Origin of the sequence: Bradyrhizobium sp., assembly GCF_030654605.1 — a bacterium.
GTDB lineage: Bacteria > Pseudomonadota > Alphaproteobacteria > Rhizobiales > Xanthobacteraceae > Bradyrhizobium.
The window spans coordinates 1-51,804 of record NZ_JAURXB010000007.1 but is presented as its reverse complement, the minus strand read 5'-3'; the positions used below and the strand labels follow the sequence as shown (position 1 = coordinate 51,804).

At 63.7% G+C, this 51,804-nt stretch carries 43 protein-coding genes; 18 read left to right on the top strand and 25 right to left on the bottom strand.

Annotated elements, in window-relative coordinates:
* From Q7U29_RS00495 to Q7U29_RS00480, 4 genes are all read left to right on the top strand, one after another.
* On the top strand, positions 1–735 hold a 735-nt coding region (locus Q7U29_RS00495; RefSeq protein ID WP_304737305.1), incomplete at its 5' end, for a nitronate monooxygenase family protein.
* Between the two features lie 247 nt (positions 736–982).
* Positions 983–1,957 (top strand): zinc-binding dehydrogenase, encoded by a 975-nt coding sequence (locus tag Q7U29_RS00490; RefSeq protein ID WP_304737304.1) that lies wholly within the window; start codon positions 983–985, stop codon positions 1,955–1,957.
* 238 nt (positions 1,958–2,195) lie between these two features.
* Positions 2,196–3,578: a cation diffusion facilitator family transporter gene (locus Q7U29_RS00485; RefSeq protein ID WP_304737303.1), complete on the top strand. Its 1,383-nt coding sequence runs from the start codon at positions 2,196–2,198 to the stop codon at positions 3,576–3,578.
* Between the two features lie 218 nt (positions 3,579–3,796).
* The gene (locus Q7U29_RS00480) at positions 3,797–6,112 is read left to right on the top strand and encodes a PAS domain-containing sensor histidine kinase (RefSeq protein ID WP_304737301.1); all 2,316 of its coding nucleotides are present in this window, start codon (positions 3,797–3,799) and stop codon (positions 6,110–6,112) included.
* A 160-nt stretch (positions 6,113–6,272) separates the two neighbouring features.
* On the opposite strand, the gene Q7U29_RS00475 is transcribed toward Q7U29_RS00480, so the two are convergent.
* The 6 genes from Q7U29_RS00475 to Q7U29_RS00450 all read right to left on the bottom strand — a co-directional run bounded on the left by Q7U29_RS00475 (position 6,273) and on the right by Q7U29_RS00450 (position 15,468).
* Complete coding sequence (locus tag Q7U29_RS00475; RefSeq protein WP_304737300.1) at positions 6,273–9,239, bottom strand: bifunctional [glutamine synthetase] adenylyltransferase/[glutamine synthetase]-adenylyl-L-tyrosine phosphorylase; 2,967 nt, start codon at positions 9,237–9,239, stop codon at positions 6,273–6,275.
* Positions 9,236–10,702, bottom strand: coding sequence for a HAMP domain-containing sensor histidine kinase (locus Q7U29_RS00470; protein ID WP_304737299.1), 1,467 nt, complete (start codon positions 10,700–10,702; stop codon positions 9,236–9,238). The genes Q7U29_RS00475 and Q7U29_RS00470 overlap by 4 nt, the downstream gene beginning before the upstream one ends.
* On the bottom strand, positions 10,686–11,366 hold the full coding sequence (locus Q7U29_RS00465) for a response regulator transcription factor (RefSeq protein WP_304737309.1): 681 nt from the start codon (positions 11,364–11,366) through the stop codon (positions 10,686–10,688). Before Q7U29_RS00465 ends, Q7U29_RS00470 begins: the two co-directional genes overlap by 17 nt.
* A gap of 277 nt (positions 11,367–11,643) precedes the next feature.
* A complete protein-coding gene (locus Q7U29_RS00460) occupies positions 11,644–13,242 on the bottom strand; it encodes a Do family serine endopeptidase (RefSeq protein WP_304737298.1) in 1,599 nt (532 codons plus the stop codon).
* 222 nt (positions 13,243–13,464) lie between these two features.
* The gene (locus Q7U29_RS00455; protein WP_304737296.1) at positions 13,465–14,808 is read right to left on the bottom strand and encodes a methyl-accepting chemotaxis protein; all 1,344 of its coding nucleotides are present in this window, start codon (positions 14,806–14,808) and stop codon (positions 13,465–13,467) included.
* Between the two features lie 153 nt (positions 14,809–14,961).
* Entirely contained in the window at positions 14,962–15,468 is a 507-nt protein-coding gene (locus Q7U29_RS00450) for a cytochrome c-type biogenesis protein (RefSeq protein WP_304737295.1), read from the bottom strand.
* Positions 15,469–15,551: 83 nt separating this feature from the next.
* On the opposite strand from Q7U29_RS00450, the gene Q7U29_RS00445 reads away from it, so the two are divergent.
* Complete coding sequence (locus tag Q7U29_RS00445) at positions 15,552–15,794, top strand: type II toxin-antitoxin system RelE/ParE family toxin (protein WP_304737293.1); 243 nt, start codon at positions 15,552–15,554, stop codon at positions 15,792–15,794.
* 10 nt (positions 15,795–15,804) lie between these two features.
* Positions 15,805–16,281 (top strand): helix-turn-helix transcriptional regulator, encoded by a 477-nt coding sequence (locus Q7U29_RS00440; protein ID WP_304737292.1) that lies wholly within the window; start codon positions 15,805–15,807, stop codon positions 16,279–16,281.
* Positions 16,282–16,297: 16 nt separating this feature from the next.
* On the opposite strand, the gene Q7U29_RS00435 is transcribed toward Q7U29_RS00440, so the two are convergent.
* The 8 genes from Q7U29_RS00435 to Q7U29_RS00400 all read right to left on the bottom strand — a co-directional run bounded on the left by Q7U29_RS00435 (position 16,298) and on the right by Q7U29_RS00400 (position 24,748).
* Positions 16,298–18,280 (bottom strand): heme lyase CcmF/NrfE family subunit, encoded by a 1,983-nt coding sequence (locus tag Q7U29_RS00435; protein ID WP_304737290.1) that lies wholly within the window; start codon positions 18,278–18,280, stop codon positions 16,298–16,300.
* Positions 18,277–18,837 carry a cytochrome c maturation protein CcmE gene (gene ccmE, locus Q7U29_RS00430; protein ID WP_304737288.1) on the bottom strand — a complete coding sequence of 187 codons (561 nt, stop codon included), beginning with the start codon at positions 18,835–18,837 and terminating at the stop codon, positions 18,277–18,279. Before ccmE ends, Q7U29_RS00435 begins: the two co-directional genes overlap by 4 nt.
* Before the next feature lie 120 nt (positions 18,838–18,957).
* The gene (gene ccmI / locus Q7U29_RS00425; RefSeq protein WP_304737287.1) at positions 18,958–20,082 is read right to left on the bottom strand and encodes a c-type cytochrome biogenesis protein CcmI; all 1,125 of its coding nucleotides are present in this window, start codon (positions 20,080–20,082) and stop codon (positions 18,958–18,960) included.
* 150 nt (positions 20,083–20,232) lie between these two features.
* Positions 20,233–20,502 (bottom strand): hypothetical protein, encoded by a 270-nt coding sequence (locus Q7U29_RS00420; protein WP_304737286.1) that lies wholly within the window; start codon positions 20,500–20,502, stop codon positions 20,233–20,235.
* Between the two features lie 101 nt (positions 20,503–20,603).
* Entirely contained in the window at positions 20,604–22,004 is a 1,401-nt protein-coding gene (locus Q7U29_RS00415; RefSeq protein ID WP_304737284.1) for a hypothetical protein, read from the bottom strand.
* A gap of 164 nt (positions 22,005–22,168) precedes the next feature.
* Positions 22,169–23,542 (bottom strand): sensor histidine kinase, encoded by a 1,374-nt coding sequence (locus tag Q7U29_RS00410; RefSeq protein ID WP_304737283.1) that lies wholly within the window; start codon positions 23,540–23,542, stop codon positions 22,169–22,171.
* A gap of 142 nt (positions 23,543–23,684) precedes the next feature.
* Entirely contained in the window at positions 23,685–24,356 is a 672-nt protein-coding gene (locus Q7U29_RS00405; protein WP_304737281.1) for a response regulator transcription factor, read from the bottom strand.
* A 239-nt stretch (positions 24,357–24,595) separates the two neighbouring features.
* Positions 24,596–24,748, bottom strand: a complete 153-nt coding sequence (locus tag Q7U29_RS00400; RefSeq protein WP_304737280.1) for a hypothetical protein — start codon at positions 24,746–24,748, stop codon at positions 24,596–24,598.
* A gap of 267 nt (positions 24,749–25,015) precedes the next feature.
* Between Q7U29_RS00400 and Q7U29_RS00395 the strand changes: the two genes are divergently transcribed.
* Together Q7U29_RS00395 and Q7U29_RS00390 are read left to right on the top strand one after the other, a co-directional pair.
* On the top strand, positions 25,016–26,002 hold the full coding sequence (locus Q7U29_RS00395) for a Ku protein (RefSeq protein ID WP_304737278.1): 987 nt from the start codon (positions 25,016–25,018) through the stop codon (positions 26,000–26,002).
* 73 nt (positions 26,003–26,075) lie between these two features.
* Positions 26,076–26,312 (top strand): hypothetical protein, encoded by a 237-nt coding sequence (locus Q7U29_RS00390; protein ID WP_304737277.1) that lies wholly within the window; start codon positions 26,076–26,078, stop codon positions 26,310–26,312.
* Between the two features lie 37 nt (positions 26,313–26,349).
* Here Q7U29_RS00390 and Q7U29_RS00385 read toward each other — a convergent pair whose 3' ends face one another.
* Positions 26,350–26,514 (bottom strand): Flp family type IVb pilin, encoded by a 165-nt coding sequence (locus tag Q7U29_RS00385; protein ID WP_304737275.1) that lies wholly within the window; start codon positions 26,512–26,514, stop codon positions 26,350–26,352.
* 217 nt (positions 26,515–26,731) lie between these two features.
* On the opposite strand from Q7U29_RS00385, the gene Q7U29_RS00380 reads away from it, so the two are divergent.
* The gene (locus Q7U29_RS00380; protein ID WP_304737274.1) at positions 26,732–26,902 is read left to right on the top strand and encodes a hypothetical protein; all 171 of its coding nucleotides are present in this window, start codon (positions 26,732–26,734) and stop codon (positions 26,900–26,902) included.
* Between the two features lie 53 nt (positions 26,903–26,955).
* Here the strand turns inward: Q7U29_RS00380 and Q7U29_RS00375 are convergent, their stop codons facing one another.
* Positions 26,956–28,554, bottom strand: a complete 1,599-nt coding sequence (locus Q7U29_RS00375; RefSeq protein WP_304737273.1) for a porin — start codon at positions 28,552–28,554, stop codon at positions 26,956–26,958.
* Positions 28,555–28,864: 310 nt separating this feature from the next.
* Complete coding sequence (locus Q7U29_RS00370) at positions 28,865–30,460, bottom strand: porin (protein WP_304737271.1); 1,596 nt, start codon at positions 30,458–30,460, stop codon at positions 28,865–28,867.
* Positions 30,461–30,746: 286 nt separating this feature from the next.
* On the opposite strand from Q7U29_RS00370, the gene Q7U29_RS00365 reads away from it, so the two are divergent.
* From Q7U29_RS00365 to Q7U29_RS00350, 4 genes are all read left to right on the top strand, one after another.
* Complete coding sequence (locus Q7U29_RS00365) at positions 30,747–32,291, top strand: thymidine phosphorylase family protein (RefSeq protein ID WP_304737270.1); 1,545 nt, start codon at positions 30,747–30,749, stop codon at positions 32,289–32,291.
* Positions 32,288–33,208, top strand: coding sequence for a ribose-phosphate diphosphokinase (locus Q7U29_RS00360; protein ID WP_304737268.1), 921 nt, complete (start codon positions 32,288–32,290; stop codon positions 33,206–33,208). Before Q7U29_RS00365 ends, Q7U29_RS00360 begins: the two co-directional genes overlap by 4 nt.
* A complete protein-coding gene (locus tag Q7U29_RS00355) occupies positions 33,205–34,803 on the top strand; it encodes an MBL fold metallo-hydrolase RNA specificity domain-containing protein (RefSeq protein ID WP_304737267.1) in 1,599 nt (532 codons plus the stop codon). Before Q7U29_RS00360 ends, Q7U29_RS00355 begins: the two co-directional genes overlap by 4 nt.
* Positions 34,804–34,900: 97 nt before the next feature.
* Positions 34,901–36,598, top strand: a complete 1,698-nt coding sequence (locus Q7U29_RS00350; RefSeq protein WP_304737307.1) for a thiamine pyrophosphate-requiring protein — start codon at positions 34,901–34,903, stop codon at positions 36,596–36,598.
* Between the two features lie 153 nt (positions 36,599–36,751).
* Here the strand turns inward: Q7U29_RS00350 and Q7U29_RS00345 are convergent, their stop codons facing one another.
* From Q7U29_RS00345 to Q7U29_RS00325, 5 genes are all read right to left on the bottom strand, one after another.
* The gene (locus tag Q7U29_RS00345; protein ID WP_304737266.1) at positions 36,752–36,973 is read right to left on the bottom strand and encodes a hypothetical protein; all 222 of its coding nucleotides are present in this window, start codon (positions 36,971–36,973) and stop codon (positions 36,752–36,754) included.
* Positions 36,974–37,100: 127 nt separating this feature from the next.
* Positions 37,101–38,693: an MFS transporter gene (locus Q7U29_RS00340; protein WP_304737264.1), complete on the bottom strand. Its 1,593-nt coding sequence runs from the start codon at positions 38,691–38,693 to the stop codon at positions 37,101–37,103.
* Between the two features lie 153 nt (positions 38,694–38,846).
* Positions 38,847–39,362 (bottom strand): YcgN family cysteine cluster protein, encoded by a 516-nt coding sequence (locus Q7U29_RS00335; protein WP_304737262.1) that lies wholly within the window; start codon positions 39,360–39,362, stop codon positions 38,847–38,849.
* Positions 39,363–39,367: 5 nt separating this feature from the next.
* Positions 39,368–42,484 carry a tetratricopeptide repeat protein gene (locus tag Q7U29_RS00330; RefSeq protein ID WP_304737261.1) on the bottom strand — a complete coding sequence of 1,039 codons (3,117 nt, stop codon included), beginning with the start codon at positions 42,482–42,484 and terminating at the stop codon, positions 39,368–39,370.
* A complete protein-coding gene (locus tag Q7U29_RS00325; protein ID WP_304737260.1) occupies positions 42,481–43,548 on the bottom strand; it encodes a hypothetical protein in 1,068 nt (355 codons plus the stop codon). Before Q7U29_RS00325 ends, Q7U29_RS00330 begins: the two co-directional genes overlap by 4 nt.
* A 466-nt stretch (positions 43,549–44,014) precedes the next feature.
* Between Q7U29_RS00325 and Q7U29_RS00320 the strand changes: the two genes are divergently transcribed.
* The 3 genes from Q7U29_RS00320 to Q7U29_RS00310 are packed head-to-tail and all read left to right on the top strand — an operon-like array spanning position 44,015 to position 47,495.
* A complete protein-coding gene (locus Q7U29_RS00320) occupies positions 44,015–46,303 on the top strand; it encodes a transglycosylase domain-containing protein (RefSeq protein ID WP_304737259.1) in 2,289 nt (762 codons plus the stop codon).
* A gap of 2 nt (positions 46,304–46,305) precedes the next feature.
* Positions 46,306–46,884, top strand: coding sequence for a DUF1214 domain-containing protein (locus Q7U29_RS00315; RefSeq protein ID WP_304737257.1), 579 nt, complete (start codon positions 46,306–46,308; stop codon positions 46,882–46,884).
* Positions 46,881–47,495, top strand: coding sequence for a DUF1254 domain-containing protein (locus Q7U29_RS00310; protein ID WP_304737255.1), 615 nt, complete (start codon positions 46,881–46,883; stop codon positions 47,493–47,495). The genes Q7U29_RS00315 and Q7U29_RS00310 overlap by 4 nt, the downstream gene beginning before the upstream one ends.
* 15 nt (positions 47,496–47,510) lie before the next feature.
* Here the strand turns inward: Q7U29_RS00310 and Q7U29_RS00305 are convergent, their stop codons facing one another.
* Positions 47,511–47,726, bottom strand: a complete 216-nt coding sequence (locus tag Q7U29_RS00305; protein WP_304737254.1) for a hypothetical protein — start codon at positions 47,724–47,726, stop codon at positions 47,511–47,513.
* 205 nt (positions 47,727–47,931) lie between these two features.
* Between Q7U29_RS00305 and Q7U29_RS00300 the strand changes: the two genes are divergently transcribed.
* Together Q7U29_RS00300 and Q7U29_RS00295 are read left to right on the top strand one after the other, a co-directional pair.
* Positions 47,932–49,407: an amidase gene (locus Q7U29_RS00300; RefSeq protein ID WP_304737253.1), complete on the top strand. Its 1,476-nt coding sequence runs from the start codon at positions 47,932–47,934 to the stop codon at positions 49,405–49,407.
* 122 nt (positions 49,408–49,529) lie between these two features.
* On the top strand, positions 49,530–50,438 hold the full coding sequence (locus Q7U29_RS00295; RefSeq protein WP_304737251.1) for a hotdog domain-containing protein: 909 nt from the start codon (positions 49,530–49,532) through the stop codon (positions 50,436–50,438).
* 113 nt (positions 50,439–50,551) lie between these two features.
* Here Q7U29_RS00295 and Q7U29_RS00290 read toward each other — a convergent pair whose 3' ends face one another.
* Positions 50,552–51,418 (bottom strand): class I SAM-dependent methyltransferase, encoded by an 867-nt coding sequence (locus Q7U29_RS00290; RefSeq protein WP_304737250.1) that lies wholly within the window; start codon positions 51,416–51,418, stop codon positions 50,552–50,554.
* Between the two features lie 79 nt (positions 51,419–51,497).
* Positions 51,498–51,804 (bottom strand): tripartite tricarboxylate transporter substrate-binding protein (locus tag Q7U29_RS00285; protein ID WP_304737248.1); only part of this gene is annotated, 307 nt, incomplete at its 5' end.

Here is a 51,804-nt window from a genome sequence, read left to right as displayed (position 1 = left end):
CAGGCCATCATCGAAAGCGGCATCAGGATCGTCGAGACCGCCGGCAACAAGCCGCAGGAACACGTCACCGAATTCAAGAAGCACGGCGTCATCGTGCTGCACAAATGCACCAGCGTCCGCCACGCGCTGTCGGCGGAGCGGATGGGCGTCGACGCCATCTCGATCGACGGGTTTGAATGCGCCGGCCATCCCGGCGAGGACGACACCCCCGGCCTGATCCTGATCCCGGCGGCCGCCGACAAGGTGAAGATTCCGATGATCGCCTCGGGCGGCTTCGCCGACGGCCGCGGCCTGGTCGCAGCCCTCGCGCTCGGCGCCGAGGGCATCAACATGGGCACACGATTCATGTGCACCAAGGAGAGCCCGATCCATCAACTGGTGAAGGAAAGGATCGTCGCCAATGACGAGCGGGAGACCGAACTGATCTTCCGCACCATGCGCAACACCTCGCGCGTCGCCAAAAACGCCATCAGCACCAAGGTGGTCGAGATGGAGAAGGCCGGCGCCAAGTTCGAGGATGTCCGCGAACTCGTCGCCGGCGCGCGGGGCAAAATGGTCTATGCGACCGGCGATGCCGACGAAGGTATCTGGTCGGCCGGACAGGTGCAGGGATTGATCCACGACATCCCGACCTGCGCCGAACTGGTGGGGCGCATCATGCACGACGCCGAAGCCATCATCCAGGGCCGGCTCGCAGGCATGATGTCCGGCAGCCATCGCCAGGCCGCCGAATAGGGTGCCGCTTGCTTCTCGCTTATCCTTCCTGCTTGCCAATTGGTACGGGTCTCGATGAATGACACAAACACCGCTGTCATCGCCCGGCTCGACCGGGCGACCCAGTATTCCAGAGACAGTCGTGTTCAACTGAGAAGCCGCGGCGTACTGGATCGCCCGGTCGAGCCGGGCGACGACAGTCTTGTTCTCGGCGCGACCGCGACCCTCCCTCACAAACGGGAGAGGGAGCAGAAAAGAGAGTAATCCCATGAAGGCCTATGTGTACGGCGCCAATGGCGCTGAAATCACCGACGTGGCGAAACCGGCGCCGAAAGCTCACCAGGTGCTGGTTCGCGTGCGCGCCTGCGGCCTCAACCGCGCCGACCTCGGCATGACCAAGGGCCATGTGCATGGCAGTGCCGGCGGAGCCGGCACCGTGCTCGGGATGGAATGGGCCGGCGAAGTCGCCGAACTCGGCCCCGACGCCAAGGGCGTCGTGGTCGGCGACCGGGTGATGGGCTCCGGCGGGGCTGCTTTCGCGGAATACACCCTGGCCGATCACGGCCGGCTGTTTCACATTCCCGCCAACGCCAATATGAGTTTCGAGGACGCGGCCACCCTGCCCGTCGCGCTTGCCACCATGCACAATGCGGTCGTCACCAATGGCGCGCTGCAGGCCGGCCAGTCCGTGCTGATCCAGGGCGCCAGTTCCGGCGTCGGCCTGATGGCGCTGCAGATTGCAAGACTCAAGGGCGCCAAAACCGTGATCGGCTCCTCGACCGACGCGACGCGGCGCGGACGCCTGAAGGAGTTCGGCGCCGACCTTGCGGTGGATTCCAGTGATCCCGGCTGGGTCGACCAGGTGTTGAAGGCGACGGATGGCGAAGGCGTCGACCTGATCGTCGACCAGATTTCGGGCCCGGTTGCCAACCAGAATCTCAAAGCCACCAAGGTCAAGGGCCGCATCGTCAATGTCGGCCGGCTCGGCGGCACCCACGGCGACTTCAATTTCGATCTGCACGCTGCGCGCCGGATCCATTACATCGGCGTCACCTTCCGCACCCGCTCGATCGAGGAAATCCGCGAGATATTTGCCGAGGTCCGCAGGGATATCTGGGACGCCGTGGAGTCGCGAAAACTGCAACTTCCGATCGACAAGGTGTTCGCCTTCGACGATATCGGCAAGGCGTTCGAACACATGGAAGCCAACAGGCACCTCGGCAAGATCGTGGTGACGTTGTAGATCTCGTAGGGTGGGCAAAGGCGCACTCTTCGCGCCGTGCCCACCATCCTTGTCTTGATCGAGATGGTGGGCACGCTTTTCGCCTTCGCTCGTTGAGCTACGGCGAGCCGCTTTGCCCACCCTACGCGCCGCTTCTAGAATCAGAATAATTCGCAATAATCCTTGCTGCGAGTGAATGGCGACTACACGAGCCGATCGGCGCTTTTAACCTGCATGCCGGGCTGCTACACGACAGCGCATGGCCCATCCCGTTCACAACGTCAAAGCCCGCGTCGCGGCGATTTCGATCTTCGCCAGCGCCGCCATGGCCGCCGCGAAACTCGCCGTCGGCATCACCATCGGCTCGCTGGCGCTGATCTCCGACGCGTTGCACAGCGTGATCGACATGGTGGCCACCATCATCACCTGGGCGGTGGTGCGGGTTTCGGACCAGCCGGCGGACGCCGAGCACCACTACGGCCATGGCAAGTTCGAGAGCCTTTCGGCGCTTGGCATCACCGCCCTGCTCTATGTGCTGGCGGGGGGCATTCTGGTCGAAGCCTGGAGCCGCCTGCGCGAGGGCGCGCCGCCGCCGACCATCTCGGCAATCCCCTTCATCGTGCTCGTGGTCGAGATCGCCGTGAACTTCTGGCGTGCCCGGGCGCTGCACCGTACCGCGCGCGAAACGCGCAGCCAGGCGCTCGCGGCCGATGCGCTGCATTTCGCCTCCGACATGTTCGGTTCCTTTGCCGTCATCGCCGGCCTCATCCTGGCCGGCCTCGGCTTCTGGTGGGGCGACGCGGCGGCCGCCATCGCGGTTGCCCTGATCATCGGCCTGCTCGGCGTGAGAATGACGCGTTCCACCGTGGAGACCCTGCTCGACCGCGCGCCCGAGGGCGTATCGGAGAAGGCCGACGCCGCGATCAGGACGGTTCCCGGCGTGGTCGACATCGAACGCGTGAGGGTGCGGATGGTCGGCTCGACGCACTTCATCGATGCCATCGTGCAGGTTCCCCGCACCTATCCGATCGACCGCGTCGAACAGATCAAGCGGATGGCGCAGCAGGCGGTCACCAGGGCGCTTGGTGACTCCGACCTGACCTTCACCGCGGTCCCGGTGGCGCGCAACAACGAGAGCGTGCGCGAGCGTATCATGGTGATCGCGCGCAATTCGGGCCTCGCCATCCACCATGTCACCGTGCACGATCTCGGCGGCAGGCTGACCGTCAGCATCGACCTCGAAGTCGACGGCGATATGCCGCTGACCGCGGCCCACGACATCGCCCATGGACTGGAGCGCAATATCCGCGACGAGTTCGGCGAGGACGTCGAGGTCGACACCCACATCGAGCCGCTGGAACCGGAACTGCCGCTGGGAACCGATGCAGCGCCGGACCGCGTCGAAACCATCAAGGCGGCGCTGTCGCGCTTTGCCGCCGACGGCGCCATCCACGACGTGCACAATGTGCGGGTCCGCAACACCGATGCCGGCGAGATCGTCAACTTCCACTGCCGCGCCGCGCCCTCGATGAGCGTGATCAAGGTTCATCAGAACGTCGACGAGATCGAGCGCGCGTTGCGCCGCGCCTTCCCCACCGTGAAGCGCGTCATCAGCCATGCCGAGCCGCCGCACGCGCGGTGAAATTCCGGCACGGCCGCGCGTTCTCCTTTCGGACTCACCGGCCCGGTAGAATTGCGGGCAAAATGGAGTCTCGATTCGCCGTTGGACAACATTTATTTCAATTAACGAATCGTTGACTCTCGACAGCCCGGCCAAACTGGATTCAAATCCCTGTGATTCGGAAGTGACTGGGGCCATCTCCGAATCGGTGCAGAAAAGTTCTCCGAGGGGGTCTAGGTATGGCGCGCGCACACGCGGCGAGCGCGTGCGTCCAATCCGATTCGATCAAGGGATTGGCGCAATCGATCGCGAAACCGGCCTACCATCGGCTGTTGGTCGCGGAGCCTGCGCTCCGCCGGGCGGTGCCCACCCTGATCATTGCCTTCCTGATCACGATCTGCCTCGGCGCATTCGTCCAGGTCGTCGATCAGAACCGGCAAAAGCGCGGGACACTCAAGCGCGAGCTGGCGGCGGTCGCCGATCTGCTCACCGAGCGCCTCGATCGCATCACCTCGGTCCGGCAGGATCGGGCCGCGACCATCGAGCGACTACAGAGCCTGCTGCCCGGCCTCATTCCGTCGTGGGGCGTCGCCGCCGGCCGCCACGTCATCGTTACCGGCGCCGACCAGCGGGTTCTCGCCCGCGTCCCGATCGAAACCGTGCTCGGCGATACCGCCGGCATTCTCGAGGCCATCAGCGCCGCGCTGGCGCTGAGCGGAACGTCGCAGCAAGGCAACGTCTCCGACATCGTGCTGCCGAACGGCAACGGCGCGCTGGCGATCCAGCGTGTGGTCAAATCGCTGCCCGGCCAGGTCATCATCATCCAGGAGAAGGTCGATTCGATCTGGCGATCGGACGCAGCACTGTCGGTGACGCTTTCCGCCACCACCGGCTTCGTGGTGCTGATCCTCGGCTTTGCATTCCACTGGCAGTCGACCCGCGCGCGCGAGGGCGATCTGATCAATGACGCGGTGCGCGGCCGGATCGATACCGCGCTCAATCGCGGGCGCTGCGGATTGTGGGACTGGGACCTGTCGCGCGGCCGGATTTTCTGGTCGCAATCGATGTTCACCATGCTGGGACTCGACACCCGCAATGATCTTCTGACCTTCGGCGAGGTCAACGCGCTGGTGAAATCCGACGACATCGACCTGTTCGCCATCGGCGACCAGCTGATCTCCGGCAAGATCGACCACATCGACCAGAGCTTCCGGATGCAGCACGCCAACGGCCACTGGATCTGGCTGCGGGTGCGCTGCGAGCTCAGCCAGGGCCAGGGCCCGAGTCAGGGCGATGCCGGCCTGCATTTGATCGGCATTGCCGTCGACATCACCGAGCAGAAGAGCCTCGCCGAGCGAACCGTGGAGGCCGATCTGCGGCTGCGCGATGCGATCGAAACCATCCCGGAAGCGTTCGTGCTGTGGGACGCGGAAGACCGCCTGGTACTCTGCAATTCGCACTTCCAGCGCCTGCACCGGCTGCCCGATACGGCCGTGACGCCGGGCACGTCCTATGAAACCGTGATCGAAGTAGGCTCGATGCCGGAAGTCCGCACCCGGCTGCACGAAAACGCCAGCCTGGCGCCGGGCGCGCGCACCTTCGAGGCGCAACTGGATGACGGCAACTGGCTGCACATCAGCGAGCGCCGCACCAAGGATGGCGGCTACGTTTCGGTCGGCACCGACATTACCCGCATCAAGGAGCACGAGCAGAAGCTGGTCGACAACGACCTTCGCCTGCGCGCCACCGTGATCGATCTGAAACGGTCACAGGTCGAACTCGCCGATCTCGCCGAAAAATACTCTGACGAAAAGAACCGCGCCGAGGAAGCCAACCAGACCAAGTCGAAGTTCCTGGCCAATATGAGCCACGAGCTGCGCACGCCGCTCAATGCCATCATCGGGTTTTCCGAGATCATGGAAAGCGGCATGTTCGGCACGCTCGGCTCGGAAAAATACCAGGAATACTGCCACGACATTCTCACCAGCGGGCACTATCTGCTCGACGTCATCAACGACATCCTCGACATGTCGAAGATCGAGGCCGGCCGCATGAAGCTCGACATGGAGCAGCTCGATTTGTCGAAGACGCTGGCGGAGTCGCTGCGGGTGGTGTCCGGGCGCGCCGACGACAAGCGCCTGAAGCTCGACGCCGATATCGACGGCAGCATTTCCGTGGTGGCCGATCGCCGCGCGGTCAAGCAGATCATCGTCAACCTGCTGTCCAATGCGGTCAAGTTCACCCCCGACGGCGGCAAGGTGGTGGTGCGAAGCCGGCTGCTCGCCGATTCCATCGTGCTGATGATCGCCGACACCGGCATCGGCATCGCGCCGCACTCGCTGCAGAAGCTGGGCCGGCCGTTCGAGCAGGTCGAGAGCCAGCTGACAAAGACCTATCACGGCTCCGGACTGGGGCTGGCGATCGCGCGGTCGCTGACCAACCTGCATGGCGGCTCGATGAAGCTGCGCTCGAAACTCGGCACCGGCACCGTGGTCTGCGTCTCGCTGCCGCGCGACGCCCGCAAGGCCAGGACGAAGATGTCGGTGGCGGCGTAGGCAATCAGCCCCGCTCCCTCATGGTGAGGAGTGCGTCCGGGCTGCGCGCCTGCGCTGCCCGGCGCACGTCTCGAACCATCTGGCACATTTCCTGTTTCCATCCTTCGAGACGCATCGCCATTGGCGATGCTCCTCAGGATGAGGGCCTTCCCTGGCCGCTTCAGCTCCGGCCTTCGACAATATCCCCGAACACCCGCCTCACCTCGGTCTGGGTTTCCTTGACGCGCGCCTCCAGCGCGGAAAAGTCGGGGGCATCGCCGGCCCGCGCCAGCACGCGCAGGAGGTCGTCGCCCGCGGTTTCCGGCTTGAATTTTTCGGTGACGCAGAGCCGCAGAATTTGGGTGAGGTCATGATAGAGCCGCGTCGCCGAACGCAAGGTCTCCGCCGCCGGTTGCGGCAGCACGCCGAGCCGCGCCGCGCTGTCGAGCACTTGCAGCGTGGAGACGTCGAGAATCTCGGGGCGGTCGGCGGCGTGAACCAGCTGGAGATATTGCGCGATGAAGTCGATATCGACCATGCCGCCGGCGGCATATTTCAGATCCCAGACCTCGTTCTCGCCCTTCTCCAGAGCGATGGCGCGGCGCATGTCCGCGACGTCGCCGGCGACGCTGGCGCGGTCGCGCGGCCGCGTCAGCGCGGCGCGAATGATGCTCTCGATGCGGGCGCGAAGCTCCGGCGGCGCCGAGATCACGCGCGCACGGGTCAGCGCCATGTGCTCCCAGGTCCAGGCTTCGCGTTCCTGATAGTCGGCGAAGGAGTCGATCCGCGAGGCCACCGGCCCGGCGCGGCCCGAAGGGCGCAGCCGCATGTCGACGTCGTAGAGCACGCCGTAATTGGTCCGCGTCGTGAAGGCGCTGATCAGCCGCTGGGTGAAGCGGGCAAAATATTGCGCGCCGTGCAGCGACCGCTCGCCGTCGGAGTCGGGGTATTCGTGATCGAAATCATACAGCAGGATCAGATCGAGATCGGATGACGCGGTCATCTCGCGGCTGCCGAGCCGGCCCATCGCCAGGATCGCGGTCTGCTGCCCCTTGATGCGGCCGTGCTGGGCCGCGAACCGGTCGGTGACCAGGCCATGCACGGTGTGGACGATGCCCTCGGCGACGTCGGCGAAGGCGACGCTGGCCTGCTGGGCGGAGACCGTGCCGGACAGGATTCTCGTGCCGATCAGGAACAGGCTCTCCTGGCCGAACAGCCGCAGCCGGTCGAGAAACTCTTCGTAGGAATTGGCGTCCTCCAGCGTCGCCGCCAGCCGCATCGACAGTTCGCGCTGGTCCGGCATCGCGCCGAAGAAGCGCGGATCGATCAACCCGTCCATGATCTGCGGCTGCCGCGCCAGCATGTCGCCGAGCCGGGGAGCGGCGCCGAGGATCAGCGCCACCAGCGCGACCAGCTCGCGGTTCTGGCTGAGCAGCGAGATCAGCCGCCCGCCGCGCTGCAATGCCCCGAGGAAGCGGTCGAACGCCGCCACCGCATTGTCGGGCTCTTCCGAATGCGCCAGGCCGTCGATCAGTCCCGGGATGAACTCGACGAAGGCGTTGCGCGTCGCCTCGATGCGCAGCGCGCGATAATCGCCGGTCAGCCATTGCTGGACGGTTCCCGCCACCACGACCGGTTTCTTGAAGCCGAGCGAGACCAGATGCTCGATCAGCCTGGGATCGTCAGGACCGGCGCTGTAGTCCGCCGCCGGCAATTGCGCGGTGCCGGCCGGATCGCCCTCGAACAGCTTGCCGTAATGCCCCTGCACGACATTGAGATGCACCAGCAGGTCGCTGGCGAAGGCGGCGCGGCTGGCGTAGCCGAAGAAGGCGGCGAACCGCTCCATCGCCTCGGCGTCGTCGGGCAAGGCATGGGTCTGCTCATCCGCGACCATCTGCAGCCGGTGTTCGACCCGCCGCAGGAAGATGTAGGCGGCGGTGAGCTCGTCGCGGGCCTCAAAGGTGATCCAGTTGCTCGAGGCCAGCACGGCCAGGGCCTCCAGCGTGGGCCGCACCCGCAATTCCGGATGCCGGCCGCCGGCGATCAGTTGCTGGGTCTGCGCGAAAAACTCTATCTCGCGAATGCCGCCGCGCCCGACCTTGACGTTGTGCCCCTCGACCGCGATCTCGCTCTGGCCGCGAAAGGTCTGCATCTGCCGCTTCATGTCATGGACGTCGGCCAGCGCGGCGAAATCCAGATGCTTGCGCCAGACGAAGGGCGCGATTTCCGCCACCAGCGCCTCGCCGGCCCTGGCGTCGCCGGCGCAGGGCCGCGCCTTGATCATGGCGGCGCGTTCCCAGGTCCGCCCGTCCCGCTCGTAATAATGCAGCGCCGCAGCCATCGAGATCGCGACCTGGGTCGAGGATGGATCCGGCCGCAGCCGCAGATCGACCCGGAACACGTAGCCGTCGCCATTGCGCTGCTGCAGGATTCGCGCAAGCGCCTGGGTGACGCGCACGAAGAACGTCTGCGGCTCGATGTCCGGCGCCAGCGTCGGCGCTTCGGAATCGAAGAACACGATCAGGTCGATGTCGCTGGAATAATTCAGCTCGCCCGCGCCCATCTTGCCCATGGCGAGCACCACGAGGCCGCTGTTGTCCTCGGGGGAATCGAAACTGGGCGGCGTCAGCCTGCCGCGCCCGGCTTCCTGCCGCAGCAAAAACCGCAGCGCCGCCTGCACCGAAGCGACCGCGAGATCGGTCAGCGCCGCCGTCACCTGCATCACGGGCCAGAGGCCGCCGATATCGCACAGTGCGATCAGGAGCGCCGCTTCCGATTTCATGCGGCGAAGCAACTGCATCACGTCGGCCTCGGCGGACGCGGCCGCGACGTCGCGGCAGGTATTTTCGACCAGCCGGGCCAGATGCGGCTCCGGCTCGCATTCGAGCAGCCGGATCGCGCGCGCGGCGTCGGCCCGCAGCAGGTCGAACAAATAGGGGGAGGCTTCGGCAATGCCGAGAAGGATGGTTTTGGCGCGCGGGAACCGGCCGGTCAGCTTCGCGATCGCAGCCGCCTGCGCCGGCGCCAGATCGGTCAGCCAGTCAGCCAGTCGCGCTTCGGCCTTGTCGGGAGCGGACACATGCGGTCCGTCCACAAACCGCGCGGCCAGACGATGTTGGTCCGCGTCGCCCTTCGCGGATGAGGTCATGCCACCTTCTGTGGCACATCCGGCGTTTGAGCCGCAAGCCTGTCGCTGGCTCCGGCCCGGGCCGGGATCGCCAGTGTCGCCGTCAGGCCGGGATTGCTGTCACCGAGCCTGAGTTCGCCGCCATGCAGCGTCGCCACCGCCGAGGCCAGGCTGAGGCCGAGACCGGAGCCGGGCTGGGTGCGGCTGGCCTCCAGCCGGACAAACCGCTCCACCGCGTGGCTGCGGTCGGCTTCCGGTATCCCCGGCCCATGGTCGGTGACGCCGAGCAGAACGGAGGGGCCGTCGCGCCGCGCCTCGATCAGAATTTCATGGGCGCCGCCAACCGCGCCGTCGCCGAGCGGTTGAATGGACGGAAGCGGCTTGCCGTATTTGATCGCATTCTCCACCAGGTTGGCCAGCGCCTGGCTGATCAATTCGCGGTTGCCGTGAACCGGTGCCGGCGCGGTCTTGACGCGCAGGGTCATGCCGCTGTCTTCCGCCAGCGGTTCATAGAGTTCCTGAATGCCCCTGGCGACGTCGGCGGCGTCGAAATCATCCATGTTGCCGCGCGCCTGCCCGGACTCGGCGCGCGCGATCATCAGCAGCGCATTGAAGGTGCGGATCAGGCCATCGGATTCCTCGATGGTTCGTTCCAGCGCGCTGCGGTAATCGGCCTCGCTGCCGGATTTCGCCAGCGCCTCCTCGGCGCGATTGCGCAGCCGCGTCAGCGGCGTCTTCAGATCATGCGCGATGTTGTCGGAAACTTCCTTCAGCCCCATCATCAGGGCTTCGATCCGCTCCAGCATGGCGTTGAGATTTTCCGCCAGCCGGTCGAGCTCGTCGCCGCTGCGCCCGACCGGCAGCCGCCCGGTCAAATCGCCCGCCATGATGCGCTGGGTGGTGCCGGTCATGGCGTCGATCCGCCGCAGCACCCGGCGCGCGACGAAGATGCCGCCGCCGAGCCCGAGCACCACGACGACCAGCAGCGACCAGTTCGCGGCCTTGACGACGATGCCGAACAGCCGCCGCCGTTCCTCGAGGTCGCGCCCGATCAGGAGCCGGAATCCGCTCTCGAGTTCATTGACGCGCACCAGCGCGCGATGGTCGCGGCTGCTCTGCTCGTCGAGCCGCCGGTAGGCGGTCTCCGACCAGCCCTGGCTGGCCATCACGCCCGGCGCCAGCGAGCCGACATTGCCGGCAATCGCCTGCCCCGTCGGCGTGGTCACGAGATAGAGATTGGCGCCCGGCCGCAGCGCCCGATTCTCGATCGTGAACACCAGCCCGCGCAACCCGCGCCTCGTATAGATGTCGGTGATCTCGCTGAATTCCGCATTCACGGTCGTGGTGATCTGCTCGGTGATCAGCCGGCGCGTATTCCAGGCGAAATAGCCCAGCAGCGACGCGGCAAACAGCGCAAACAGCAACAGGTAAACCAGCGTCAGCCGGAACGCGGTGGTGCGGATCAGCTTACCGAATGCCGTCACGGATCATGTATCCCGCGCCGCGGATGGTGTGCAGCAGAGGCCGCTCGAAACCCTTGTCGATCTTGGAGCGCAGCCGCGAGATATGCACGTCGATGACGTTGGTCTGCGGATCGAAATGATAATCCCAGACGTTTTCCAGCAGCATGGTGCGCGTCACCACCTGCCCGGCATGCTTCATCAGGTATTCCAAGAGCCGGAACTCGCGCGGCTGCAGCGTCAGTTCGTCCTTGCCGCGCGCGACCCGGTGCGACAGCCGGTCGAGTTCGAGATCGCCGACGCGGTAAGTGGTTTCCTCGGCCGGACCGCCATGGCGGCGCGACAGCACCTCGACCCGCGCCAGCAGCTCGGCGAAGGCATAGGGCTTCGGCAAATAGTCGTCGCCGCCGGCGCGCAGGCCCTTGATGCGGTCATCGACCTGCCCGAGCGCCGAGAGAATCAGCACCGGCGTGCGATTGCCCTTCTCGCGCAGGCTGCCGATCACCGACAGGCCGTCACGCTTCGGCAGCATGCGGTCGACCACCAGCACGTCGTAATCGCCGGTCTCTGCCAGTGACAGGCCTTCCTCGCCGTCGCCGGCGAGATCGGCGATGTGGCCGACTTCGCGAAACGCCTTGACCAGATAGTCGGCGGACTCGCGGTCGTCTTCGATGATCAAAAGGCGCATATGGCGATCGGGTGCGGTCAGGGAAGTCGAGATCTCTGTCACCATGGCGCGGCCGGCATCCTCATGCAAGGCGACCCGTCGCCTCGCGGTTGAGCGAAAAAGCGGGCGGTGAAGCTGGGGGACTTCACCGCCCTTTTGACCCTTGCGACGGAGGGGGGCGTATTCCGCCGCAAGGGAACTGGTGGGAGCGGATTTTAAGGCCCGCCCCCGGGAGAGAGCCGTCGGCGGGGGCGACTAATGCCTGCGACACTCTCCATCTCGTAAGGCACCTGCTGTCTCAGCCTTTCGCCAGCGGCACCGCGACGAAGCGCGACGACCCACCGGTCTTGACCCGCATCAAAACGCTGTTCTTGTTGTCGGAGCGCGCAGCATTGATGGCTTCGCGGACGTCTCCGGCATTGGTAACGCTCTTGCCGGCGACCTCGAGAATCACGTCGCCTTCCTTGAAGCCACGCTCTGCCGCCGCGCTCTTCGGAACGACCTCGGTGACCACGACGCCGTCCTTGCCGGCGCCGGCAACGCTGTTGGCCGGCGCGAGCGTGAGGCCGAGCCTCGGCTCGTCGGTGCCCTTGGTCGCGCCACCCTTGTCCTTGTCGGTATCGACCTTGGCTTCCACCGTGTTCGGCAACTGGCCGAGGGTCAGGTTGATGACCTTGTCCTGGCCCTTGCTCAGCACGTTCAGCTTCACCGCGGCACCGGGCGCCAGCGCGCCGATGGTACGGGCGAGCTCACGGGCATCCTTGACCGGCTCGCCATTGACCGCCGTGATGACGTCGCCGGACTGGATGCCGGCCTTCGCCGCCGGTCCGCTGGCCTGCGGTTCCGCAACCAGCGCGCCTTCCGCCTTCTTGAGGCCGAGGCTGTCGGCGATATCAGCCGTCACCGGCTGGATCTGGACGCCGATCCAGCCGCGGCTGACCGAGCCCTTCGACTGGAGCTGCGCAACCACGCTTCTGACCGTCGATGCCGGGATCGAGAACGCGATGCCGACGCTGCCGCCGGACGGCGAATAGATCGCGGTGTTGACGCCCATCACTTCGCCATCGGTGTTGAAGGCCGGGCCACCGGAATTGCCCTTGTTCACGGGCGCGTCGATCTGGATGAAATCGTCATACGGACCGCTGCCGATGTCGCGGCCGCTGGCCGAAACGATACCGGCCGTCACCGAGCCGCCGAGACCGAAGGGATTGCCGACCGCCAGCACCCAGTCGCCGATCCGCGGCTTGCCGGCGGAAAGCTTGGCGAACGGGAAGTCGGTGCGGCCGTCGACCTTGATCAGCGCGAGGTCGGTGCGCTGATCGGTGCCGATCACCTTGGCGGTGTAGGTCTTGCCATCGTCCATCGTGACTTCGACCTTGTCGGCGCCGTCGACCACGTGGTTGTTGGTCACGGCAAATCCATCCGGAGAGATGAAGAAGCCCGAACCCTGACCCGACACCGGGACACGGCCGCCACGGGGGCCGCCGCCGCGCAGGCCCGGGGGCAAGCCATCGGGTCCGCCGAAACGCTTGAAGAAGCGCTCCATCGGCGAGCCCGGCTGGAACGGCGAGTCCTCGTTGTTGCCGGAGCTGTCGTCCTTGGAGGCGGTCTTCCCGGCGATATTGACCTTGACCGAAATTACCGACGGCTTCACGCGTTCGACGATGTCGGCAAAGCCGATCGGCTTTTCGACCTTGCGGACTTCGGTGCTGACCTGGGCATGCGCGGAACTGGTGAAGACGTCGACCGGGCCATGCGAAGGGCTGAAGCCGTAAACGGCGACGCCGAGGCCGGCCACGACCGAGGCCATCAGCGCGAACTTGCGGGCGGAAAACAGCTGGCGGCGCGGCGCGCGATACGACGGAAGCGACGAGAAATCGGTGGGACGTTCGGTCATGTAGGAAATCTCCAGAGCCTGTTTCGACGGTGCGGGGGCGAGCACCTTACGGATCTGAAGATGGGGATCTCAGCCTTACCGCGCGCTGGCGGGGGAATTAAACTTTTGTAATAAAGCGAAACATTGATGCGGCGGAATATCGCAGGACAGGCAAGGGGTTAGCCGCAGGGCCGACGCGAGTTCCGCGGCCAGCCTTCAACCGGACCGCGCCGGTCCGACCCTTCAGATCGCCCTGACGCTCAGGATGAAGCCGTCGACTTCCCGCTTCAGGGTTTCGGCTTGCTGCGAAAGATCGACCGCCGAATCCCGCGCATCGCTTGCCATGCGCCCGGTCTCGGACGACGTCGAGGTGATCTGCGCGATATGATTTGAGACGTCCAGCGTGCCGCGGGCTGCGTCCTTGACGCTCCTCGAAATCTCCAGCGTCGCGTTTCGCTGTTGCTCGGTATCAACTTCGATGCCGGACATGATCGCACTGATTTCGGCGATCGTGTTCGAGATGTCTTCCATCGCTTCACGCGTCTCGCCCGTGATGCCCTGAATGCTCGCGACCTGGGTGGAGATTTCGTCGGTCGCCTTGCTGGTCTGGTGGGCGAGATTCTTCACCTCCGAAGCGACCACCGCGAAGCCCTTGCCGGCCTCGCCCGCCCGCGCCGCCTCGATCGTGGCGTTGAGCGCCAGCAGATTCGTCTGGGACGCGATCGCCTGGACCAGTTGCACGACAGCCCCGATCTTTTCGGCGGCCTCCGACAACGCATGAATGGTATCGCCGCTCTTGCGGGCCTGTGCCGCAGCCCCCTCCGCCCGCTGCGTGGCGTCGGTAACGCGTTGGCTGATGGTGCCGATGGAGGTCGTCATCTCCTCCGCCGAACCGGCTACGGTCTGTACGCTGGTGCTGGCCTGGCTCGCTGCGCTGGCAACCGCGCTGGCCTTGGCGCTGGTTTCGTTGGCGGCCTGCGACAGCGTTTCCGCATTGCTCGTCAGCCGGACCGCGGAAGAAGCGACGCTGCTGACGACATTGGCGACGAGGCCGTTGAAGGCCCCGATCTTCTCGTCGAGATAACGGGAACGCTCGCCCTGGCGCTGGGCTTGCTGCAACTCGTGCTCCGTCAGACGCTGACGCTCGATACCCGTCGTCTTGAAGACCTCGAGTGCACCTGCCAGCAGGCCGATTTCGTTGGCGCGCCCCAGTCCCGGGATCGGGGTTTCGTATTTCTGATCTGCGACCTGCCGCATCGCGTGCACGATAGCGGCCAGCGGTCCCATGATGCCGTTCCGAACTGCAAAGTAGGTCGCCAGGCAAACGACGGAGGCAAACACCGCAATGGCCACGCACGCCATCAGGAAGTATGAAAACGCCGCCTGGGCCTGCTGATAGATCTGCAGCGCATGTTCGCGGCCCGGACCGCTCAGTGCACCGAACTCGGCGGACAGACTCGTGATTTCATTGTTGAGGTAGAGGACGGCGACAAATCCCGTGCCTCCGCCGACGGCCAGCAACAGCAACAGGGCCGCCACGACGGCCCCGATCAGGAAGCGGATGGTCAAATTGCTGTTGGAGAACATGGGCATGCCCGGGGCAGGAGAGGTATTTGATTTGCCTCGTGAAGTATTCAGACAAAGGTCAAAATTGCATGAAGTTTGACGTTACGGCCGGCCGAGCCGGCGCGGCGAAACTGCAATTCGTTCGCATCAGAGAGGAAGGGTCCGCAACAATGCCTAGACCGGTTTCTCCGGCGGCCTCTCGTCCGACATCAGCGCCTCAATCCGGGCTTCCTCGTCCGCCGTCAGCTTGAGCAGGGATTCGTCTTCCCGGGCGTTGGATCCGGAGCGCCGCCGCATGTTGGCCCATAGCGCCAGCCCGCCGCCGGCCAGCGCCAGCGGCGGCAACAGCCACAGCAGCAGCGTGCGGGAGTTGAACCTTGGTTTCAGCAGCACGAATTCGCCATAGCGCGCCACCAGGAAGTCGATCACCTGGGCGTCGGTGTCGCCGGACGCGATCCGCTCCCGCACCAACAGGCGCAGATCGCGCGCCAGCGGCGCGTCGGAATCGTCGATCGACTGGTTCTGGCACACCATGCAGCGCAGCTCGCGCGACAGCTCCCGTGCCCGGGATTCCCTGGCCGGATCGGACATGACCTCGTCGGGCTGCACGGCATGGGCCGCCTTTGAAGCGAGGAAGACCAAGCAGACCAAAGCCAGCAGAATAATGCGCGTAAATCTCATCCGGAGTTTCTACTCCGCATCGCCATTGGCGTCATCAAATTTTCAGCTGGACATCGATATCGCATTATGCGATATTTCAACTTATGGGTCAGGTTGGATTTACACCGATTGCGACACGCCAATGGCTCAAGCTTTCACCGCAAGTTCGAGACCGTATCAAGAAAAAGCTTGAAGCCTTTGCAAAGACCGGTCACGGCGATGTCAAGAAGCTGAAAGGCCAGGCTGGTGCAAGGCTTCGTGTCGGCGACTGGCGTGTTATTTTTTACGAAGAAGCAGGATCCATTGTTGTCGTAGGGGTTGGGCACCGGCGTGAAATCTATGATTGAGAGGAAGTTGATGAAGGTAAAATTCAAGACGACTCCCGACGGTGAAGTGGCCATTGTCCCGCGTGCGGAATATGAACGTCTCAAGTCTTTCGAACAGGAGGCTGAGGAAGACAGAGGTACTGCACGGTTGGTTGCACGAGCAAGGAAAGAAGTTGCAGACGGCGCGCCGGTGCTGCCGAAAGATGTCGTGGATCGTCTAGCAAACGGCGAGAATCCAATTCGTGTTTTGCGCCAATTCCGCGGTTGGACCCAAACTGAGTTAGCAAATGCCGAAGGAGTTCAGATAACGCAGAATTATCTGTCCGACCTCGAATCAGGCAAACGCCAAGGGCCGTTGGCCTTACACCGCAAATTCGCGCGAGCGCTCGGGGTACCGTTTGATATGCTGTCGACAATTGCGGTGTCGGAGCAGGAGGCTGATCCGGCAAGGTTCGCCAAACGCAAGCAGGTCGTCGCGGATATGAAACGTCGGCGCGGACAGCATTGAAGGCACTTGATATCGCTTATTCCGCCGCCTGCAGGCCGCGCAGCGCCTTCGCGGGCTTCGGCGCCCCGACCCGCAGCCTGCGGTCCGACAACGACAGCACGCCGCCGAGCGCCATCAGGATGGGACCCCACCAGATCAGCAGCACCAGCGGCTTGTGATAGATGCGCACCGCGACCGCGCCGTCGGCAGTGGTCTCGCCCAGCGAGACATAGAGCTGGCTGGCGCCGTTCGTCAGCAACGCGGCCTCGGTGGTCGAGGATCCTCGCGCGGTAAAATTGCGCTTCGACGGCGTCATGTCGCTGAGCCGCTGGCCATCGCGGCTCACCGTGAACTGCGCCAGCATTTCGCTGAAATTCGGTCCCTTCCGCTGCGTCACGCCGTCGAGCTTCAGCTCATAGCCGGCGATCCTGGCGACGTCGTCGGGCCGCATCGATCCGATATACTCGCTGTTCCAGGTGGTTTCGCAGACGATCCCGATCAGGGCGACGCCGACGCCGGCATGGGCGAATGCCGCGCCCCAGGTCGCGCGCGGCAATCCCCGCGCACGCCGCGCGGCCGTTGCGAACGGCACCCGGAACAGGCCGGTGCGCTCGACGAGGTCGGTCAACGCGCCCGCGATCACAAAGACGGCGAGCCCGATGGCGAGCGGCGCGAAGGCATTGCCGCCGCGCGTCCACGCCCACAGCATGGCGACCGCGAGCAGCGCCGCGATCCCGGCAGCGGTCAGGCGCTGCGCCGCGCCCAGCAGATCGCCGCGCTTCCACGCCAGCAGCGGCCCGAACGGAACCGCGATCATCAAGGGCAGGAACAGCGGCCCGAAGGTCAGGTTGAAAAACGGCGCGCCGACCGAAATCTTGTCGCCGGTCAGGACTTCCAGCGCCAGCGGATACAACGTTCCGATGAACACGGTTGCGCACGCCGCGGTGAGGAACAGGTTGTTGAGCACCAGCGCGCCTTCGCGCGAGATCGGCGCGAACAGCCCGCCCTGCTTCAGCGCCGACGCCCGCCAGGCATAGAGCGACAGACTCCCGCCGATGAAGATGCACAGGATCAGCAGGATGAACACGCCCCGCGTCGGATCGGTCGCGAACGCATGCACCGACGTCAGCACGCCGGAACGCACCAGGAAGGTGCCGAGCAGCGACAGCGAGAAGGTCAGGATCGACAGCAGGATGGTCCAGACCTTCAGCGCGTTGCGCTTCTCCATCACGACGGCGGAATGCAGCAGCGCGGTGCCGGCCAGCCACGGCATCAATGAGGCGTTCTCGACCGGATCCCAGAACCACCAGCCGCCCCAGCCGAGCTCGTAATAGGCCCAGTAAGAGCCCATCGCGATGCCGAGCGTGAGGAAGATCCACGCCACCAGCGTCCACGGCCGCACCCAGCGCGCCCAGGCCGCGTCGATGCGGCCTTCGAGCAGTGCTGCGACCGCGAATGCAAACGAGATCGAGAAGCCGACATAGCCGAGATAGAGCATCGGCGGATGCACCGCGAGGCCGATGTCCTGCAGCACCGGGTTGAGATCGCGGCCCTCGATCGGCGGGCTGGCGATGCGCAGGAACGGGTTCGAGGTGATCAGGATGAACAGATAGAACGCGCTGGCGATCCAGCCCTGCACCGCCAGCACATAGGCGCGCAGCGACAGCGGCAGGTTGTTGCCGAAGGCGGCGACCAGGCCGCCGAACAGCGCCAGGATCGACACCCACAGCAGCATGGAGCCTTCATGATTGCCCCATACGCCGGTGATCTTGTAGAGCAGCGGCTTGCTCGAATGCGAGTTCTCGTACACGTTGACGACGGAGAAGTCGGACGTGATGTACAACGCGGCCAGTGCCGCGAACGACGCCGCGACGAACAACAGCTGCGCCAGCGCGGTGGCGCGCGCGACATTCATCAGCGCGGGATCGCGCCAGCGCGCGCCGAGGATCGGCACGGTGGACTGAATCAGCGCCAGCGCCAGCGCCAGCACAAGGGCGTAATGTCCTGACTCCGCGATCACTGCGAAACTCCTTGTTTCGCAGGCGAAACCCCTTGTTTCTCAGGCGAAACTCCCTGTTTCGCCGGCGATGCGCCCTGCGCCGCCGCAGCGGGTTGGGCGCTGTAATCCGGCTTCTTCGCGCCGTAATCGTCTTTCCAGTGTCCCTGCTTCTTCAGCGCATCCGCGACTTCCTTGGGCATGTAGGTCTCGTCATGCTTGGCCAGCACGGTATCGGCCTTGAACACGCCTGCCGCATCGAGGGCGCCTTCGGCGACCACGCCCTGCCCTTCGCGGAACAAATCCGGCAGGATACCCTTGAAGGAAACCGGCAGCGCGGCGCTGCCGTCGGCAACCTGGAATGTGACCGCAAGATTGTCGCCGCGGACCAGCGATCCCGGCTGCACCAGGCCGCCGAGCCGGAAACGCTTGCCGGCGGCAACCGGCTTTTCGGCCAGCATCGTCGGCGTCGAGAAGAACACGATCGAATCGCGCATCGCGTTCAGCACGAGGGCCGCCGCGACGGCGAGCACCGCGAGCGAGCCGCCGATCATCGTCAAACGCCGCTGCTTGCGCGTCATGCCTGGCCTCTCATCCTGCGCATGATGTGATCCGAAAACCGCTTCGCACTTTTCGGCATCATGCTCATCTTGGTCCGCATGATGTGATCCGAAAACCGCTTCGCACTTTTCGGCATCATGCTATCCGTCGAGCCCGAGATTCTTCAGGCCCTCATTCAGTTGTCGCAGCCGCGCCGCGTCATTGGCGACCGCCTGACGGGCATCGCCGAGCGCGGATCTCGCCTTGTCGCGATCGCCCATCACCATATAGGCCCGCACCAGCCGCAGCCATCCTTCGACATCGTCGCCATTTTGTTTCAGTCGGGTGGCGAGGCGCTCGACCATGCCACGGATCATTTCGCCGCGGTCGGCCTCATTCATGTCCTTTGCCGCCGCCATCGCCTCGTTGGACAGCGCCGGAGCCGGCGCTCCGGGCGATGGGACCGGCGCCCCGCCGACCCGCGCCAGGGCGGCCTGCACCAGCGGACGCCATGGCGCGTCCGCTGGCGCCTTTGCCAGCATGGCGCGCCAGATCGAGGCGGCCTCGCTGCCGCGCCCGTCCTGCTCGGCGGCCAGCCCGAGGAAGTAGCTCGCCTTGACCTCGTCGGCGTTCAGCGCGACGGCGCGTTCGAATTCGGCCTTCGCCTCCGCGGTGACCACGCCGCCCGCCGCGGCGGCCAGCGCTTCGCCGAGGTCGGACCGGCGCTCGGAACTGTCGCCATTGTAGGTGATCGAATTGCGATAGGCGCGGACCGCTTCCTCGAAGCGGCCGAGCCGCGCCAGTACCGGCGCCAGCACGTTCCAGCCCCGGCCATCGGTCGGATTCTTCTCCAGATGCGCCTCGACCTGCGCCACCATATTTTCAAACGGCTGCGCCGCATCGGGCGCGCGGGCGCGCTGGGCCAGCGGAAAATCGCCGAGCCGGGGCGATCCCAGCGGCAGGTAGATCGCCACCGCCATGATCGGGAGCCCAACCAGGGCCAGGATGGCCGCGGATCGGCGCAATTTGGTACTCGATGCGATCGGCAGACCGTCCTGACTGTCCCTCGCGGCGAGCAGCCGGCGGCTGATCTCGACGCGCGCGGCTTCAGCTTCGGAGGAACCGATCAGTCCAGAGGCGAGGTCGCGGTCGATCTCGCCGAGCTGGTCCTTGTAGACGGCGGCCTCGCTGCCTTCGCTTGGCGGCCGGCCACCACGGCTTAACGGCCAGAGCACGGCGAAGATCGCCGCGACCGTCATCAGCGCGAACACAAACCACAGCGTCATCAGTCAAGTTCCGGTGGAACGGCACCACAGTCAAGGCACCGATGCGCCGCTTTACACCACGGGCGGCGACCCCGGCAATTGACAATTATCAAGTGCCCGGCGCTGCGGGAAAACCCCGGAAACCAGCGGAAACCCCAAAGATAATCGGTGTCAGCTGACGTAAAACTCGACGCTCAGCGCGATCGAGGCGCCGTGCCCGTTCAGCGCCTTCAGATAATAGTCGCCCGCCTTGACCGTGGCCGGCAGCCTGATCCTGAGCGAGCCCGCGGGAGCCGGTGACGTGATCGTCGTGATCGGATCGGGCAATGGCTGATCGCTGGCCTTGTCGACCAGCACGACCTTGGCGCCGATCATGAGGTTTCGATATGTTGCGGAGACGATGCGGTTCTCGATTTCAACGTAATTAATGACTGAGTTCATATTTCAAAATTCAATGACTTGATGAGCGGGGCACAGCAAACGTGTAGGTCCCGCGCCGGATTCAGTCAATCAAAATTACAACCTATAATTTCACCACTCGTTTAACTAGCGCGCGACGGCTTGCGTTCGACGGTCTGCGCGTTTTCGGCCGCCCTGCTCATCAGCGATGCGTAGTCCTGGCCGAACAATACCTCGCAGAAGCGGATCGCCGCCTTGACCTGCATCTGCCGGAAGCCGCGCGTCTTGGCGTCGCCGCCGCGCAGCGATTGCACCAGCGACTCCGTGGACTTCTCGACGTATTGCTGCAGGTCGGAATAGGTCCGCAGCGTGACCTCGTTGATCGCGAGTTCGCTGGCATAGGTGCGGCACACCGCGACGAAATCGATCAAGGCCGCGGTTTCTTCGACATCAGCGGAGTCGATCTTGGCGCCGGCGGGAATATCCTTGTCGGCGCGTTGACGCAGCAGGCGCCGGACCCGGCCGGGCACGCTGTCGATTTCCGATTGCAGGGCGTTGGAAATATCGGCCCGGATCGACGTCAGCTGCCTGCCCCAGGTGGAATCGTTGCGCAGATCGAGTTCGGTCCGCAGGCCGCGCACACCGTCGTGGAGGGTCTTGAGCTGATCCGCAACGGTGTCGAAATGGCCGCGCTTGATATCGGTCCGCAGGTTGGCGGTGAGCAACGACAGGTCCTGCAGCGCGATGGTGACGGCAACGCCGTAGGGTGTCGCGGCGACGCGGATCTCATCGTCGGACGCAGCCATCTTGATGGCCAGGCGGATGATCTGCCACGGCGCGGGCAACCGCTGCATCACCAGCGACAGCGCGAACGGCAGCAATTGCGGGGTTTGCAGCGAGGGAACGTTGAGGCACGTGCTGATCGAGGCGATCTGCGAATCCGCGAATACCCGCAGCAGACTGGGCAGCCGGCCGTTGAGCGTATCGATGGCTTCGCGGGCCTGCAGGACCGAGCCGATCGGCAGCACATCCTCGATCACCCTGGGCGGACCGATCCGGGTCAGCGCGCGCTGATGGTCGCCGCCGGCCACCGGCTTGGCGATCTTGAAGATCGCATCCGCCGCGGCATGCTGAAACTTGCGGACGGCCACCTCGAGATCGGACGTCGTTCCGGCTTCCCGCACTCGGGCCAGCGCGGCTTCGAATTCCTGCGCCTGCTCCGGCGCCCCCTCGCGGTTCAGCCATTGCCACACCGGCAGCAACGACGTGCGGCGGATCTGACCCGGGCGTACCGGCGCATTGCCTTCGACCAGAAATGGCTCGAGCGGGCGGAACAGCAGGCGGGCCGGATCGTCGATCCGCGGCCGCGCCTCCTCGTCGGTTCCGCGCACGATCTTGCGCAGTTGCTCGAGCACGAAGGTGGCAACCGTGGTGTCTTCGCCCCGTTCGATCGCGCGTTCGAACTCCCGCATCAGCAGCGCCTGCGCCTGCGGCGGAAGCTGCGCGAGATAGTCCCTCAACCGCTCGATCGATGTCTGGCTCATGCGCCCGGTATGGATGCGTGTTTCGCTCGGACGGCACTAAGCGTCCACCGGTCATCATAAAAGCCCCGACGTTAAGAAGCCGTTTAGGAATAATGCATTGGCGGGCACCCCCGGGCGTTCCGGCTCCCGTCAAACCGCGGGTTTCAGGCACCCGACGGCCCCCTTTACACCCCCGGCAGCACGAGTTCCGCCCGCAATCCCCCGATCGGCGCATTGCCGAGGGTAAGGCTGCCGCCGTACAGGGCCGCGAGGTCGACCACGATCGACAGCCCCAGCCCCGAACCCGGCTTGGATTCGTCGAGCCGCTGGCCCCGGCGCGAGGCCTGCGCCCGCTCTGGCGCCGACAGGCCGCGCCCGTCGTCGTCGACAATGATGCGAAGCTTCGGACCGGCGCCCGGCTCCGCCGCCGGTTCCACCAGCACTTCGATGACGACCTGCGTCGCCGCCCATTTGCAGGCATTGTCGACGAGATTGCCGGCCATCTCCTCGAGGTCCTGCCGCTCGCCGCGAAACTTCGCGCTCGCGTCGGCCTTGACGCCGATGGCGAGGCCGCGATCCCGGTGGATCTTCTCCATGGTCCGGCGCAATGCCTCGATCGCGGGCGCAACCTCGGTGACGGTGCCGATCACGGTGAGCCGCGCGGCGATGCGGGCGCGCTCCAGATGGTGCGCGACCTGATCGCGCATGATGTCGGCCTGCTCCAGCACCTTGGCCGCGAACGGATCCCCCCCCCGCGCGGAGGCTTCGTTGACGATGACCGACAGCGGCGTCTTGATGGCATGCGCGAGATTGCCGACATGGGTGCGGGCGCGCTCGACGATTTCGCGGTTGGCGTCGATCAGCGCATTGGTTTCCCGCGCCAGCGGCGCGATCTCGACCGGGAATTCGCCCTCGAGCCGCTCGGCGCGGCCGGAGCGGATATCGGCGATCGATTCCGAAATGCGCTTCAGCGGCGCCAGCCCGAAGCGGACCTGGAAGATGGTGGTCAGCACCAGCACGACCGACAATGCCGCGAAGGTGCCGCCGAGGTAATAATCGAAGCTGCGGGTTTCGTCGAAAATCTCCGAGGCATCGCCGGCCACGCTGGCCAGGAACTTGCCGTCGATGCCGAGGTCGACCGGCCGTTCCACCATCCGCAACAGCTGGCCCTCGGGGCCGTCGACATAGCCGAGGCGGACGCCGGCCGCGGTCAAGTCAGCGCCCTGCTCTTCGAGCTTCGGCAGCTTCTTGTCCCACAGCGAGCGTGACGCGCGCAGCTCGGGTTTGTCGCCGTCGGCGCGCGTGATCTGCCAATACCAGCCGGACAAAGGCAGTTCGAACAGCGGCTCGCCGAGCGACTGGAACTGATCGGGCGTGTTATCCGGCGTCGCCACTTCCGCGATGATGGTGCGCAGATAGAGATTGAGACGGCGGTCGAACGCACGTTCGGTCGCGTTGCGGTAGACCGACGACAGCACGATGCCGGTGAGGAGCAGGATCACCACCACCCAGGCGGTCGCCGACAGGAACAGCCTTGTGGCGAGCGAGCTGCCGCGCATCAGGACGTCATCCCGAAACACAGGCCGAAACCCGGGTCGAAATACAAGTCCCCTGGACGCGACCCGATCGATGAATGCCGGCTGTTGGACAGGATCATGCCCGAACCAGAGCGCAAGCCGGCGGCCTGATCAACACCTTTGATCAGGCGCCTGGCGCGGGCGGCGTCAGGAGATAGCCGAGCCCCCGCACGGTCTGGATGATATCGACGTCCAGCTTCTTGCGGATGCGGCCGACGAACACTTCGATGGTGTTGGAGTCGCGGTCGAAATCCTGATCGTACAGGTGCTCGACCAGTTCGGTGCGCGACACCACCCGTCCGGTATGGTGCATCAGATAGGCCAGCAGGCGGTATTCGTGCGAGGTCATCTTGATCGGGTTGCCGGATACGCTGACCCGGCCCGTCCTTGTATCCAGCGACACCGGTCCGCAGGTCAGCTCGGACTGGGCGTGGCCGGTGGAGCGGCGCAGCAGCGCGCGGATCCGGGCCAGCACTTCCTCGAGATGAAACGGTTTTGCGACGTAGTCGTCGGCGCCGGCGTCGAAACCCTGCACCTTGTCGCTCCAGCGGTCGCGCGCGGTGAGGATCAGGACCGGCATGATGCGGCCGTTGCGGCGCCACGACTCCAGCACCGAGATGCCGTCCATTTTCGGCAGCCCGATATCGAGCACGACGGCGTCATAGGGTTCGCTGTCACCGAGGAAGTGCCCCTCCTCGCCGTCGAAAGCGCGGTCGACCACATAGCCGGCATCGCTCAACGCCGTCGTCAGCTGACGGTTGAGATCCGGATCGTCTTCAACGACGAGCAGGCGCAAGCTGGCATTCCCTCAATATGTCCCGGCACAATCGCCGCTATCCAGATGAGGCGTCGCGGCGTGAATGCCGGATGAACGGCAATCGATTCGGATTATTACTTTTTTGTCATAACGGCGTCGACCCGGCAGCCGAATGGAAAAGGGCGACGTGCCGGGGACGATGGCCTTCCAATAGCAAATGCGCGCCCCATGCGAAAGGACGCGCGCGCGGTTACCCCTCAGTCGGATTGAAACTGCGCTCAGGTGCGGAAGAACACGAACCACGCCCCACCGAGGATCAGCACCGCGAGTCCGGTCGAAACCGTGAGCAGGGCCAGCACCGACGGCCCCGGTTCGGCCCCGCGGGCTTCCCTCGCGGTTTCCACGATCCGGTCGTGATCTCTGGTTGCCATGGGTGCCTCCTGGGTCGCGAAAAAACTGCAAGTCGTTGCGGCGTCACGTTCCGGAAGCAACGCCCGATGCCGGACGATGTTCCGGATTCCGGGCCTGCGCTGCCAGATCGCCGCACCACGTGTCGGACGAAACGGCGCGCCCTGCCCGATGCAACCCTGCCGCCCCGCCACGGTTAACGCCATCAGGAGATTTCCGGCTCCATTGACTTGAAACCGGGTTCCCCGGTGGTATCCTCACCGGTCATTTGTTGCGTTCTGGAGTATCCCATGGCCCCCCGCGCCAACTGGAAAGGCTTCCTGCGCCTTTCGCTCGTGACCTGCCCGGTCGCGCTTTATCCGGCGACGTCGGATACCGAAAAAGTCTCCTTCAACCAGATCAACCGCAAGACCGGCCACCGCATCAAATATGCCAAGGTCGATGCCGACACCGGCGAGGAAGTCGCCGCCGAAGACATCATGAAGGGCTACAAGGTCGACACCGACACCTACATCGAGGTGTCGAAGGACGAACTCGAAGACATCGCGCTGGAGTCGACCAGAACCATCGAGATCGACGAGTTCGTTCCGAAGACGGACATCGACAACCGCTATCTGATCCGCCCCTATTATCTCGTGCCCGACGGCAAGGTCGGCCATGACGCCTTCGCGGTGATCCGCGAAACCATCCGCAGCATGAACAAGGTTGCGATCGGACGCCTGGTGCTGACCAACCGCGAACACATCATCGCGCTGGAGCCGCTCGACAAGGGCTTGATGGGCACCCTGCTGCGCTATCCCTACGAGGTGCGCAGCGAGAAGGAATATTTCGAGGACATCCAGGATGTGAAAATCACCAGGGACATGCTGGATCTGGCCAGGCATATCGTCGAACAGAAATCGGGCTCGTTCGAACCCGACCAGTTCGAGGACCGCTACGAATCCGCGCTGATCGAACTGATCAATCAAAAACGCAACGGCTTGCCGATCGCGAAGGCCGCACCGAAATCGAGCGGTAACGTCATCAACCTGATGGACGCGCTGAAGCGCAGCCTCGCCGGCGAAAAACAGTCCGCCCCTGCCGCCGCAAGAGCCACCGGAAAGACCAAGGGCAAGAAGCCGCGCAAGGCGGCCGCCGGCCAGCGCGAGATGCTGCTGCCGATCTCAGGCAGCGGCAAGCGCGCGGCCAAGCAGGAGCCGAAGCAAGAGCCGAAGCAGGATCTGAAGAAAGCCGAGAAGCCGGCGCGCGCGCCGGTCCGGTCCAGGAAGGCGGGCTAGATGCGTTCGCCGCGGCAGGTGATCGTTCGCGACCGCGGCGAGATGGCAACATTGCAGCAGCCGCTCGCCTGAGATGCCGTGGTCGACGCCGTTCGATGAGCCGATACGCTTGCGCGGCGGCGCCAGGCTGACCACGCTGCAGCACGCCGCCGACCATGTCATGAAGTTGCCGAACGACGTTCAGCAGCAGGAGCGCTGGCAGATTGCGGTGGAGAATCTGATCAATGCCGCCGAGATCGGCGGCGGCTGGCTGATGTTCGCGCGGATCGGGATGTTGCGGGCCCTGAACGGGGACGGCGAAGCTACGTGACGCCGGGCTCAATTCCGCCACGGCTGCATCGTCGCAACTACTTCAACGACGAGTTCACCGTGGTGAAGGTGCCGCTGAGGCTGGTGCCGATGCCGTTGACGGCGGCGATGATCACGAAGGCGATCCCGGTCGCGATCAGGCAATATTCGATGGCAGTCGCGCCGGACCGGTCACTCAAAAATTTTGAAAAAAGCCGTCGCATCCAGAAACTCCTGTCGACGCGCCGCGGGTTTTTCCCGCGCCAATATGCGGCTGAACCTAGGTTGGATTGGTTGACGGTCGATTGACGAATACCCTGAACGAACGATTAAAGCCGAACCCGATATTTGCCGGATACACCTGCCGGTATTCATACGGGACGCAAAATTTACGTTTGATTTCGCGTCTGCCTCACATGGTCGCCCGGTGGAGCAAGCAGAATGCCGACCCAGCAGCCAGACTTGAGAAAGAACTATATCGGCATCGTGCATGACCGGGTCGCGGAGCAACGCGCGGTCGAGTCACTGGCGACATCCAGTCACTTCGTGAAGGAGTACTTCCTTGCGCTGATGGCAGCCGTGCTGAAACGGCGACGTGAGACGAGAAGCTGACTCTGCTTCTCGCCTCACTTCGTTTCACTTCATAGTATGACTGGAACTCGCGATCAGAAATTACGCTGGGCGCGAACCTGCAGCAAGAACGTATCCTGGTCCTTGAACTCGTAGAGCGCGTTCGGCTTCGGCGCAGAGGCGGTGAAGACCGAGCTGCCCGACATCTTCTGATCGAGGTGGAACCACTGAACTTCGGCCGAGAACGTCAGGTTCTTGACAGGAGTCCAGCGGGTGACCGCGCCGAGCTGAGAGACGTTGAAGTCCGGGTTGCAGGTGTAGTTGCCGACCTGGTTTCCGACCGCTGCCTGGCCACCATGGCTTGCAGCGAAGGCGGCGCAATAGGCTCCCTTGGCAGAGCTGGTTCCGACCCCGTTGATGTTGTCGTTGGCGCCACCATCATAGCTAACGGCGGAGTAGCTTCCGAACAGGCTGGTCGACCAGTTGGGATCCCAGTTGTGGTTGAACGCACCGCGAATACCCCAGGCCGTCGTGAGCTTGAGACCGCCGGTGCCGGCAGCGCCGGGAAGATAGACGGCGTCGGTGGTCGCGCCAAAGCCGACGCTCTGGTAACCGAAGCTGCTGTCGCCGAACATCGCGAAACTCGGCGAGCTGCCGGAGGTGGAGATCACTTGCTTGGTGGCGCCCTTGGCGTAGCTGACGTCGATCTTGATGTCGTCGCCCTTGCCGGTCGGGATGTTCTTGATCTGCAACGCCGCCATCACCGAACCGCCCCACTTGCTGTCAGGGTGGCCGCTGATTTCGGAAAGGTTGTTGGGCACCGCGCCGGCGGCCAGGGTGTTGTAGGAAGCATTCACGAGATGCGCCCTGCCCGAGAGCTGGAACAGGCCCCAGGCCTGATCGATGCGGATTCTGCCGACGACGTCGGGGGCAACCGCGCCGCCGTAGGCGCTGGATCCCGTTCCGTTGGCGCCGATCGCGCTGGGGATGCCCAAATTATAAACGGCCGTCCGGTTCCACACGGTCGGATCTTCGAGACCGACGGTGCCGGAGACGCCGTTGCCGAACTGCGCCTCGTACTGGATGTTGTTGACGCCGGTATCGGTCACATGACCGCCGAGCAGGTTCGAATTGATGTTGCCCGGGGCGCCGTGCCAGGGCGACGCGTAGGCCGAAGCAGACTTGCCGAAGGTGAAGCCGGCGAACTGGATGAAGAGGAATTCGACCGCGACGTAGCCGCCGCCCGCGGTGGAAAGCAGGGAGCTGCTGAGGCCCGAAGTCTGGGAGCCAACCGAACCCGCCGGATTGGTGCTTCCGAAGTTGTTGAACTGGAAGTCGCCCTGGCCGAAGGTGCGGACGACGCCGTATTCGGTGGCGGTGCGGGTATCGATCGCCAGCGCCATGCGCGAACGGGACACGAATTGATCGCGAAAGCGGTTCTGCTGGCCGAGATCGCCGCTCCAGGCGGGGGCGCCATGCGCGCCGCCGTTGAAGGTGGTGTCGACACGCAGATAGCCGCCGAGCTTGATGCAGGTGTCGGTGCCGGGGATGTAGAAGAAGCCGGCGCCGTACAGCGAGCAGATCCGGACATACTCGACCGCCTTGGCCTTGACCGGAAGATCAGCCGCCTGGGCGGCGCCGATGGCGAGAAGGCTCGCCGCCGAGCCGAGGATGAGTTTTCGGTAGATGGTCATTTTCTTATTCTCCCGTGCAAACTTAAGAGCCTGCATTGCATGATGTCGAAGCATGCAAGTCAGTAGCGCAGAGTTCATCAGGGAAAATGACAGCGCGGTGACACGACCCAGTTTGGAGGCCCCTGTGTCCTTTGTGCAACGCACTGACGCGCGGGAAACGGCGTCAGACCTTCGCCATCCAAAAATCACCCGCAAAAAATGCGCCAACAAGACAGTTGGCGCATTTCGTTCATGTCATCAGGGATGCTTGTCAGGCGCGATGGCGACACCGCCACCGCCACCGCAATATTTCGATCGAACGCGGTGTCGATCAGAAATTGCGCTGGGCGCGAAGCTGCAGCAGAACCGTATTCTGGTCCTTGAACTCGTAGAGAGCCGCCGGCTTCGGAGCGGTCGCGGTAAACACCGAACTGCCCGACATCTTCTGATCGAGGTGGAACCACTGAACTTCGGCCGAGAATGTCAGGTTCTTGACCGGGACCCAGCGGGTCGTCACGCCGAGCTGCGAGACGTTGAAGTCGGGGTTGCAGGTATAGGCGCCGGCCTGGTTTCCGACGGCTGCCTGACCCGGATGGCTGGCGGCGAAGGCGGCGCAATAAGCGCCCTTGGCCGTGGTGGTGCCGAGCCCGTTGATGTTGTCGTTGGCGCCGCCGTCATACCGCACGCTGGAGTAGCTGCCGAACAGGCTGCTCGACCAGTTGGGATTCCAGTTGTGGTTGAAGGCACCGCGGACGCCCCAGGCTGTGGTCAGCTGGATGCCGCCGGTACCCGCCGCGCCGGGGAAATAGACGCCGTCCGTGGTCGCGCCGAAGCCGACGCTCTGGTAGCCGAAGCCGCTGTTACCGAACATCGCAAAGCTCGGCGAAGCGCCGCTGGTGGCGATCACGTTCTTGGTGTGGCCCTTGGCATAGGACACGTCGAGCTTGATGTCGTCGCCTGCACCGGTCGGGAGGTTCTTGATCTGCAACGCCGCCATCACCGAACCGCCCCACTTGCCGTCGGGGTGACCGCTGATTTCAGAAAGATTGTTCGGCACCGCGCCGGCTGCCAGCGTGTTGTAGGAACCACTGACCTCGTGCGCCGCGGCCGAGAGCTGCAACACGCCCCAGGCCTGGTTGACGCGGATGTTGCCGACGATGTCGGGCACGCGCGCGCCCGCATAGGCACTCGATCCGGTGCCGTTGGCGCCGATCGCGCCGGGGATGCTCAGATTGTAGACCGCCGTACGGTTCCAGACCGTCGGATCGTCGAGACCGATGCTGGCGGACACGCCGTTGCCGAATTGCGCGGTGTACTGGATATTGTTGACGCCGGTATCGGTGTTGTTGCCGCCGAGCAGGCTCGCATTGATGTTGCCCGGGAAACCATTCCACGGCGTCGAGTAGGCCGACGAAGACTTGCCGAAGGTGAAGCCGGCGAACTGGATGAAGAGATACTCTACCGCGACGTAGCCGCCGCCGGCGGTGGAAAGCAAGGCGCTGCTGAGGCCCGTCGTTTGAGTGCCGACCGAACCCGCCGGGTTGGTGTTTCCAAAATTCTGGAACTGGAAATCGCCCTGGCCGAAGGTGCGGACCACGCCGTATTCGGTGGCGGTGCGGGTATCGACCGTCAGCGCCATACGCGACCGGGAAACGAAGGAATCGCGAAAGCGGTTCTGCTGGCCGAGATCGCCGTTCCAGGCCGGCGCACCGTGCGCCCCGCCGTTGAAGGTGGTGTCGGCGCGCAGATAGCCCCCGAGCTTGATGCAGGTGTCGGTGCCCGGGATGTAGAAGAAGCCGGCACCGTAGAGCGAACAGATCCTGACATACTCGACCGCCTTGGCCTTGACCGGAAGGTCGGCCGCCTGCGCGCCGCTGACGAGCATCAGCGCCGCCGCTGAGCCGAGGATGAGATTCTTGGTCGCCATGGAAATCCCCCGATTCGCATTTCATGCAGATGCATGTGTCGGAGCTAACTAACGCAAAAATCCTTACCGGCAATAACAAGGCCGTGAGCAGCCCGCATTTGGCCAGTTGCTGTGTTCTTTGCGCCACGCCCGGCAAAATACGGGTTTGGTCTTCGCGAGGCGGATCAGACAGCAGGAATATTCTGTACTGGCGAGGTACGCTCGATCACAAACATGATTTGGGTCAATCGTTTTCACTCAACCGGACCTATGTGGTTCGGATGTGTCCTCCGGCCGGCCATGGCAAATGAACTCCGTCGATAACTCCCGTCCGCCCCTGAAGATTCGAAGCGTCAATCTGGATACCGGACGCGAGAACGTCGTCGTTATTTCGCGGCTGTCGAAAGCGCTGCGCCCGGAGATCTTCCGCGGATTCAGCCGGGTCGAACTGCGCCGAAATTCGCGGGTATTGCTGGCCACCCTGCTGATCACCGACGACGATGCCCTGGTCGGCCCCGATGAAATCGGCCTTTCCGAACCGGCGTTCCGGCGCTTCGCCGAACCTGTCGGCAGCCTGGTGACGGTCACCCCCGCGGCGCCGCCTGAAAGCCTCGAAGCCGTGCGGGCGAAGATCCGGGGCCGGACCCTGAGCGCTCCGGAAATAACCGCCGTCATCAACGACCTGACCCACTACCGATACTCCGACATGGAGATTGCCGCGTTCCTGATCTCTTCGGCGAGTTTCATGACGAGCGGCGAACTGATCGCCCTCACCGCCGCGATGGCGCAGGCCGGCACGCAGCTGAAATGGCCCAATCCGATCGTCGTCGACAAGCATTGCATCGGCGGAATTCCGGGCAACCGGACTTCCATGATCGTGGTGCCGATCGTGGCGGCGCACGGACTCACCATCCCCAAGACGTCGTCGCGCGCCATTACCTCGCCGGCGGGCACGGCGGACACGATGGAAGTACTGGCGCGGGTCAATGTCGGCGTCGACGAGATGAAGGCCATCGTTGAGGCATGCAATGGCTGTCTGATCTGGGGCGGCCACGTCAACCTGTCGCCGGCGGACGACATCCTGATTTCGGTGGAGCGGCCGCTCAGCCTCGACACCCGCGAGCAGATGGTCGCCTCGATCATGTCGAAGAAACTCGCGGCGGGTTCGACCCATCTGTTGATCGACCTGCCCGTCGGCCCGACCGCCAAGCTCACCAGCGACATGGAAGCGATGCGGCTGCGCAAACTGTTCGAATTCGTCGGTGACCATTTCGGCATCTCGGTGGAGGTGATCACGACCAATGGCAGCCAGCCGATCGGCAACGGCATCGGTCCGGTGCTCGAGGCTCAGGACGTCATGGCGGTGCTGGCGAACGATCCCGCCGCGCCGCAGGATCTGCGCGAGAAGTCGCTGCGGCTCGCCGCCCATTTGCTGGACTACGACCCGAGGCTGCGGGGCGGCGCCGGCTACGCCCGCGCCCGCGATTTGCTCGACAGCGGCGCGGCATTGAAACAGATGCAGAAAATCATCGAAGCACAGGGTCCGTCGGACTGTCGCAGCGACCTTGGCAATCTGACGTTCGATGTGATGGCCGGCAGCGACGGCTTCGTCTCCGGCATCGATTGCCTGCGCCTGAACCGGCTGGCGCGGACCGCCGGCGCCCCGCTCGACAAGGGCGCCGGCATCAGGCTGTTCAAGAAAATCGGCGACCGCGTCGAGCGCGGTGAACCGCTGTACCGGGTTCACGCTTTCGACCGGTCGGAGCTCGATCTGACGGCTGCCGGCGCCAACAGCGATACCGGCTACTCGATCGACCAGCAGCCTTCGCTGCCCCGTACGACAACGCCGTGACCGGGGTCGCCATCCAGAGCCTGCCAGGCGGTGCCAGCGATGCCAGGCGGCTGGCCGCGCGGCTTGGCATTCCCCATCGGGAAATCGCATTGCATGGCTTTCCCGACGGGGAAATACGGGTGACCGTGGGCGCGGCGGCGGCGACCACGATCATCTATGCCTCGCTCGACCAGCCCAACGACAAGCTGCTTGCCCTACTGTTCGCGGCAGAGGCGCTGCGGCGCACGGGCGCGAGGCGGCTCGTCCTGCTTGCGCCGTATCTGTGTTACATGCGCCAGGACACCGCTTTCCACGCAGGCGAAGCGATCAGCCAGAAGGTGGTTGGCCGCCTCATCGCCGGAATCGTCGACCGCGTGATCACGGTCGATGCCCACCTTCATCGCACTGCGGATATCAGGGCCGTGTTTCCCGGCATCGAGGCCGAAAACCTGTCGGCGATGGCAGCGATTGCGGTCGTGCTGCGCCAGACCGGGATCGATCCCGCGACGGTCGTGGTCGGTCCCGACGCGGAGTCCCGCCCCTGGGTGAGCGATCTCGCAAGTCAACTCGGGCTCGCGCACACGGTTGCGCAAAAAACCCGCCGCGGCGATCGCGCCGTCGAAATCGGGTTTGCCCAGCCCGCACTGGTCGCCGGCCGGCCGGTGCTGCTGGTCGATGATATCGTCTCGTCGGGAGGCACCCTGATCGCCTGTGCAAAGGCGCTCGAGGCCGCCGGCGCCACGACGATCGACGTCGTCATTACCCACGCCTTGTTTCCACCCGGGATGGCAACCGCGTTTGCCGACGCCGGCATACGGTCCGTCCGCTCGACCTCCAGCGTGCCGCACCCGAGCAATGCGATCCCGCTCGATGATATCCTTGCGACCGCCTTGCACGGCGAGATCCGCGGCCAAGATTTTCCGGAGAGAACGCCATGAGTGTAACGGTTCGATTTTGCGGCGCGGCGCGCACGGTAACCGGTTCGTGCTACCTGCTCGAAACGAAGTCCGGCCGCTTTCTGATCGACTGCGGTCTGTTCCAGGGGCAAAAGACCCTGAAGGAACTGAATTACCGAACCTTCCCGTTCCGGCCCGCCGACATCGATACCGTGCTGCTGACGCATGCCCACATCGACCATAGCGGACTGTTGCCGAAGCTGGTGCGTGAAGGTTTTGGCGGCAGGATCCTGGCGACGCGGGGAACGATCGATCTGTGTTCCTGGATGCTGCCGGATTCCGGAGGCATCCAGGAATCGGAGGTCGCATTCCTCAACCGCCGCAACGCGGCCCGCGGCCGGCCGGAAGTCACGCCGATCTATACCCAGGCCGATGCCAAGGCCGCGCTGCAGTCGTTCCAGCCGGTCGATTACGAGAAATGGGTCGACGTCATCCCGGGCGTGCGCGCGCGCTACTGGAATGCCGGGCATCTGCTCGGCTCGGCTTCGATCGAAATCGAGTTCGACGGCGCGGGTGCCGGGGGACAACCGCTGCGCCTGCTGGCATCCGGCGATGTCGGCCCGGATGCGAAATTGCTGCAGCCTGATCCCAGGGCGCCGACGGGATTCGACTATGTGATTTCGGAGGCGACCTATGGCGACAGGATTCGCGCCGTGACGACGCCGGAAGAGCGTCGTCAGCGGCTGGCATCCGAGGTGCGCGACGCAGCAACCGCAAGAGGCGCCCTGCTGATCCCCGCCTTTGCCGTGGAGCGCACCCAGGAATTGATCGTCGATCTGGTCGACCTGATGGAGCGCGGCGAAATACCGGCCGCGCCGATCTTTCTCGATTCGCCGCTGGCGATTCACGCAACCGAGGTTTTCCGGGAACACGCCGAAAGCCTCGACGCCGACATCGACCTCAATCGTCTTTTCAACTCGCCGCATCTGCGGTTCACCGAGACCGTCGACGAAAGCAAGGCGATCGCCAAGCTGACCGGCTTTCACATCATCATCGCGGCAAGCGGCATGTGCGACGCCGGCCGCATTCGACATCACCTGAAGCGCTGGCTGTGGAACAACCGGGCCACCGTCCTGCTGGTCGGCTTTCAGGCCAATGGCACCCTCGGCCGGTTTCTCCAGGACGGCGTCAAGGCCGTCCGGATCCAGGGCGACGAGATCAAGGTCGCGGCCCGCATTCGCATGATCGACGAATATTCGGGTCATGCCGATGGCGCCGAGATGGCGCGATGGATCGCCGCACGCCGGCCGATTCAGCGGGGTTTGTTTCTCGTTCACGGCGAGGAGGAAGCGATCGCGGCGATGGCCGAGCGCCTCGCCGAGCGGATCGTTCCGGCAGCCAAACTCTTCCAGCCGGTGCTCGACGACATTTACGAGCTCTCGACGCCCGAGCCCGCGCTCGTCGACGTGGCGCGTCGTCGCCGTCTCGCGCCCGAAGCGGTGACGCATCTGGACTGGCACAACGACATGTCGACACTGGTGCTCGACATCAACGATCGGATCGCGGCCGCTGCCGACGATCGCGCTCGCGGCGTCATCATCCGGCGCCTGCGACGCGCGCTGGAAGAAGCCGGCTGAACCCGGTCGGCCCGCAAGACGGCGCCAGATGCCGCCGCGATGCATATCAGGGCCTCGCGGGGCAGCCCGCGCCAGCGCTTTACCCAACGCGTAATTCCTGTTCCAACTACCCGTCACAGGCCGAGCCTCAACATCGGCCACTTCGAGGGGAGAGAACGGCATGAAACTCGGCACCGCCATCGCGGAAATCATGAAGCGGGAGGGTATCGAGATCCTCTGCGGCTATCCGGTCAATCACCTGATCGAACACGCCGCCGCCGCCGACATCCGCCCCGTGATGGTGCGGCAGGAGCGCGTCGGCATCCACATGGCGGACGCGATCTCGCGGGTCACCTCGGGGCACAGCATCGGCGCCTTCTGCATGCAGCACGGCCCGGGTGCGGAAAACGCCATGGGCGGCGTGGCGCAATGCTACGGCGAATCGGTTCCGGTGCTGGTGCTGCCGATGGGCTATGCGCGGCGGCTGGCCCATATCGATCCGAACTTCAATTCCAGCCAGGCGATGCGGGCTTTCTCGAAATCGTCCGAGCCGATCAACATCGCCGCCGAAGTCTGCAACATTTTTCGCCGCGCATTTACCAAACTGAAGAACGGCCGTGGCGGACCGGTGATCGTGGAAATTCCCGCCGATATGTGGAATGAGGACGTCCCGGAGCCGCTGAACTACACGCCGGTGCTGCGCACGCGCTACGGCGCCGATCCCGTGCACGTCAAGGAAGCCGCCGCCGTGCTGATGGCGGCAAAGCGGTCGGTGATCTACGCCGGCCAGGGCGTGCATTACGCCAAGGCATGGCCGCAGCTGAAACGTCTCGCCGAACGGCTCGCGATTCCCGTCACCACCAGCCTCGGCGGCAAGTCGTCGTTTCCGGAAGACCATCCGCTCTCGCTCGGCTCGGGCGGCCTGGCCGTGCCGCGCGCGGTGCCGAAATTCCTCGCCGAGGCCGACGTGATCTTCGGCATCGGCTGCTCCTTCACGGAGACCTCGTTCGGCATCGCCATGCCCAAGGGCAAGACCATCATCCATTCGACACTCGACCCCAACCATCTCAACAAGGACGTCGAGGCCCAGATCGGGCTGGTCGGCGACGCCGGCCTCGTGCTCGACGCGCTGCTGGAGGAGATCAACAAATCAGTCAGATCCGATCGCGACGCCACCGCCGTCGCCGCCGACATCGCGGCGTCGCACAAGGAGTGGCTGGCGAAGTGGATGCCGAAGCTGACCCACAACGATGCGCCGCTCAACCCCTATCGCGTGCTGTGGGACCTGCAGCACACCGTCGACATCAAAAACACCATCATCACCCATGATGCCGGCAGCCCGCGCGACCAGCTCTCGCCGTTCTGGAAGTCGGTCGAGCCGCTGTCCTATATCGGCTGGGGCAAGACCACCCAGCTCGGCTACGGATTAGGCCTCGCCATGGGCGCCAAACTGGCGAAGCCCGACAAGCTCTGCATCACCGTCTGGGGCGACGCCGCGATCGGTTTTACCGGCATGGATTTCGAGACCGCGGTGCGCGAGCGGATTCCGATCATGTCGATCCTGCTGAACAATTTCAGCATGGCGATCGAATTGAAGGTGATGCCGATCTCGACCGAGAAATATCGCTCCACCGACATCTCCGGCGACTACGCCGCGATGGCGCGCGCCTTCGGCGGCTATGGCGAGCGGGTGACGAAACCGGAAGACATCGTCCCGGCGATCCAGCGCGGCATTGCCAAGACCAAGGAAGGCATCCCGGTCCTGCTGGAGTTCATCACCTCGAAGGAGACCGAGGTGTCGCGACCCGGCACCTGAGCCTGAACCGCTCGCTTTTCGTCATGGCCGGGCTTGTCCCGGCCATCCACGTCTTTCCTGCCTAATGTGAAGCCAAGACGTGGATGCCCGGGACAAGCCCGGGCATGACGATACTCACCGATAGACCTCATTTCATCAGTGGCCATTCAAGGGCTACGGCTTGAAGAACGCGGGGTCGTTGAGCGCCTTGATCATGGTGTCGACCATGTCGGCGGCGGCGTGATCCTCGCGCTCTTCCAAAAGCTCCCACATCTTGCGCAAATTGGCGCGCATCGGCGCCTTCAGCGAGGGATCGCGCTCGATCAGGGTGCGCGCGATGCAGAAGGCGATGCCCTCGGTGCCCATCTTGGTCTGTTCAACGGTAGCTTTACTCATGATGAGCTCCTGTCGGGTTCCATGTCTGGCTGTTGCGGCCGCTGTTAGATCAATTGCCGGCCGATAGATAGCCGCCACGGCAGGCGTGGGCAGGATGCCGGCGCAAGCCCGCCCTACTCGGCCCCCCCTACTCCGCCAGGTCAGCCGGGACCACGGCCGGGCCGGCCAGTGGCTTTTCTTCCATCAGGATCATGCACAGCAGTGAGGCGGCGATCAGTGCCGTCGCGGCAGCGAACACATAACGGAACGCCATGACCATGTCGGCGGCGGCAATCGAATTCACCGGGCCGCGATGCTCGCCGCCGAGAGAGCCGACGAGCGAAATGTCGGCGCCGAGCGCCATCAGCAGGATGGCGCTGAATGCGGCCACCATGAAAGACGCCATCAGCGCGCGAAAGAAATTCATCGCGCCGGTGGCGGTGCCGACCTGGAATCGCATCACCGAATTCTGCACCGACACCACGCTGACCGGAAATACCGTGCCGAGCCCGAGCGCGTACACCGACAGCAGCGCCAGCAGGCCCCATAACGGCATCGGCACCAGCATGAGCACCGCTCCCGCCAGCACTGCGCATCCGGTGCCGACGATGGCCACCCGCTTGTAATGTCTGGCGCGGGCCATGGTCTTGCCCGCGATCGCGGCGCCGACGGTCGAAACCGCCGCCAGCGGAATCAGCGCCAAGCCAGCCTCGCTGGCGCTGAGATGATAAACCACCTCGTAATACAGCGGCAGATGCACGGTCAGCCCCAGCATCGCACCCATCGCGCAGCTGCCGGCCGCCATCGCATAGGGCACCACCGTGCCGCCCATCAGCGGCAGCGGCAGGAAAGGCTCGTCGGCATTGCGGGCATGCCACACGAACGCGAATGCGAGCGCGATGGAGGCCCCGATCATCGCCATGATGACAGGCGACAGCCAGAGATAGCGGTTGCCGCCCCAGGTCAGCACCAGCATGATCACGACGGCGGAAGCCATCAGCAGCACGCCGCCGAGCCAGTCGACCTTGCGCCGGCGGTGAAACACCGGGATCTTGCCCATCTTGGGCAGCAGCAGCGCCAGCGCGCCGAGTGCCAGCGGCACGTTGATCCAGAAGATCATCGACCAGTGCAGGTGCTCGGCGAACACGCCGCCGAGGATCGGCCCGCCGATGCCGCCGACCACCCATACGCCGCTGAAATAGGCCTGGTACTGGCCGCGTTCGCGCGGGCTCACCACGTCGGAAATCACGGTCTGCACGATCGGCATGATGCCGCCGCCACCGAGCCCCTGCAGGCCGCGCGCCAGAATCAGCACCGGCATGTTCGGCGCCAGCGCGCACAGCACCGAGCCCGCGACGAACAGGCTGAGGGCTACGATGATCATGGCGCGGCGGCCGTAGATGTCGCTGAGCGTGCCGAACACCGGCGCCACCGCGGTCGAGGCCAGGAGATAGGCCGAGATCACCCAGGACAGGCTGGTGACGTCGTTGAACTGGCGGCCGATGGTCGGCAGCGCGGTGGCGACGATGGTCTGGTCGAGCGCGGCCAGAAACATCGTCAGCAGCAGGCTCATCAGGATGGTGCGTACTTCGCTTGGCGTCAGCGGCACCTGCGGCGCGATCGGCGGCGCATCGCTGAGTTCGATCACCTCCCCCGGCAACGGCGTGGGATCGCCGGCGGTGGTCTCGGGCAATGTCTTGATGTCAGCCGGGTGATGGCCCTGCCGTTCGAACTTGTTCATGCGGCCATGCGTGATAGGGGCGCGGCGGGCCGCGCGGAATCGCTATATGGCTTAATCTACGGGGAAAATCGCGGCTCCGGCAGCGGGTTGCGCGCATGGGTGCATCCCGCGAAGCGACAATCGCAATCGCACGGCCGGTCTATCCTGCACCAACTAGGTTTGCGGTCGCTTCTTCAGCCGGGCCCGCTTCGGCAGCAGCGCCGGCCATTGCACGATGTGGTCCTCGAGGTCGGCATCAGCGATCTCGTTCTCGGTTCCCTGCACCCGCCCGCGCACGGAGACGCCGGCTTCGTGCACGGTGTTGGGATCGCCCGAAATCAGCGGGTGCCACCAATAGAGATCTCGGCCCTCGGCCACCAGCTTGTAGCCACAGCTCGGCGGCAGCCAGTTCAGGGTGCGAACGTTTTCAGGCGTGAGCCGGACGCAGTCCGGAACCTGCTCGGAGCGATTCGCATAGTCCTTGCAGGCGCACAGCCCGGCATCCAGCAGCTTGCAGGAGACGTGGGTGAAATAGATCTTGCCGGTATCCTCATCCTCGAGCTTTTCCAGGCAGCAGCGCGCGCAGCCGTCGCACAGGCTTTCCCATTCGGCGTTGGACATCTCTTCCAACATCTTGGTTTTCCAGAAGAATCCCTCTTGACCCGAGGGCGGCTTGGGCTGGGCGGTCATGATTTTCATTTTCGGGGCGGACGCCCACGGCGGCGTTTTGAAGATATTGATTTATCGACTTTTTTGTCTCGATGGCTGCTCAGCCAACGAAGCACTGATTCGGCTGGCTTCCTAACTTCGGGACTGAAGTCCAACAGAAAACTATCGCCGCGGACATATGCAACGAATGCAGCGTAAATTGGAGCACGGCGTTCAGCTTGCCCCGATTCTACAAACCACGCGATCAATTTCTCACCACATTTATGGATTTCGGCGATACGGAGAAGGCGAAGTAGATCGTCCGAAAAATCAATTTCGGGCTGGCTTAGATCGTCAGCTAAAGCCCTTTCCAGACAGGTGGTTGCCGCTCCGAAATTATCGTCGGATAGTGAAATCGCAGCATCGAGCAACAATTGGCCAACCGAAGGCAAATTGCTGAGCGACGCACGAATTGTCGCGGCTTCTGCGCTCTTCTTTGACGCCACCAAAAGCCAAGCGAGGTTGCATTCGGCTACCAACTGCGTATCCGAAATCGATATGGCGGAACGATATGCGGATTCAGCTTCCCTTAAACGACCCGAGTGATCAGCAAGAATATTACCCAAAGAGATCCATGCACCATAATTCTTCGGGTCAAACACAATTGCGTTACGACTGACGACCTCGGCCTCCTCGTTCTGCCCCAGCGAACGAAGTGCGTAGCCCTTGCCGACCAGCGCACGCGCCACTTGCTCGCGAAGCACGGGCTGCTCGGCCGTTCCGAACCGGCTCACGACTTCGTCGTAGACCGCAATCGCCTCCTCGGTCCGTCCCAGCGCACGAAATGTAAAGCCCTTGTCGAGCATCGCATACGCTACTTGCTCGCGAAGCGCTTCTTCTTCGGCAGTCTCGAATCGGCTCACGACTTCGTCGTAGACCGCAATCTCCTCCTCGCTCCGTCCAAGCGCACCAAGTCTGGAGCCCTTGCAGACCAGCGCACGCGCCACTTGCTCGCGAAGCGCGGTTTCTTCAGCAGTCCCCAACCGATTCACGACTTCGTCGTAGACCGCGATTGCCTCCTCGCTCCTTCCCAGCGCACCAAGTCCGACGCCCTTATTGACCATCGCACGCGCCACTTGCTCGCGAAACGCGCCGTCTTCGGCAGCCCCGAACCGGCTCACGACTTCGTCGTAGACTGCGATCTCCTCCTCGTTCCGTCCGAGTTCACCAAATCCGACGCCCTTGTTGACCATCGCTGACGCCACTTGCTCTCGAAGCGCGGTTTCTTCGGCTGTTCCGAACCGACTCACGACTTCGTCGTAGATCGCGATCTCCTCCTCGTTCCGTCCGAGCACACCAAGCCTGAGGCCTTTGTTGAACAGGGCACGCGCCACTATTTCGCGAAGCACGGGCTCTTCGGCGGTGCCAAATCGGCTCACAACCTGGTCGTAGACCGCGATCGTCTCCTCGTTCCGTCCGAGCGCACGAAGTCTGAGGCCCTTGTTAAACAGCGCACGCCCCACTTGTTCTCGAAGCGCGGGTTGTTCAGCGTCCCCAAACCGACTCACGACTTCGTCGTTGACTGCGATCGCCTCCTCGCTCCGTCCCAACGCACCAAGTTTCGAGCCCTTCTCAACCAGCGCGCGCGCCACTCCCTCGCGAAGCACGGGCTCTTCGGCGGCCCCGAACCGACTCACGACTTCGTCGTAGACTGCGATCGCCTCCTCGCTCCGTCCGAGCGCACCAAGTCTGGAGCCCTCCTCAATTCGTGACCGAACATCGGTGTTTTCGCGAATGATACTTTCACCCAATCCATTGGTTTGGGTTTGATGAGAAACGAAACTCATCGGAACCGCTTGGTCCGTTCGCGTGGCATTAGACCAGAACTCACCAACGGCCTCTAAAGCTTCCTTATAGAGCGGATGTAAATTTGAACGGCCCTTGAGCCCGGATTCCATTCTCATCTGAATCAATTCGCTAGGCGCGTAGAAGCTGGTAAGAAACGCCGTTAGCCAATAGATTTTCTGGCGCGTATGCCGGGTTCCGTGACGCATCAGGTACCAGATATTAAGGAAACGTTCGACCAGTTGATAGCCCGAGCGTGCGCCCGACGTTTGCACTTCTTCAACAAGTCCATCCCGCCTGAATCGGGTGAGCTGCGACGAGATAGTCGTGACTTCTACTGCCGTTGCTTCGCTGAGACTATGAGATGTAATCGGATGCCAATTGAGTGCGATAGCGTCAATAATCGCGCGCTGCAAATCTGTCTGGTACTCTTCAATTCTTGCTTTATAAAATGGCGTCAACTGGTCAAGCAAGACTTCCAGATCGGAAAAGACGGTGTCACTCTCGGTACGCTCTAGCAACTGATAGACTAAAGTCAAAATACGCGGATTTCCACCTGTCAAAGTGTGGAGCGTCCTGATTCTCTCGGGCTCAGCCGCGAGAATTTCGCGAACTGCCTTTCCAGCCTCGCCACGCGCATCAGCGAGCCGGCTCATACACTGCAAGAGTTCGCTTTCGGAAAGCGGCTCCAATATATGCGGATGAAAGAATTCATAAAACGCTGCATCTCGTTCTGCACTTTGGCGCAGCATTTGAGTGGCAGCGCCGAACAATATCGGGCCGCCAGACGTTTGTAGGATCCGTCTCAATTCCCAGTTCTGTTCAGGCGTCAGGGCATCGAGAATAAGATCAAGGTTGTCGACGAACAGGACGGGGCGACCACCAAGCTTTCTTGCCGTGTCAAGAAACTCCTCAACCGCCGACTGCGAGTTGCGCCAGACAGGCGTCAATAAGCTACGGTCGATAGCCTTCGCAGCATCTTTCCTTCCTTCGCTTTCGCACCATTCCGCGAGAGACTCACCGCAATTCCGCCAGAAAACGTCTAGCGATCGGACGTTGTACTGTTCTTCACGAAATGTCAGCGGGATAAAGCCCTCGCGCAATGCAGGCTCGGTTACGATGCCTATAGCCAAGCGCCGCAAGAGACTCGTCTTGCCCATGCCGCGCGGTCCAACAACGATGTGATGCTCAGCGAAATCCGATACGTGACGCAACTTGTCGAGCAAAAACTCGACAAAGTCACCACGCGCAACAAAGCCTGCCAGAAAAGCATCTCGGTCCAGCCGACGCGGATCGTATATCGCGATTCCAATGTTCATGAGCTGATGTACTTTACCCAGTAGCGACGTAACAAGCCGGAGCGAAAGCACCAGCGCCCGCCAATCTCGGAAAGGAACCCGTCGTTCGCGAGTGCCGTAAGCAAGTCCATGAGATCGCGCAACGTTAACACAGGATATTTTTGAACCAACCGCGCCTGCATGGTCGCAGTGGTTTCCCCCTCTGGGTGAGCACAGCAATTTTCAAGGATCGCGTGAAGAAGGTCCGATTCGCCTTTCGGAAAATTCTTCCTAATGTGCTCTTCCCAAGCCGCAAAGCTTCCACGAAAGGCGGGGGCCAAGAGTTGATCAAATGCCCGATCGATGTCGCCAACGGTCGCTATCGGCGAGCCGATCTTTTCGGTGTTCACCGGATTAATACGATCGGCAATAAGCTTAAGGTAAAAGGGCGATAGCCAACCGAGTTGTTCAGCGAGATGATCGAAACCAGCGTCATCCAGAGAAAAGGGCCAACGAACCTTTCCGTTCTGGCATAGCTCGGCCAAGTAAGCGCGCGCCTCAACTTTCGAAAAGGGTTCAAGCGGAAAGATTTCGAGATCGACCAAGGCACCCGCTAGATTAGCCCGTCGCGCCACAACATCCAGACCGATTGAACCGGTCAAGAGCCAGCGAACGCGAGGATATGCTTGGCGCAATCTGCGAAGGTGATAGAGAAAGTCCAACGTAGCGGCGGGATCAGCCGCAAGCCGGGCAGAGAGGAAGAGCGCGATCTCATCGACGAAGATAACTACGTTGGCCTGCTGCGCATCGAGCGAGGCGACAAGGGCTTCTGAAAAACCTTTAACGTCGATTCGACCGATCGCATTGATAGGATTGCCGTCGAAATCTCCCGTGACCAGTTGCTGAAGACGTTGGACGAGCTGGCCTCGCGCCCGCTGAGCGACCGATCCTATGTCCTCAATTTTCTTACAAAGATCACGAAGGAACTCGTCTTCAGTTCTCATCCCCTCAACATCAGAGAAGATCGTTAGCCAACCCTGCGACTGCAGCTCCGCTTCGACTTCGTGCATCAGCCAGGTCTTTCCGACCCGGCGGGGTGCCAGCATTTGGATGCTCGTTCCCGCAGTCAGAAGGCGACGTATTTCAGCGACTTCCAAATCTCTATGAGCCATCGGGCTTGCTCCATGACGAGAAGCCATACTACTGCATTAATTATCCAATTTCAAATAAATACTTTAATGAATAAATTCATAAAAAGATATATCCAAATCCGATCTATTATCGCACCATTCTTGGAACTCAGCCTTCAGCCACGCCGTTCAACAGTAAAATCGTTATTAGATCCGCGTTAGTTGACCGAAGGTCCGACATCGATCCTGCTGTTAGCTTTCCGGAGAACATCGCCGGCAAAACCCTGCCAGACCATTGGTTTATGGCCCCCGCTCGGTTAGATAGGGAGAGAGTCCCCGATGGCGCAAAAAGCGCCTTGGGTTTGCCGCAACATTCCCGCATGACGTCTCGACGGTGCCCGGCCGGGCGCCCTTAAGCGCTGCGAATTGACTTGGGGTTCCGGTGCGCCAGATCGTACCACCACACTGGAAGAAAAAGATCCGGCACTGGATGCTGGATCTGGACGCGCGCATCGACTCCACGCTGTTCTCCTCCGGCAAGGGCGTGCGCGAGCTCTATGAACGGTTCTCCACCTTCATGGACCGCTTCTATGTCGGCCGCTGGAAACGCTGGGTTTTCATCGAACCCTTGTCCGAGGCCGCGACCCTCGGGCTCGTCGGCCTGGTGCTGATGCTGGCACTGGCGGTGCCGGCGTTTCGCGAAACCTCCGACGACGACTGGTTGAAGAAATCCGATCTCGCGGTGACGTTTCTCGACCGTTACGGCAATCCGATCGGCAGCCGCGGCATCAAGCACAATGATTCGATTCCGCTGGAGGATTTTCCGGACAATCTGATCAAGGCGACGCTGGCCACCGAGGACCGCCGCTTCTACGAACATTTCGGCATCGACATCGCCGGCACGGGGCGCGCGCTCGTGACCAACGCGCAGGCCGGCGGCGTGCGGCAGGGCGGCTCGTCGATCACCCAGCAGCTGGCGAAGAACCTGTTCCTGAACAACGAGCGCACCATCGAGCGCAAGGTGAAGGAAGCCTTCTTGGCGATCTGGCTCGAGACCCGTCTCACCAAGAATGAAATCCTGAAACTCTATCTCGACCGCGCCTATATGGGCGGCGGCACGTTCGGCGTCGATGGCGCCGCGCATTTCTACTTCAACAAGTCGGCGCGCGACGTCAATCTCGCGGAATCCGCCATGCTCGCCGGGCTGTTCAAGGCCCCGACCAAATACGCGCCGCACATCAACCTGCCCGCCGCGCGCGCCCGCGCCAACGTGGTGCTGGACAATCTGGTCGATGCCGGCTTCATGACCGAGGGTCAGGTGTTCGGCGCCCGGCGCAACCCGGCGATCGCGGTCGACCGTCGCGACGAGAATTCGCCGAACTACTATCTCGACTGGGCGTTCGACGAGATGCGCCGGCTGGTCGATACCTTTCCGAAATCCTATGTCGAGCGCGTCTTCGTGGTCCGCACCGCGATCGACATGACGGTGCAGCGCGCCGCGGAGAGTGCCGTGGAAAACCAGTTGCGTCAGTTCGGCCGCGACTATCATGCGACCCAGGCAGCGACAGTGGTAGCCGACCTCGACGGCGGTGTGCGCGCGATGGTCGGCGGCCGCGACTACGGTGCCAGCCAGTTCAACCGTGCGGTGGACGCGATGCGCCAGCCGGGCTCGTCGTTCAAGCCATACGTCTACGCCACGGCGCTGCTGAATGGCTGGAAGCCGAGCGATACCATCATCGACGGCCCGGTCTGCATCGGCAACTGGTGTCCGCAGAACTACGGCCATTCCTACTCCGGCAAGGTAACGCTGACGACGGCGATCACCCGGTCGATCAACGTGGTGCCGGTGAAGCTGTCGATCTGGCTCGGCGGAAAATCGCCAAATCCGGCCAAGGTCGGCCGCGCCAAGATCACCGAGGTAGCGCGCAAATTCGGCATCAAGGCGCCGTTGCCGGATACGCCGTCGATGCCGATCGGTTCCGACGAAGTGTCGGTGCTCGAACATGCGGTCGCCTATGCGACCTTCCCGAACAAGGGCAAGTCGGTGACGCCGCATGCGGTGCTGGAAGTCCGCACCGGCGCCGGCGACTTGGTCTGGCGTTTCGACCGCGACGGCAAGAAGCCGGTGCAGGCGATCCCGGCTTCGGTGGCTTCCGACATGTCGGGCATGATGAGCCACGTCGTCAGCGAAGGTACTGCGCGGCGCGCCGCGCTCGACGGCATTCCGACCGGCGGCAAGACCGGCACCACCAACGCCTATCGCGATGCCTGGTTCGCCGGCTTTACCGGCAACTTCACCTGCGCGGTGTGGTACGGCAATGACGATTACTCGCCGACCAACCGCATGACCGGCGGCTCGCTGCCGGCGCAGACCTGGCACGACATCATGGTCGTCGCCCACCAGGGCGTCGAGATCAAGGAGATCCCGGGCATCGGCGCCGGCACGAAACAGCCTGCATCCGCCTCCGCGGCGATGGCGGCGGGCGGCGCGCCGAAACTTCCGGACATCAAGCCGGGACCGCCGCCGATCCTCACCAAGCGCGGCGCGGATATCCTGGTGCGCGTGGAAAAGCTGCTCGACGAGGCCGGCAAGACCGCGGGCAAAGTCGCGCCGGGCGATCCCGCCAAGCCCGGCAAGCCGGTATCATCGAGCGCGATCGCATTCCCGGATAGTTTTGCCGCGGCGGCACCGGGCGAAGCCGCGGCGACAGCTCCGCCGCGCAAGAACTGACCGTGCGGCTGGTCTTCATCACACTGCTGGCGTTGATCCTCGCGACCGTCGTCGGTCTCGGCGCGACCTGGATGACCGCGACGCGCGGCACCGATCTCGGCACCCTGACGATCGGCGCCTGGACCGCCCGGCCGAAGACCGGCACCGCCGACGTCGACCCCTATTCGCGCGCCTCGATCGCGCGCAGCGGCGAGCTGCCGGTCGGCACCGGCGACGGCGTCGCCTTCTCGGCGACCAGGGACGACCGCAACAAGCCGCTCGACGGACGCTGCGACGTGGTGGTCAGCGGCGTCACCCCCGCGGCGCGGTTCTGGACGCTGACGCTCTACAATACCAAGGGACATCTGGTGGCGAATTCGCTGCAGCGCTACGGCTTCACCAGCCAGGAAATCATTCGCGGCGCCGATGGCGCATTCGAGATCCGGGTGGCTTCGCGCTCGCGCGCCGGAAACTGGCTCCCCACCGGGGGCATCGAGCGTTACGCGCTGATGCTGCGGCTTTACGATACGCCGGTCGGCGTGGCGACGCGGACGCAGCGCGATGCGCCGATGCCCTCGATTACGACGGTGGGCTGTCCATGATCCGCCTGCTGTTCACGATCATCGCGGGCGTGCTGCTGGGCGCCGTGGTGCATCTCGTCAGCGTGCTGGCGTTGCCGCGGATCGCGACCCAGGACGCTTATTCACGCCTCACGCCGATGACAAAACTCAACGCGGTTACCGCGCTGCCACCGGCGGATCCGAACAACGCACCGCTGCCGTTCATGGATCCCGCATTCGCGACCGCGGTCTGCCGCTACGACCTGTCGGGCGGACCGATCAAGCTCACGGTCCCCGTCAGCCAGGCCTACACCTCGGTGTCGTTCTATACCCGCAACGAAGTCGCCTATTACGCCATCAACGACCGGTCGGCCGGCCGCAGGCTGATCGAACTCGACCTGATGACCGAGGCACAGCACGCCGAATTGCCCGAGGACGAGGACGTCACCGCGGCCGACCGGCTGATCATCGACTCTCCGACCGCGACCGGGCTGATCGTGCTGAAGGCGCTGGCGCCGGAGCCGGGCCTGATGCCACAGGCGCAGGCCTCGCTCGCGGCTTCCAGCTGCAAGGTGCAGACCGAGCCGACACCGGCGAAACGGGAAGAGCCTGCGCCTGCGCCACCACCGCCCGTGCCGCGGGCCAAGCGCTGATCTGGTCGCCGCGCCCTAGGGGCGCATGAACATGAAATCAGTTCCGGGATCGCAGTTGTCGGCGACGAAGCGAAGCTCCGACTGAACGTCGGAGACACTCCTGCTTTCGAGATATTTGGCGACGACGAGGCCCAACAGCGACCGGCAGACGCTGTCGTGTCCCATGCCGGCGGCTTCCGCCTCGGCGATAGCCGCGGAGAAATGAAGATTCGCTATCTCGGTTGCGGACATCTCGGCTTCCTGTTTTTTGCACGTGTGTCATCCAGGCTTCTGATGTCGTTTGATCTGCGTCAAAGACCCTCGTGCCTGGTGCCACAGGGACATCCTGTTGAGCATCAGTACATCCACGCCACCCTGTTCGACGTGACATCCCCGATTTGTTGACTTGCCGGGCTGCGAAACTAAGGTTGACGCCACACCGGAGGAAATGAATCGCATGACGTTGCCGATGAGCTGGAACGAATGGGCGCAGCACGACGGCGTGGCGCTGGCGGCGCGCGTCAGGAAGGGCGAGCTGACCGCAATAGAATTGGCAAGTCAGGCCGCCGCAGGCATCGCCAAGGTCGATCCCGCGCTGTCGGGCGTAGTCGAGGTCTTTGAGGACGCGATTGCCGATCCTGCCAAAGACGGCGCTAACCTCGCGGGACCCTTCGCCGGCCTGCCGTTCCTGATGAAGGATTTGGGCCCGACGATGAAGGGCCGCCTGCAGGAAATGGGCTCGCTGCTGATGCGCGGCAATCGCGCCACCGCCGATACGTTCCTGACGACGAAGATGCGCCAGGCGGGACTGAACCTGATCGGACGGACCACCACGCCGGAATTCGGCGTGTGCAGCTCGGCCGACAATCCCGTCGTCTACGTCACCCGCAACCCGTGGAATACGGACTACACGACATGCGGATCGTCCGCCGGCAGCGCTGCCATGGTCGCGGCGGGCGCCGTGCCGATCGCGCATTCAACCGATGGCGGCGGCTCGATCCGCATTCCGGCCGGGGTCAACGGCAATATCGGCCTCAAGGTTTCACGGGGCGTGTTCTCGCTCGCGCCGCACATGTCGGACCTGACCGGGCTGGTATCGATCCAGGGCTGTCAGTCGCGTTCGGTACGCGATACCGCGGCTTTCGTGGATGCCTGCCGGGGACCGGCTCCGGGCGAATTCATGCCGTTCTGGACCACGCCGGAGCCTTATCAGGAGTTGGTCAAGCGTGATCCCGGACGGCTCAGAATAGCACTGTCGCATCAATGGGGCGACTACCGCGCGACGCCTGCGATATCGGCCGAACTCGAAAGAACAGGCAAATTCCTCGAAGGCCTCGGCCATCACGTCGATTACGCGTTGCCCGCGATCGATTATCGCGCCGCCTTCGATGCCCAGACTACCTGCTACATCAGCAACTTTGCCATCGTGATCGGTAACATGCTGGCGGCACGCGGACTGGAGCGGCCGCCGGCCGATCTGGTCGAGCCGGTCAACATCCGGATCTGGGAAGCGGGCCGTCACACGACGTTCGCGGAGCGCGCGCGCATGCAGGCGGTCTTCAACACGACCACCCGCGGTTTCGGTGCGTTCTTCGAGGACTGGGATATCATCCTGACGCCGATCACCGCGCTGCCTACACCGAAGGTCGGCACGACGGAATATTTGACGATATCGGACAATCCATCGGTGCTGGACTGGTTCGGCAACCTGTGGCGCAATTTCGCCTTCACCCCGCTCGCCAATCTCAGCGGACTACCCGCGATTTCGCTGCCGCTGGCGCAACACGAGAATGGATTGCCGCTCGGCATTCAGGCGCAGGCCAGGCAGGCCAATGACGGCCTGCTGCTGCAGCTGGCAGCCCAGATCGAGCGGGCACTCGGTGGAAAATGGAACGCCGGACGGAAGCCTGGTGTGCACGTGACGAACGGCTGAATTCTTCTCCCCTCCTCCCGCGCGGCTCTTCGCCGCGTGGTGGGAGGGGAGCGAAAGCGCATCGCGAGTGATGAACTCTCCGCGCCTTTTGTTACCCGCGCAATATAGCGTAGAACGTCGGCATGTCCAAACCACCTGTCATCACCCCGCTGCCGTTTGACCGACTGGCCGAAGCCATCAAGGGCAGCCGCTCCGTCTATGGGCATATCAGCGGGCTTCGGCTCGACCGCGCAGCGCGCGGCGAAGCCTGGTCGAGTCTGCCGTACCGCCCGGTCTTCGTCGGCGACACCGCGACGGGCGTTCTGCACGGCGGCGTCGTCACCGCCATGCTCGACGAGAGCTGCGGCATGGCGGTCCAGCTCGCGCTCGATGGCACCAGCGCGATTGCCACGCTCGATCTGCGGATCGACTACCAGAAGCCGGCGACGCCGGGCCTCGAGATCAAAGCGCATTCGGTCTGCTACCGCGTCACCCGCTCGATCGCCTTCGTGCGCGCGACGGCCTACCAGGAATCGGAAGACGATCCCGTCGCCACCGCGACGGCCTGCTTCATGGTCGGCGCCAACCGCACCAACATGCTGGACCGGGCGATGGAACAACGCACGCTGCCGGTGCTGGAAGCGCCGGAAGATCCGGCAAGCCCGTTCGCCAACAGTCCGTTCGCGCATTGTCTCGGCATCCGGATCGGCGAGGACGGCACGCTGATGATGCCGTTCTCACGAAAGATCATCGGCAACCCGATCCTGCCCGCCATCCACGGCGGCATGACCGGCGCCTTTCTCGAAACCACCGCGATCGTGGGCGTGGCGCGCGAACTTGGCGTGTCGTCGCCGAAGCCGATCGGCCTCACCGTCAATTACCTGCGCTCCGGCCGCGCCCTCGACAGCCACGCCAAAGTGTCGATCGTCAAGCAGGGCCGGCGCGTCGTCGCCTTCGAGGCGCAGGCCTGGCAGGACGACCCGGCCAAACCGATCGCCTCGGCGTTCGGTCATTTCATGCTGAGGCAGACGCCGGGTGCGGATGAGGAATAGGCGTATCAAGCTGCGCTTTACCCGCGACAGGACCGCTTGATCCCTTCCCGACGATGTCCGCCGCGCACCAGGCGCGGTCACATGAGCATAACAACCGCCAGCCGTCACGGAGACTACAACCTCCTTGCTGCCGTCAACAGCAGTTCATTGGGACCTTCCCATCCGGTCGGCGTGTCATATCGGCTGAGAACCTGTTCCATATCAGACCACGCCGCTTCGGCTTTCGCGGCGTCCAGGCTCTTCAATATCTGCATGATCGGGCCGGCCGACGTTCGGGCGAATTTCATGTAGTCCTTGACCGTCGGAAGTCCGAACGGCGCCGCAATCCTGGTCGTCGCGATCTCGCGGAATCCCGCCTCTTTGAATAATTCATCGATCAGGCCGGGTTTGCCGAGGCTGAGCAGTCCGCCGGGCTGAAAGGGATCGCGCGGCGGCATGCCGGCGTGCCTCAACGCTGTCGACATCAGCGTCGTCACACAAGGATTGGCCTGCGGGGCTCCGAACACCATGGTGCAAACACCGCCACCCGGTTTGAGTACCCGCGCCATTTCGCGCAATCCCTGCAGCGGGTCGCCGAAAAACATCAGTCCGAGCCGGCAGACCACCGCGTCGAACCTCGAGTCCTCGATCTGCAATTCCTGTCCATCCGAAACGCGTACCTCGACGTTGCGGTACCCTGCGGCGGCGGCCTGCTGTGCTGCGAATCGAAGGATCTTCGGCGAGAGGTCGGTTGCCAGCACGTGGCCCTGGGGACCGACCCGCTCAGCGATGTCGAGGGTCTGATCGCCGGCACCGGCGGCCACATCGAGCACATGGGAACCGGCTCCAACTCCGGCCATTCCGAGCATGGCCTGTGTCGCCTTATGCAGCCACGGTCGAATGACGGCGCCGGAATCGCTCCAGCCCTGGGCCATCTGATCCCACTGCGCACGCATCGCCGCCGTGGCAACATCCGCGTCGATGGAAGATTCACTATTCATGGCACACTCCTTCGAACTGTTTTGCGACATCCGATCGACTCGTCGCGCGCGTTCGAATCGGAATCGGTTTCTGACCGGATCATTCAGGTTTGGCCCTGCCCTCGCGGGCAATTGCTTTCCACTTGCTCAACTCGGTCTGCAGATGCGCCGCGAACTGCGACTTCGAGCCATTGATCGGCGTATATCCAAGCGCCTGCAGCCGATCCCTCACTTCCGGCAGCGCCATGATGTGACTGATTTGCCGATGTCGGAGTTCGACGATTTCCTCGGGGGTGCCCTTGGGAACCAGTATCCCGTTCCAAAATCCGACCTCGTGGTTCGGTATGCCCGCCTGCTCCAGCGTGGGAACGTCAGGAAATTCCGCTGCGCGCGCTTTATCGGCGATT

Excerpts from the sequence above, each read along its gene's own strand:
- Q7U29_RS00345 (WP_304737266.1), bottom strand. The coding sequence starts at position 36,973 with ATGAGTAAAGCTACCGTTGAACAGACCAAGATGGGCACCGAGGGCATC.
- ccmE (WP_304737288.1), bottom strand. The coding sequence starts at position 18,837 with ATGACGCGCAAGCAGCGGCGTTTGACGATGATCGGCGGCTCGCTCGCG.
- Q7U29_RS00485 (WP_304737303.1), top strand. The coding sequence starts at position 2,196 with ATGGCCCATCCCGTTCACAACGTCAAAGCCCGCGTCGCGGCGATTTCG.
- Q7U29_RS00460 (WP_304737298.1), bottom strand. The coding sequence starts at position 13,242 with ATGACCGAACGTCCCACCGATTTCTCGTCGCTTCCGTCGTATCGCGCG.
- Q7U29_RS00455 (WP_304737296.1), bottom strand. The coding sequence starts at position 14,808 with ATGTTCTCCAACAGCAATTTGACCATCCGCTTCCTGATCGGGGCCGTC.
- Q7U29_RS00305 (WP_304737254.1), bottom strand. The coding sequence starts at position 47,726 with ATGTCCGCAACCGAGATAGCGAATCTTCATTTCTCCGCGGCTATCGCC.
- Q7U29_RS00310 (WP_304737255.1), top strand. The coding sequence starts at position 46,881 with ATGATCCGCCTGCTGTTCACGATCATCGCGGGCGTGCTGCTGGGCGCC.
- Q7U29_RS00380 (WP_304737274.1), top strand. The coding sequence starts at position 26,732 with ATGCCGACCCAGCAGCCAGACTTGAGAAAGAACTATATCGGCATCGTG.
- Q7U29_RS00415 (WP_304737284.1), bottom strand. The coding sequence starts at position 22,004 with ATGAGCCAGACATCGATCGAGCGGTTGAGGGACTATCTCGCGCAGCTT.
- Q7U29_RS00465 (WP_304737309.1), bottom strand. The coding sequence starts at position 11,366 with ATGCGCCTTTTGATCATCGAAGACGACCGCGAGTCCGCCGACTATCTG.
- ccmI (WP_304737287.1), bottom strand. The coding sequence starts at position 20,082 with ATGACGCTGTGGTTTGTGTTCGCGCTGATGACGGTCGCGGCGATCTTC.
- Q7U29_RS00410 (WP_304737283.1), bottom strand. The coding sequence starts at position 23,542 with ATGCGCGGCAGCTCGCTCGCCACAAGGCTGTTCCTGTCGGCGACCGCC.
- Q7U29_RS00480 (WP_304737301.1), top strand. The coding sequence starts at position 3,797 with ATGGCGCGCGCACACGCGGCGAGCGCGTGCGTCCAATCCGATTCGATC.
- Q7U29_RS00445 (WP_304737293.1), top strand. The coding sequence starts at position 15,552 with ATGGGTCAGGTTGGATTTACACCGATTGCGACACGCCAATGGCTCAAG.
- Q7U29_RS00290 (WP_304737250.1), bottom strand. The coding sequence starts at position 51,418 with ATGAATAGTGAATCTTCCATCGACGCGGATGTTGCCACGGCGGCGATG.
- Q7U29_RS00390 (WP_304737277.1), top strand. The coding sequence starts at position 26,076 with ATGCCGTGGTCGACGCCGTTCGATGAGCCGATACGCTTGCGCGGCGGC.
- Q7U29_RS00420 (WP_304737286.1), bottom strand. The coding sequence starts at position 20,502 with ATGAACTCAGTCATTAATTACGTTGAAATCGAGAACCGCATCGTCTCC.
- Q7U29_RS00440 (WP_304737292.1), top strand. The coding sequence starts at position 15,805 with ATGAAGGTAAAATTCAAGACGACTCCCGACGGTGAAGTGGCCATTGTC.
- Q7U29_RS00355 (WP_304737267.1), top strand. The coding sequence starts at position 33,205 with ATGAGTGTAACGGTTCGATTTTGCGGCGCGGCGCGCACGGTAACCGGT.
- Q7U29_RS00475 (WP_304737300.1), bottom strand. The coding sequence starts at position 9,239 with ATGACCTCATCCGCGAAGGGCGACGCGGACCAACATCGTCTGGCCGCG.
- Q7U29_RS00400 (WP_304737280.1), bottom strand. The coding sequence starts at position 24,748 with ATGGCAACCAGAGATCACGACCGGATCGTGGAAACCGCGAGGGAAGCC.
- Q7U29_RS00490 (WP_304737304.1), top strand. The coding sequence starts at position 983 with ATGAAGGCCTATGTGTACGGCGCCAATGGCGCTGAAATCACCGACGTG.
- Q7U29_RS00340 (WP_304737264.1), bottom strand. The coding sequence starts at position 38,693 with ATGAACAAGTTCGAACGGCAGGGCCATCACCCGGCTGACATCAAGACA.
- Q7U29_RS00335 (WP_304737262.1), bottom strand. The coding sequence starts at position 39,362 with ATGACCGCCCAGCCCAAGCCGCCCTCGGGTCAAGAGGGATTCTTCTGG.
- Q7U29_RS00325 (WP_304737260.1), bottom strand. The coding sequence starts at position 43,548 with ATGCTGGCACCCCGCCGGGTCGGAAAGACCTGGCTGATGCACGAAGTC.
- Q7U29_RS00300 (WP_304737253.1), top strand. The coding sequence starts at position 47,932 with ATGACGTTGCCGATGAGCTGGAACGAATGGGCGCAGCACGACGGCGTG.
- Q7U29_RS00365 (WP_304737270.1), top strand. The coding sequence starts at position 30,747 with ATGAACTCCGTCGATAACTCCCGTCCGCCCCTGAAGATTCGAAGCGTC.
- Q7U29_RS00330 (WP_304737261.1), bottom strand. The coding sequence starts at position 42,484 with ATGAACATTGGAATCGCGATATACGATCCGCGTCGGCTGGACCGAGAT.
- Q7U29_RS00395 (WP_304737278.1), top strand. The coding sequence starts at position 25,016 with ATGGCCCCCCGCGCCAACTGGAAAGGCTTCCTGCGCCTTTCGCTCGTG.
- Q7U29_RS00370 (WP_304737271.1), bottom strand. The coding sequence starts at position 30,460 with ATGGCGACCAAGAATCTCATCCTCGGCTCAGCGGCGGCGCTGATGCTC.
- Q7U29_RS00385 (WP_304737275.1), bottom strand. The coding sequence starts at position 26,514 with ATGCGACGGCTTTTTTCAAAATTTTTGAGTGACCGGTCCGGCGCGACT.
- Q7U29_RS00450 (WP_304737295.1), bottom strand. The coding sequence starts at position 15,468 with ATGAGATTTACGCGCATTATTCTGCTGGCTTTGGTCTGCTTGGTCTTC.
- Q7U29_RS00375 (WP_304737273.1), bottom strand. The coding sequence starts at position 28,554 with ATGACCATCTACCGAAAACTCATCCTCGGCTCGGCGGCGAGCCTTCTC.
- Q7U29_RS00295 (WP_304737251.1), top strand. The coding sequence starts at position 49,530 with ATGTCCAAACCACCTGTCATCACCCCGCTGCCGTTTGACCGACTGGCC.